Origin of the sequence: Myxococcus sp. CA056, from assembly GCF_013336715.1 — a bacterium.
GTDB lineage: Bacteria > Myxococcota > Myxococcia > Myxococcales > Myxococcaceae > Myxococcus > Myxococcus llanfairpwllgwyngyllgogerychwyrndrobwllllantysiliogogogochensis.
Genome location: NZ_JABUMT010000013.1, coordinates 57,672 through 115,342 on the forward strand (window position 1 = coordinate 57,672; position 57,671 = coordinate 115,342).

The 57,671-nt window shown below is 69.8% G+C and carries 42 protein-coding genes (2 of these 42 cut by a window edge); 28 read left to right on the forward strand and 14 right to left on the reverse strand.

Annotated features, from left to right (window positions below; genetic code table 11):
• Positions 1 to 552: the 3' portion of a fatty acid desaturase gene (locus HUA76_RS35090; protein WP_174463292.1), read on the forward strand. 294 nt of this gene lie to the left of the window's left edge; 552 of the gene's 846 nt are visible here — the last part of the coding sequence; its start codon lies beyond the left edge, outside the window; it ends in the stop codon at positions 550 to 552.
• Between the two features lie 169 nt (positions 553 to 721).
• Entirely contained in the window at positions 722 to 3,250 is a 2,529-nt protein-coding gene (mxcH, locus tag HUA76_RS35095; RefSeq protein ID WP_174463293.1) for a TonB-dependent siderophore myxochelin receptor MxcH, read from the forward strand.
• A 55-nt stretch (positions 3,251 to 3,305) separates the two neighbouring features.
• Here the strand turns inward: mxcH and HUA76_RS35100 are convergent, their stop codons facing one another.
• The 9 genes from HUA76_RS35100 to HUA76_RS35140 all read right to left on the reverse strand — a co-directional run bounded on the left by HUA76_RS35100 (position 3,306) and on the right by HUA76_RS35140 (position 13,727).
• A complete protein-coding gene (locus tag HUA76_RS35100; RefSeq protein WP_174459469.1) occupies positions 3,306 to 4,529 on the reverse strand; it encodes an MxcI in 1,224 nt (407 codons plus the stop codon).
• A 35-nt stretch (positions 4,530 to 4,564) separates the two neighbouring features.
• Positions 4,565 to 6,112, reverse strand: coding sequence for a PepSY-associated TM helix domain-containing protein (locus HUA76_RS35105; protein ID WP_174463294.1), 1,548 nt, complete (start codon positions 6,110 to 6,112; stop codon positions 4,565 to 4,567).
• A complete protein-coding gene (locus HUA76_RS35110; protein ID WP_174463295.1) occupies positions 6,109 to 6,366 on the reverse strand; it encodes a hypothetical protein in 258 nt (85 codons plus the stop codon). Before HUA76_RS35110 ends, HUA76_RS35105 begins: the two co-directional genes overlap by 4 nt.
• Positions 6,366 to 6,668, reverse strand: coding sequence for a hypothetical protein (locus HUA76_RS35115; protein WP_174463296.1), 303 nt, complete (start codon positions 6,666 to 6,668; stop codon positions 6,366 to 6,368). The genes HUA76_RS35110 and HUA76_RS35115 overlap by 1 nt, the downstream gene beginning before the upstream one ends.
• 238 nt (positions 6,669 to 6,906) lie before the next feature.
• Positions 6,907 to 8,079 carry a hypothetical protein gene (locus tag HUA76_RS35120; RefSeq protein WP_174463297.1) on the reverse strand — a complete coding sequence of 391 codons (1,173 nt, stop codon included), beginning with the start codon at positions 8,077 to 8,079 and terminating at the stop codon, positions 6,907 to 6,909.
• A 101-nt stretch (positions 8,080 to 8,180) separates the two neighbouring features.
• Positions 8,181 to 10,271 carry an FUSC family protein gene (locus tag HUA76_RS35125; RefSeq protein ID WP_174463298.1) on the reverse strand — a complete coding sequence of 697 codons (2,091 nt, stop codon included), beginning with the start codon at positions 10,269 to 10,271 and terminating at the stop codon, positions 8,181 to 8,183.
• A 270-nt stretch (positions 10,272 to 10,541) separates the two neighbouring features.
• Complete coding sequence (locus tag HUA76_RS35130; protein WP_174463299.1) at positions 10,542 to 11,861, reverse strand: leucine-rich repeat domain-containing protein; 1,320 nt, start codon at positions 11,859 to 11,861, stop codon at positions 10,542 to 10,544.
• A gap of 147 nt (positions 11,862 to 12,008) precedes the next feature.
• Positions 12,009 to 12,245 (reverse strand): hypothetical protein, encoded by a 237-nt coding sequence (locus tag HUA76_RS35135; protein ID WP_141647061.1) that lies wholly within the window; start codon positions 12,243 to 12,245, stop codon positions 12,009 to 12,011.
• 135 nt (positions 12,246 to 12,380) lie between these two features.
• Positions 12,381 to 13,727 (reverse strand): hypothetical protein, encoded by a 1,347-nt coding sequence (locus HUA76_RS35140; protein ID WP_174463300.1) that lies wholly within the window; start codon positions 13,725 to 13,727, stop codon positions 12,381 to 12,383.
• Positions 13,728 to 14,015: 288 nt separating this feature from the next.
• Here HUA76_RS35140 and HUA76_RS35145 point away from each other — a divergent pair, with 288 nt between their 5' ends.
• Together HUA76_RS35145 and HUA76_RS35150 are read left to right on the forward strand one after the other, a co-directional pair.
• Positions 14,016 to 15,206 carry an SMI1/KNR4 family protein gene (locus HUA76_RS35145; RefSeq protein WP_174463301.1) on the forward strand — a complete coding sequence of 397 codons (1,191 nt, stop codon included), beginning with the start codon at positions 14,016 to 14,018 and terminating at the stop codon, positions 15,204 to 15,206.
• A gap of 342 nt (positions 15,207 to 15,548) precedes the next feature.
• The gene (locus HUA76_RS35150) at positions 15,549 to 16,568 is read left to right on the forward strand and encodes a hypothetical protein (RefSeq protein WP_174463302.1); all 1,020 of its coding nucleotides are present in this window, start codon (positions 15,549 to 15,551) and stop codon (positions 16,566 to 16,568) included.
• 85 nt (positions 16,569 to 16,653) lie between these two features.
• On the opposite strand, the gene HUA76_RS35155 is transcribed toward HUA76_RS35150, so the two are convergent.
• A complete protein-coding gene (locus HUA76_RS35155) occupies positions 16,654 to 18,189 on the reverse strand; it encodes an ELWxxDGT repeat protein (protein WP_174463303.1) in 1,536 nt (511 codons plus the stop codon).
• Between the two features lie 352 nt (positions 18,190 to 18,541).
• On the opposite strand from HUA76_RS35155, the gene HUA76_RS35160 reads away from it, so the two are divergent.
• From HUA76_RS35160 to HUA76_RS35250, 19 genes are all read left to right on the forward strand, one after another.
• Positions 18,542 to 20,950, forward strand: a complete 2,409-nt coding sequence (locus tag HUA76_RS35160) for an ABC transporter permease (RefSeq protein WP_174463304.1) — start codon at positions 18,542 to 18,544, stop codon at positions 20,948 to 20,950.
• Positions 20,951 to 21,623: 673 nt separating this feature from the next.
• Positions 21,624 to 23,150 (forward strand): phage tail sheath C-terminal domain-containing protein, encoded by a 1,527-nt coding sequence (locus HUA76_RS35165; protein ID WP_174463305.1) that lies wholly within the window; start codon positions 21,624 to 21,626, stop codon positions 23,148 to 23,150.
• A gap of 14 nt (positions 23,151 to 23,164) precedes the next feature.
• Positions 23,165 to 23,692, forward strand: a complete 528-nt coding sequence (locus HUA76_RS35170; RefSeq protein ID WP_141649251.1) for a phage tail protein — start codon at positions 23,165 to 23,167, stop codon at positions 23,690 to 23,692.
• Between the two features lie 14 nt (positions 23,693 to 23,706).
• Positions 23,707 to 24,438, forward strand: a complete 732-nt coding sequence (locus HUA76_RS35175) for a phage baseplate protein (RefSeq protein WP_174459155.1) — start codon at positions 23,707 to 23,709, stop codon at positions 24,436 to 24,438.
• Positions 24,435 to 25,583 carry a hypothetical protein gene (locus tag HUA76_RS35180; RefSeq protein WP_174463306.1) on the forward strand — a complete coding sequence of 383 codons (1,149 nt, stop codon included), beginning with the start codon at positions 24,435 to 24,437 and terminating at the stop codon, positions 25,581 to 25,583. Before HUA76_RS35175 ends, HUA76_RS35180 begins: the two co-directional genes overlap by 4 nt.
• Positions 25,580 to 26,782, forward strand: coding sequence for a DUF4255 domain-containing protein (locus HUA76_RS35185; protein WP_174463307.1), 1,203 nt, complete (start codon positions 25,580 to 25,582; stop codon positions 26,780 to 26,782). The genes HUA76_RS35180 and HUA76_RS35185 overlap by 4 nt, the downstream gene beginning before the upstream one ends.
• Complete coding sequence (locus tag HUA76_RS35190) at positions 26,779 to 28,773, forward strand: ATP-binding protein (protein ID WP_174463308.1); 1,995 nt, start codon at positions 26,779 to 26,781, stop codon at positions 28,771 to 28,773. The genes HUA76_RS35185 and HUA76_RS35190 overlap by 4 nt, the downstream gene beginning before the upstream one ends.
• Positions 28,770 to 29,033 carry a hypothetical protein gene (locus HUA76_RS35195; protein ID WP_174459151.1) on the forward strand — a complete coding sequence of 88 codons (264 nt, stop codon included), beginning with the start codon at positions 28,770 to 28,772 and terminating at the stop codon, positions 29,031 to 29,033. Before HUA76_RS35190 ends, HUA76_RS35195 begins: the two co-directional genes overlap by 4 nt.
• A 4-nt stretch (positions 29,034 to 29,037) precedes the next feature.
• Positions 29,038 to 29,682, forward strand: coding sequence for a hypothetical protein (locus HUA76_RS35200; protein WP_174463309.1), 645 nt, complete (start codon positions 29,038 to 29,040; stop codon positions 29,680 to 29,682).
• Positions 29,683 to 29,706: 24 nt separating this feature from the next.
• Positions 29,707 to 29,997 (forward strand): hypothetical protein, encoded by a 291-nt coding sequence (locus HUA76_RS35205; protein WP_141646218.1) that lies wholly within the window; start codon positions 29,707 to 29,709, stop codon positions 29,995 to 29,997.
• 7 nt (positions 29,998 to 30,004) lie between these two features.
• A complete protein-coding gene (locus tag HUA76_RS35210) occupies positions 30,005 to 31,147 on the forward strand; it encodes a hypothetical protein (RefSeq protein ID WP_174463310.1) in 1,143 nt (380 codons plus the stop codon).
• Positions 31,144 to 31,692 (forward strand): phage baseplate assembly protein V, encoded by a 549-nt coding sequence (locus HUA76_RS35215; protein WP_141646216.1) that lies wholly within the window; start codon positions 31,144 to 31,146, stop codon positions 31,690 to 31,692. The genes HUA76_RS35210 and HUA76_RS35215 overlap by 4 nt, the downstream gene beginning before the upstream one ends.
• A 2-nt stretch (positions 31,693 to 31,694) precedes the next feature.
• Positions 31,695 to 32,018, forward strand: a complete 324-nt coding sequence (locus tag HUA76_RS35220; protein WP_174463311.1) for a hypothetical protein — start codon at positions 31,695 to 31,697, stop codon at positions 32,016 to 32,018.
• A gap of 3 nt (positions 32,019 to 32,021) precedes the next feature.
• A complete protein-coding gene (locus HUA76_RS35225; RefSeq protein ID WP_141646214.1) occupies positions 32,022 to 32,378 on the forward strand; it encodes a GPW/gp25 family protein in 357 nt (118 codons plus the stop codon).
• A 1-nt stretch (position 32,379) separates the two neighbouring features.
• Positions 32,380 to 34,980 carry a putative baseplate assembly protein gene (locus HUA76_RS35230; protein ID WP_174463312.1) on the forward strand — a complete coding sequence of 867 codons (2,601 nt, stop codon included), beginning with the start codon at positions 32,380 to 32,382 and terminating at the stop codon, positions 34,978 to 34,980.
• Positions 34,977 to 37,559, forward strand: coding sequence for a putative baseplate assembly protein (locus tag HUA76_RS46580; RefSeq protein ID WP_174459148.1), 2,583 nt, complete (start codon positions 34,977 to 34,979; stop codon positions 37,557 to 37,559). Before HUA76_RS35230 ends, HUA76_RS46580 begins: the two co-directional genes overlap by 4 nt.
• Positions 37,556 to 39,748, forward strand: a complete 2,193-nt coding sequence (locus HUA76_RS35240) for a hypothetical protein (protein ID WP_141646211.1) — start codon at positions 37,556 to 37,558, stop codon at positions 39,746 to 39,748. The genes HUA76_RS46580 and HUA76_RS35240 overlap by 4 nt, the downstream gene beginning before the upstream one ends.
• 9 nt (positions 39,749 to 39,757) lie before the next feature.
• The gene (locus tag HUA76_RS35245; protein WP_174463313.1) at positions 39,758 to 43,834 is read left to right on the forward strand and encodes a DUF6519 domain-containing protein; all 4,077 of its coding nucleotides are present in this window, start codon (positions 39,758 to 39,760) and stop codon (positions 43,832 to 43,834) included.
• A gap of 123 nt (positions 43,835 to 43,957) precedes the next feature.
• On the forward strand, positions 43,958 to 44,944 hold the full coding sequence (locus tag HUA76_RS35250) for a DUF2278 family protein (protein ID WP_141646209.1): 987 nt from the start codon (positions 43,958 to 43,960) through the stop codon (positions 44,942 to 44,944).
• A gap of 50 nt (positions 44,945 to 44,994) precedes the next feature.
• On the opposite strand, the gene HUA76_RS35255 is transcribed toward HUA76_RS35250, so the two are convergent.
• The 3 genes from HUA76_RS35255 to HUA76_RS35265 all read right to left on the reverse strand — a co-directional run bounded on the left by HUA76_RS35255 (position 44,995) and on the right by HUA76_RS35265 (position 49,025).
• Positions 44,995 to 46,365, reverse strand: coding sequence for a tail fiber domain-containing protein (locus HUA76_RS35255; RefSeq protein ID WP_174463314.1), 1,371 nt, complete (start codon positions 46,363 to 46,365; stop codon positions 44,995 to 44,997).
• Between the two features lie 110 nt (positions 46,366 to 46,475).
• Positions 46,476 to 47,195 (reverse strand): hypothetical protein, encoded by a 720-nt coding sequence (locus tag HUA76_RS35260; RefSeq protein ID WP_174463315.1) that lies wholly within the window; start codon positions 47,193 to 47,195, stop codon positions 46,476 to 46,478.
• Positions 47,196 to 47,237: 42 nt separating this feature from the next.
• The gene (locus HUA76_RS35265) at positions 47,238 to 49,025 is read right to left on the reverse strand and encodes a HEAT repeat domain-containing protein (protein ID WP_174459144.1); all 1,788 of its coding nucleotides are present in this window, start codon (positions 49,023 to 49,025) and stop codon (positions 47,238 to 47,240) included.
• A gap of 290 nt (positions 49,026 to 49,315) precedes the next feature.
• Here HUA76_RS35265 and HUA76_RS35270 point away from each other — a divergent pair, with 290 nt between their 5' ends.
• The 4 genes from HUA76_RS35270 (at position 49,316) to HUA76_RS35285 (ending at position 54,631) form a co-directional block, all read left to right on the forward strand.
• Positions 49,316 to 50,551: a GAF domain-containing sensor histidine kinase gene (locus HUA76_RS35270; RefSeq protein WP_174459143.1), complete on the forward strand. Its 1,236-nt coding sequence runs from the start codon at positions 49,316 to 49,318 to the stop codon at positions 50,549 to 50,551.
• Between the two features lie 66 nt (positions 50,552 to 50,617).
• Positions 50,618 to 51,994: a hypothetical protein gene (locus HUA76_RS35275; RefSeq protein WP_174459142.1), complete on the forward strand. Its 1,377-nt coding sequence runs from the start codon at positions 50,618 to 50,620 to the stop codon at positions 51,992 to 51,994.
• A gap of 72 nt (positions 51,995 to 52,066) precedes the next feature.
• Positions 52,067 to 52,909 carry a GIN domain-containing protein gene (locus HUA76_RS35280; RefSeq protein ID WP_174463316.1) on the forward strand — a complete coding sequence of 281 codons (843 nt, stop codon included), beginning with the start codon at positions 52,067 to 52,069 and terminating at the stop codon, positions 52,907 to 52,909.
• A 138-nt stretch (positions 52,910 to 53,047) separates the two neighbouring features.
• On the forward strand, positions 53,048 to 54,631 hold the full coding sequence (locus HUA76_RS35285) for an SDR family NAD(P)-dependent oxidoreductase (protein ID WP_174463317.1): 1,584 nt from the start codon (positions 53,048 to 53,050) through the stop codon (positions 54,629 to 54,631).
• Between the two features lie 54 nt (positions 54,632 to 54,685).
• Here HUA76_RS35285 and HUA76_RS35290 read toward each other — a convergent pair whose 3' ends face one another.
• A complete protein-coding gene (locus HUA76_RS35290) occupies positions 54,686 to 56,134 on the reverse strand; it encodes a chondroitinase-B domain-containing protein (protein ID WP_174463318.1) in 1,449 nt (482 codons plus the stop codon).
• A 287-nt stretch (positions 56,135 to 56,421) separates the two neighbouring features.
• On the opposite strand from HUA76_RS35290, the gene HUA76_RS35295 reads away from it, so the two are divergent.
• Positions 56,422 to 57,671 carry the 5' portion of a DUF4215 domain-containing protein gene (locus HUA76_RS35295; RefSeq protein WP_174463319.1) on the forward strand. It continues 682 nt past the right edge of the window, so only the first 1,250 of its 1,932 coding nucleotides appear in the window; its start codon is at positions 56,422 to 56,424; its stop codon lies off the right edge, out of view.

Here is a 57,671-nt window from a genome sequence, read left to right on the forward strand (position 1 = left end):
TACCTGGACCAGGAGAAGGACGAGGCCCGCTGGAAGCGCGCGGACGGGTCCACCATGGGCGAGGCCGAGTTCTCCGTCATCAACACGCTGCTGGCCTATCCCCGGGCCTACGCCGTGGGACTCGCGCAGCCGAAGGCCCAGCGCATCTTCCTGGCCATGGGCGCGCTCCAGGTGGCGCTGCTCGGCGTGCTGTTCTGGCACAACTGGTACAACGCCCTCTTCGTGTTCCTGCTCCCCATGGTGGCGTCGCTCTACGTCACCGTCTGGGCCACCTACTTCCACCACGTGGGGCTGGAGGCGACGGAGCACACCCAGGCCTCGTACAACATCGTTCACCGGGGCTACAACCTCATGACTGGCAACCTGGGCTTCCACACCGCCCACCATGCGAAGCATGGCGTGCACTGGTCCCAGCTCCCGGAGCTGCACGCGCAGTTGGCCAAGGACATCCCCAACACCCTCTACCGGCAGCCGGGCATCCCCTTCGTGTGGTCCAACCCGGAAGCGAAGATTGAACCGGGTGAGACGGAGCTGGGCGCCATCGTCCAGTGAGCGGCTTCGTCCCTCACCGCGAGCCCATATGGCCCGGGCTCGCGGGCGAGGGAGCAGCCCCCGGACAGGCGGAGGGCCGCGCGCCTTGACCGCCCCACCGCAATCCCCGATATCCCCCGGGGCGCGCAATTGATATTGCGTCGCAAAACCAAGTAGTCCGGGATTGCGGATGTTCTCACCGGTCACCTCCCTCGCGCTGCTCCTCTCGGTGGCCTCCCCGGCCCCGTCCACGCCGTCCCCCTCGGAGGAGCCCGCTCCAGCCACGGCCTCGGCCACGGCGGAGGTCCCACCGAGCGATGAGGTCCAGGTGCCTCGGCGCCTCGACAGCGTCGCGGTTCCCTATCCCGAAGCCGAGCAGGCGGCCGGGCGCGAGGGGGAGGTCGTCCTTCGACTCACGCTCGATGAGCGAGGCACCGTGACGGACTCGGAGGTCGTCCGCTCCGCGGGCGCGGCCTTCGACGAAGCGGTGCGGACCGCCAGCCTCTCCTTCAAGTTCGAGCCGGCGCGCGTCCGCGGCGAGGCCGTGGCGTGCCAGATTGAACTGGCCCACACCTTCAAGCTCGACGCGCCTCCCCCGCCCGTCCCCCAGGAGCCCGGCTCCGAGCCCACGGCGACGCAACCCACCACCGAGCCCACGCCGCCAGTCCCCGAGGAGAAGAAGCTGGAGACCACCGTCTCCGCGCGCTCGGACTCGGAAGAGCGGCGCCAGTCGGCCGAGGCCGTGAGAGTCGTGAGCATCCAGCGCGCGCGCTCCCGCTCCGGAGACCTGGGCCAGGTGCTCGCCTCGCAGGAGGGCGTGGAGGTGCGGCGCACGGGCGGGCTCGGCAGCACCGCGCTGTTCGCGCTCAACGGGCTCACCGACGACCAGATTCGCTTCTTCCTGGACGGCGTGCCGTTGGACCTCTCGGGTTATCCCTTCGGCATCGCCAACGTGCCGGTCAACCTGGTCGACTCCATCCAGCTCTATCGAGGCGTGGTGCCGGTGCGCTACGGCGCGGACGCGCTGGGGGGTGCCGTCAACCTCGTCTCCTCGCCCCTGGAGGTCGGCGCGCATGGCGCCGTGTCGCTTCAGGGCGGAGCCTTCGGCACCTTCCGCCTCACGCTCGGCGGTGGCTACAAGCCCGCTGAGGAGGGCTTCCACGCGCGGGCCCACTTCTTCGCCGACACCACGAACAACGACTACTCCGTCGACGTCGAGGCCGCGGACGACCGGGGCTCCATCCGTCCCGTCACCGTCAAGCGCTTCCACGACGGCTACGACGCGCTCGGCGGAGGTGTCGAGGCGGGCTACACCGGCCTGTCCTGGGCGGACCGCATCGTCGTTCGCGCGTTCGGCGCCCGGCACGACAAGGAGCTGCAGCACAATCTGGTGATGTCGGGCGCGCCCTATGGCGAGGCCCGCTACGACTCCGACACGCTGGGCGCGCAGCTGCTCTACGCGAAGACGCTGTCGCCGAGCGCCCGCCTGGATGTGCTGGCCGGCTACGCGTGGCAGGCCACCAAGCTCGTCGACGTGGGCGAGTGGGTCTACGACTGGTTCGGCAACCGCGTGAATCCGCGCGAGGTGGCGGGCGAGCTGGGCGAAAACCCCATCGACCAGACCGTCTGGCAGAGCTCCGTCTACGGCCGCGTCAACGTGGGCTGGGACGTGGCGAAGCATCAGACGCTGCGGCTCGCCTTCGCGCCGACGCTGATGGTGCGCACGGGCGAGGAGCGTCGCAGGGCCAGCCCCAGCGACCCGGACAGGCTCGCCGCGGAGCGCTCCCAGCTCACCTTCGTCACCGGCCTCGAGTACGAGGTCGACCTGCTCGACGACGCGCTGGAGGTCATCCTCTTCGGCAAGGACTACGTCTACGTGGGCAAGGCCGAGCAGCCGATGGCGACAGGGGGATGGCGGAAGAAGGACCGCGAGCTGCATCGGCTCGGAGGCGGCGCCGCGCTGCGGCTCCGGCTGGGCTCGCCGCTCTATCTCAAGGCCAGCTACGAGCGCGCCACGCGCCTGCCGCGTCCCGACGAGGTCTTCGGCAACGGCGTGCTCGTCCAGGAGAACCTCGACCTGGAGCCGGAGCACAGCCACAACCTGAACCTGGGCCTCGCCTCCGTGCCGCTGCGCACGAAGCTGGGCAGCTTCCGGGGTGAGCTCAACGGCTTCGCCCGCTTCGCGGACAACCTCATCCTGCTCACGGGGAGAGACCGCGAGTGGAGCTACCAGAACGTGTACGCGGCCCGGATTCTCGGCGTCGAGGGCTCGGCCGGATGGAGCTCACCGGGCGGGCTCTTCAGCCTGGATGCCAACGCCACGGTGCAGAACCCGCGCAACGTCTCCGGCCAGGGCACCTTCGGGGCCTTCGAGGGACGCCGCCTGCCGAATCGTCCGTGGCTCTTCGCCAACGCCACGGCCCGGATGTCACTGCGAGGGATTGCGTTGGCGGAGGACGAGCTGTCCCCGTTCTGGAGCACGCGCTACGTGAATGGCTTCTTCCGCAACTGGGAAGGCCTGGGCACGGTGGAGTCGAAGGACACGGTCGACACCCAGTTCGTGCAGGCGGCGGGAATCGGCTACCGCGTCCGGCGGGGCAAGCTCACCGCGGGACTCACCGCCGAGTTGGAGAACGTCACCGACGCCCGCGTCTTCGACTTCTTCGGCGTCGAGCGGCCCGGCCGCGCGGCCTGGCTCAAGGGCACGCTCGAGTACTGATTGACGAGGGACGACGCGCCCGGCCTCGACGAAGGCCAGGCGCGTCAGGCACGGCTCAGCGCACCTTCACGAACTGGTACGCCCAGCCCAACGTCTCGAAGCGCTTGACCGCGGCGCCGCTGGTGCCCAGCTCCCAGACGGCCGTCTTGCTGTAGTCGGCCGTGGGCAGCAGCAGGAAGGTCCGCTGGTCGAGCGTGAAGGCGTAGTAGCCGCCCGCGATGAAGTCGAGCCCCTCGACGGGCGCCGCCGTGCCCGCCGTCAGATTGACCTGCCACAGCTTCCAGTGCAGGCCGCCGGTGATGTCCGTGGGCTTGGTGTTCGCGTCGATGGTCAGGTTCTCCTTGTAGAAGACCGCGACCACGCCGACGCCGTTGCCCAGGTAGCGGAACGCCGCCGTCTCCCGGTTGCCCACCAGCGAGGACAGCGAGCGGGTGAAGGCGGTGTCAATCTCCTGCGAGCCCGCCTTGATGCGCACCAGGCACGTGGGGGGCGCGCCCTCCTTGAGGACGGGCGCCGCGGAGCTGAACACCCAGTTGGAGAAGTAGATGTTTCCAGCCTCGTCCTGCGTCGCCACGTCGAGCCCGGGGCACGGCGCGTCCAGCAGCTTCACCAGGCTGTCATCCGCCTTCGAGTAGATGGCGATCTGCGAGGTGGGCAGGAAGTCGAAGTAGTCACCATCCGTCCAGTAGAACGCCTGGAACGCATAGTCCCCCCGCACCACGCGGCCGCGGTCATAGCTCGTCTTCACCACCAGGTCCTCGCGCTCGCGGACCAGGCCCGGCGCTTCGACGGGGCCGGAGATCTCCATCGTCGAGGGATTCCAGAGGATGCGCTTGGACTCCTCCAGCGACATGTACGCGGTGGTCGAGTCCACGAACTGGTTGAAGTAGAGCGGCGAGGTGGCGAGGCCGTAGTTGGCGAAGCTGATGCGCCCCGCTTCCTCCAGCGAGCCGTCATCGCGCACCGTGTAGCGAGACACCTCGGGCTTCTCGCCCGCGCCAACGAAGAGCATGCCGTCGACGGCGCCAATCGTCGCGAAGCCGGAGTGCTCGCGGGCCTTCGTCAAATCCAGCGCGGTGACGTCCAGCGAGTTGAAGACGCTCACGTACGTGGCGCTGCCGGCCTGTGAGAAGACCGACGTGGCCAGGCTGTAGACGGGGTCCTTCGTCTCGACCGGGGGCTTCGTCTTCTCGTCATCGTCCCCGCATCCCACGAGGGTGGTGGTGAGCAGGAGGGTGGTGGCGGCGGATGCCGTGGCGAGACGGCGGAGGGTGCTCATGATGAACTCCGTTGAGGGGGATGAGGCGTGGAGGGTCAGGTCGGCACGGAGGCGGGGGCCTCCGGCTCGACGGAAGAGGAGGAAGCGACAGGCGAGGGCCGCTGGAGGCGACGGATGCCGCGCGCCGCGCCAGCGAGGAGGAGCGCCAGCGCCACGAGGCCCAGCTCCGTCACCAGGACGTGCGAGGAGCCGGAGGCGAGCGGCCACCGCCCCGTCCTCGCCGCGTCGATGAGCGGGACGACGACGAGCAGTACGCTGGCGCCCAGGAGCAGGCGGCGCGCATACCGCGCGGGCTCGCTGTCGACGAAAGCGCCGACGACTCCGAGCGCCCAGGCCGAGAGGAAGGCGGCGTGCTCCCAGCCCGGACGCGCGGCCAGCTCCGAGGGGAGCACCTGATTGGCGAGGAACAGGCTCGCGACCGCCAACGGGAGTCCCGCGCAGACGCCGGAGGTCAGCTTCGCGAGCACCCGGTCGAACCGGCTGGACGCCTTCGCGCGCCGCCGCTCCAACCAGAGCAGGTTGCCCGCGAGGATGCCGAACGCGCAGACGAAGGACAGCAGGGCGTAGAGCACCTTGGCGGGGAGGCTGGCCCAGGTGGCGAAGTGCAGCCCATACAGCGGGTCCATCACCCGCGAGTAGAGCGTCCCGCCTCCCGTGTCGCGGGCCCACACCAGCTCCCCCGTCCGCGAGACACGTACGTGGGTGAAGGCGTGGAGCGTGCCCTCGCGCTCGCCCGGAAGGTGGACGAGGCCGTGCTCGTCACCGAGGTTGTCGAAGAAGAACCAGTGATGCGACGACGCGGGGAAGCGCTGCTTCGCCAGCGCGAGCGCATGGGCCAGGTCGGGCGCACCCGCGGGCCTGCCCGACGCGGCGGGAGGAGAGGGCCAGTCCACGGCGCGCTCCTTCACCTGGAGGTCGCCCTTCATCGATGTCTTCACCACGGCGGGCTCGAACCAGTCGTCGAACCAGAGAATCCCGCCCGTGAGTCCGAAGACGAGCAGGAACGGCGCGCTGATGACGCCAATCACCTTGTGCGTGTCGGACCAGAACACCCGCCGCGACGAGCCTGGACGGAACTGGACCAGCTCGCGCAGCATCCGGCCCAGTTGGAGCAGCAGCCCCGTGCCCACCAGCAGGACGAGCACCGCCGAGGCAAGCCCCGACAGGTGCCTTCCTCCCGGCAGCGGCTCCAGGAAGTGCATCGCGTTGAGGTACTCCCCCAGGTCGCTGCGCTCCCCGAGCTGACGGCCGGAGACAGGGTCCAACCAGAGCGGATGGATGGCGCCGTCGGTCATCCGCCACAGGCGCAGCCACGGCTCCTCTTCGGTGGGCAGGGAGATGCCGAACCAGACCGGGCGCGACGCGGCCTCCGTGTCCGCGAGCCTTTGCGCGAGCGCGACGGCCTGAGCCTCCGGCACGGCGATGGGCGCGCGGAACGTGGGCTCCTGCCAGGGCGACAGCTCCTCCGCGAAGAGCGCGAAGGCCCCCAGGAAGAACGTCACGAAGAGGACCAGGGACGAGAGCACGCCAGCCCACGCGTGGGCATCCCAGAGAATCTCGTACGCGCGGGAAGAGAGCTTCACGCGAGCACCAGGACGACGGCCGCCACGGCGGCCACGAGCGCGGAGGCCACCCACGCGCGCACGGCGCTGCGCGCGAGCAAGGCCAGACACGCGGCGGTGGCGACGGCGGGCAGCACCGCGAGCAGCGCGATGAGCAGCCGGACGTCCGCGGCCACGGGCAGCACCGCGGGGACGGCCAGGCTCGCGAGCACCGCGGCCCCGGGGGCCCCCGTGACAGCGGCGGCGATGCGACCGGCGCCATGCTGGTGGGCCATCAGACGGCTCCCGACCACAGCCATGCGAGCCCCAGGGCCCCCACCGGCCACACGTACCGCGTGGCGCGGGGCCACAGCGGGGCCGCCAGCGCGAGCACCGGAGCCACCAGCATCGCCACCACGAGCGCGCAGGTCAGCCCCACGGCGAGCCCCTGGGCCTTCACCGCGAAGCCCACGGCGGCCGTGAGGCAGCAGCCCCCCAGCCCCCTCACCCAGAATCGATGACGGGCCAGCACCGGAGGAAGCGCGACGCCACGAAGCACGGCGAGGCCCAGCACCATCAGCAGGGTCGATGTCGCCATGTCCTCCTCACGGGCCGCCCGGTTGAGAATGATTCGCAATTGCGAATCGCGGGCAGTTCAACCGCACCCATGAGGGGATGTCAAGGCGAGCCACGAGGCTCACCCTGGGAGTCACCTTCAATACGAGGAGCACCGGTTTTCAGTGCCTGGATTCAAACCCAGACACCTGAAATCCGAGACTTGAGGGAGAGGGCAAGAGGGCAAGCGTCCGAAGACCCCCTGCCCTCTGACAGGCGGCTCAGGGCGCGTCGAAGAGGCGCGGGTCGCCCTGGCGGGAGCGGAACAGGTCGACGATGTAGTTCATGCGCTGGTCGAACTTGGACCCGTCATTGGCCGACGAGCCCTTCAGCGAGTTGGGCGACTTGTCGTACTGGGACAGGAGCCGGTTCAGCTCGCCGCTTTCGATGGTGCGCAGGTGCTCGGGGAAGGCGCCCTGCGCCCCGGGCTTCACGTCGTCACCCAGGCTCAGGCTGCCCTCCGGCAGACCAATCTTCATCATGTGCTCGGTGGCGAACTTGCGGAACTGGCCCGTCAGGCCGTTCACGACGCTGTCCACCGCCTTGTCGACGAGGCCGGTTGCCTTTGCGCCCTTGTAGGCGAGGTTCGCCGGGAAAGGCAGCGCATTGCCAGCCGCGTCGATGGTGGCCTTGACGATGGGGGCGAAGGTCTCCTTGAGCGGGGCGTTGAGGGCGCGCTCCACCTCGCCCTGAATCAGGCTCTGCTCATGGACGCCCACCCGGTCATTGGCGGAGAGCATCAGCTCCGCCTTCTTGTTCGGGTCCTTCTCGAACATCGCCTTGGAGTAGTCGGCGAAGGCGGCCTTGAGGTTCTCCTTCCCCGGCGGGAAACCCTCCAGGTACTTCTCCACCTTGGCGGCGTCGTACTTCGTGTCGCCCTTGAAGGTCTCCGTGAAGCGCTGGAACTCTGGCGCGATGTCCTTGAAGAGCTTCTGGTTGCCATCCGCGATGGCGTCGCTGACGCGATTCAGCGCGTCCTTGATGGGGACCTTCAGGGCCTCCGCCATCGCGGGGGCGAGCGGATTGATGGCACCGAGGCCGATGTTCGTCAGGGCGCCGAGCCACTTGTTGTCGCCCTTGAGCTGGTCCATGAACACCTTCGGCAGGTCCTCCTGCCGGATGCTCACGCCCGCCTGCTTCGAAGCCCAGACGCCAAAGGTGGCCCAGTTGGCGTTCTCCTTCCCCAGCAGTCCCGCCATCTGGTTGGAGAGCTCGTAGTAGCCCTGGGTGATGGCCTGGTTGCGGGCCACCGGGTCCTTCATGTTGGAGATGCCTTCAATGTCGACCTTGCCGGGCGTGGGCGCCTTGGCGGGCGCACCCGAGCCGCTGCCCGGGTTCAGCTCCACGGGCGCCTTGGTCGGGGACCTGGACTCGAACCGCGACTCGTCGCGCAACAGGCGCTTCGGAGCGGCCTCCTCGGCCTTCGCGGGAGCCTTCAGCGCGAATTCCAGTTGCGCGTCTGGGGTCGGAATCCTCCCAGGTCAGCTCACGCCCTTCACGTCCACGCCAGCTTCTCCACCGCGCCGTGCAGGATTTCGAGCTGTCGCGGCACCCGCTCCACCAACGGCCCCGAGACCGGGTCATTGACGATGCGGCGCAGCGGGAGCTCCGGCATGGGCGGGGGCGTCTGGCCCTGCTTCAGCGAGTCCGCGAGCGCATCCAGCGTCCCGCTCGCCTTGTGCGCCACCACGTCCAGCACCTCCGAGGAGGGAATCACGGCCTTCTGCTCGCCCAGCGCCGTCACCGACGCGGCGAGGCGCCGGGAGTACGTGAGCAGCGCCATCGCAGGCTCCAGCCGGTGCGCGGGCCCCCGGTACTCCGCCATCAGCCGCTCGAAGGATGCCTCCGCGTCAATCATCGCGAGCCCCAGGTCCCTGCGCGCCGCGCTGACACCTGGCTCGGTGCCACTGCGGCTCGCGGCCACCTGCCGGAAGTAGTTCCCATCCGCGCGCAGCACCGTCGCCGCCGCATCCGGGAAGCGCCTGCTCTCTGGATACGGCCACAACAGCCACACCCCCGCGAGTGCCAGCACGCAGGCCAGCAGCACGCCCAGCGCCCGGTTCTCCGCGACGGACCAGTCCCCCGCGCTCAGCGTCGCGAGCAGGAGGAAGTCCGGCGTGAGGAGAATCTGGAACGCACCGAAGTTGAGCGGCAACAGCGACACGGAGACCGCGGTCAGCACCCCAATCACCACGATCAACACCAGCGGAGAGCCCACCCCGGTGGCAATCACCGCCGCGAGCGTCCCGCCCAGCAGCGTCCCTGTCACGCGCTGGAGCGCGCGCTCCTCCGTGTTCGCCGAGTATGGCTGGAGGATACCGATGGCGGAGAGCACCACCCAGTACGCCTCGCCCAGTCCCAACACTCGAGTGAGCACCAATGCCAGACAGGCGACGGTGCCCGCTCGCAGCGCGTGCCGGAGCACCACGGACCGCGAGTTCAGGTTCGCGCGCAACGTCTCCAGGAGAGGACGGCGCCGGTTCGCTCGCAACATGGACTCGGCGTTGCCCACCTCCACCGGGTCTCCACGCCGCATCGCCATGGCGGTCCGCTGCGCGGCGACGGCGTGCCCCTTCAGCCGCGTCAACAACTCCGTCACGGAGGCCGGAACCACCCGAAGCCACTTCCCCCGGAGCCCCAGCTCCTCATGGTGGGTGGGAAAGCGCGGCCAGTAGACAGCCGCCGTTTCCGGCGCCAGGGACACCGTCGCCACCCGCTGCGAAATCTCCGCGTACCAGTCACACGCCCGCGCCACCTGCTCCCGCACGGGCCGCAGCCTGCGCTCGGGGCTGGCGACCTCCATCGCCTGCGCCAGCGCGAACAACACCCCGAGCAACTGCTCGCTCAGCTCCAGGAGCACGAGAAGGTGCTCCCCTCGCCGCGACTCCTCGGAGCGCCCCACCCGCGTGGACGCCAGGGTCTCCCGCGCTCGCTCAATCTTCGCGCGCAGCGGCAGATGCCGCGTCGTGGCCGCCGTCCAGACCTCGGCGGGGGCTCCCTCGCGCGAGAGCGTCGCGAGGTCTCTCGCCCCATCCGCGAGCGACGTGTAGACATGCGCGATGGACCGACGCGACGGGCGATAGGGATGCACCGGCCAGAGCACCAACGACTGCAACATCGCCCACCCGCCGCCCAGCAGGAGCGCTCCTCCGCGCGTCAGGGCCGCGTCCAGTTCCACGGCATGCGCCCCCAGTGACGCCACGAAGATGACCGCGAGCTTCTCGCCCACCGAGCCCGCCGTGTCGCCGTAACACCGGGCGAACGTCAGGACGAAGACCCCCACCAGGAGCAGAGTCGCATCCAGCAACAGACGCCCGCCCGCCAGCGCGGCGATGGTCCCCACGAGCGCACCGAGCAGGGTCACCGCTCCCATCACCCTCGCCCGGCCCCGGTACGCGCCTCCGGGATTCGCCAGCGTCACGAGCAGCCCGGTGAGTCCCGTCCAGCCCGCGTCCTTGAAGCCCAGCAGCGTCGCGAGCGAGAAGGGAATGGTGACAGCCAGCGCCGCGCGGATGCCGGCCGCCCACGCGGGCCTGCCTGGCTGGAGTCGGAAGAACCTCCGGATGTGGCGCAACAGACGGTGCATCCGCGAGCCTCCCCTGTCAGCGATGAATGTCCTCATGTGCTCACGCACTGCGTCGCCCGAAAGCTCTTCCCGCTCGCAGGGGCGCTCGCCGGGCAACGCGAGCAGGAAGGCGCACGTCTCCGACTCGCCGCGGCTCATCGTGAAGGACGAGGCAGCGCACGGCTCCTTCGGCTGGCTGTTCCTCGGATGGGACGAGCCTCGGCCATCAGACAGGGCGTGGCTCGCACGCTCGGCGGCGCGGGAATCGACTCCACGCCCAGCGCGGGCGGCTCAATAACCCACGTGCAGCCGGCCTGGAGGCAGCGCCGCCTCCAGGCGCCGAACCTCCGTCGCGGGAACCTTGTCCAGCCCCAGCTTGAGCTGCTTGAGGCGCGCGAGCGGGGCGAGGTTCGCGGGCAGCTCCGTCACCTCACCCTGGAAGAAGCCGGAGTGCGTCAGCTTCGGCATCCGGCCCAGGCCGTCCACCAACACCTGAAGCTTCTTCGGAGGCGTCTTGAAGAAGCGCCACCACCAGAGCTTCTTGAGCTTCGGCAGGCGCGTCAGCACCTCTGGGAAGCCGTCCAGCCCCGTGACATCCAGGTACAGCTCCTCCAGGGACTCCAGCTCGCCGAACGCCTCCGGGAGGCGAGTGAGCTTGTCGCAGTAGCGCAGGCTCAGCTTCTTGAGCGCGGGCAGCCGGCACAGCTCGTCGGGCAGCGTGCTCACCGGCAAGCGCTCCACACTGAGGGAGCGCAGCGCGCGCAGCTCACCGATGCGGGGGGAAATCACCTCGATGGGATTGGAGTCCAACGTGAGGCCCTCCAAGCCCGTGAGGGAGAAGATCTCCTCGGGAATGGCCTTCAGCTTCTTGAGCGAGAGCCCGAGCCGAGGCGCCTTCTCTCCCTTCGCGACCTTCTCCTTCGCGGCGGCAATCGCCTTCTCCACCGGACCGAGCCGCGTGTCCGCCAGCACGGGCTTGCCCTTACGCAGCTTCTCGAGGAGCCCCTTCCGGTCCAGCGTCGAGTCGACGACGCCGTCCTCGTCCTCCTCCTCGACCGTGAAGGCCCCTCGCAGCAGCGCCTCGTGCGGCTCCAGTTTCTGGCGAGGCTTGCCCGGAGCAGTGAGCTTGCTGCCCACGAGGACGTCCACGTCGAGCGCGCCCGCGACATGGAGGTGGTGGTGCTCCTCGACGAGCGCCCGCGCCTTCAACCCACCCGCGACAGAGAAGACGTCGTCGCCGAGCGAGTCTCCGAAGAGGAGCCCTCGAATCCGGACGTTCCCCGCGATGAACATGGCGGAGACCGTCGCCACATTTTCCACCTCCAGGTCTCCCAGCACGACGAGCAGCGTGTGGTCGGCCGCGTGTCCGTCCTCGAGCAGCCCCTTCAGTCGGACACTTCCGGAGACGACGAGCGGCCTTGGACCGACCACCAGCGAGTCCGCCTCCAGGTCACCTTCGTGGAGCAGGACCCCCTCGTCGGTGACACCCTTCCACCAGGAGGACAACTGCTTCCTCCACTCGGGCGTCGCCGCCGACTCCACGCGCGCCCATGCCTCTCCCGAGGAAACCTCACGCCCCCAACTCGTCACCGCACCCTGCTTCGCCGCCATGTTCCAGAAGCTCCCAGCCAGAGATATCCAGCGCCGGGCATCAGGTCATGGACGACGGCGGTCATCAACCCCGCGACGACAAGCGGCCCGCTCCGATACTCCGGAACGGACCGCTTGCTCACGAACCTGCGCGCCGTGGAGACATCGTCAGTTGCAGTACGTCTGCCGGCACAGCGTGTAGTTCGAGGAGCAGATGACCTTCTGCGGGTAGGTCTCCGCCGTGGAGTAACACTCGCTCCGCGCGGGGATGCACGAGTCACACTCCGGAGAGGCCATCGCGCTCACAGTGTCCTCCTGGGGGAGCGGCTCCTGCGCGTCCAGCTCGCTGCCACCACAGCCCACCAACAACGCGGCCGCCAACAGTCCACTCACGATGTTTCGCATGTGCTCTCCTTGAACTGGGGTTCCTGCTGCTTACGGCGTTACACGAATATCGCGATTACGAGACTTTCGTTACTGCCTTTGCGTAAAGGCAGTGCGCTTGCCGTGGCGACAGGAAATTCGGCTGTCCGTGTGTCTTCACACAGTAGGCGTGGGTGGGTTCGACAGGGTTCGCAGCTTGGAGAGCTGGAAATAGGAAATGACGGCGGAAACAAGAATGACGCCACCCAGCAGATGGACGCCGAGGAAGAAGGCGGCCAGGCCGAAGAGGGTAGCGAACGCGAAAGCAACCCAGCCGACGATGGGGCTCCGGGTGAGCACCAGCAGGCCCGCGAGTCCCAGGAACGGGGTCGCGAAGCACACGGTGCCCAGCACTCCCGCGAGGGGCTCGGCCTCGGAGGAGGTCATCGTGGCGAGCAGGCCCATCACCAGGTTCAGCACCGCAACGCCACATTGAATGAAGGCCAGGTCCCGGAACAACGCGCGGCGGAGCACCGCGGGCTCCTTCTCTCTCGCCAGACAGTCAGCGCAATGCGTTCGCTCGGACGCGAGCGCCTCCGGAAGACAGGCTTCACAGAAGAACCCTCCGCAGCGCGGACAGGTCTGGACCTCTTCCACCCGAGGGTGCCGGGGGCATCTCGCCGTCGTGGCTTCCGTCGGTTCCTCGACGGGCGGCACGCCGATGACGGCGGGGAGCGCGTCGGAGTCGGACACCGGAGGAGACACCTCGCGCGCGGCTCCCGCGAGGGAGGCCAGACACCGAGGGCAGAACTCCGCGTCGCGCGGCGCCACGGCGCCACAGGCACATCGCACGCGCTCCAAGCCTTCGGCCGCGCCCGTGGCCTCGACCCAGCGAGCGGTGTCCAGCGTCTGACCCGGCTCCCAGATGACGGTGCTACCGGGCTCGGAGTCCTGCGTGAAGGGGCCGGGCGTGACGTCGGCGACGAAGCCCTCCGGCATCGCGCGCGCCGCATGACGCCGGGTCCGTGGCTCGCCAGGCCCCAGACCCGTAGACGGGGGCAGGGTGATGGCGAGAACGCCGGTGGAGGCAAATACTCCGGCCCTGAGGAGCGTGCTCGACAGGGGACGGGCAACCGGCTGGACCTCCACCTGCTCCAGCGTGTCGAACAGGCGCCAGGGAGGACGCACCCGCGTGGCGTCCTCGGGGACTGGGGCCTCGAGGAGGAAGAGCAGCTCCTTCACGTCGGCTGCAAGGCTCAGCGGAAGGACCCACCGCAGCACCTTGCCGCCGTCCAGTGAGGGCAGGCTCCCACTCCGCACCTCTCGACGTGTCGTGGCGTCGACCACGCGCAGGCTCGTCGAGGGTGGCAGGGGCGTGAAGGCCGCCTGGAGCCAGATGACGGCACGCGCCTCCGTGCCGTCCGGGGACCGGCGGATGGGCTCCACGTGAAGCTGTACCGCGCCGAACTCTCGAGGCTGACGACCGAGCGCATCGAGGATGTCCGGCAGAAGGCTTTCGTCCATGGGCGGAAGGCAACAGCAGGCTCCCGATAAAGACAACGAAGAACGCCTGACACGCGGAGGCCTACCCGACCCGGACTCCGGTGGCCTTGAGAGAATCACACCTGATTCCAGGTCTCGATGGACCTCCGTCCCAGATGCGCGTCGCAATGCCAGAATCTCCTGGCGGCGTGAACTCAATCCCTATCAACACCCCCACCGTGGCTCACGGGGTGCCTGGGCAACGCCCTGGAGTCAGCGCATCCATGAAGCACTTCAAGCCACCGGGAGCGCATGCTCTAACGCACCTGCATGCCTCCCCTGCCCCCCAGCCTCGCGGCCCACCTGGCTTCGCTCTTCCAGCCGTCCCCGCCCACGTCGGAGCAACTGGAGCACTTCGAGCGCGGCCTCCCGCACCCATTGCCCGCGGACTACCGGGAGCTGCTCACCCTGCACAACGGACTGGAGCTGGGCCGCTGCGCCACCGGTACCACGGACGCGCTCGGTGACGAGGTACACCTTGGCACGCTCTTCGCCATTCGCGCGGAGGGACGGGAGCGGCTCGAGCCCGGCGGAGAGCACCTCCCGCCGGACGTGATGGCGTTCGCCCGCCACTGGGGCTCCATCAATCTCTTCGGCATCCAGCTCGGAGACCGGCCGGACTCGCCCGCCGGGACCATCTGGTTCTTCGACAGCAACGCGGACACGGACACAGCGGACCTGTTCGTGGCCCGTGTCCACGCGCCGTCCTTCAGCGCGTTCCTCGAACGACTCACGCCCGTCCCGGAAGCGCCCGCGCCCTCCGAACCGGAAGCAGCTTCGGAGGAAGCGCCGCCCTGGAACTACCCAGAGGCACCCGACCAGGTGCCGCCGGACGCCCCCTCGCCAGAGAAGCCGCTCGTCCTGGGCGGACACGGCCATGCGATGGCGTCCGCCGTGCTGGACGTCCGCATCGACACCTGGGCCCAGGATGTGGAGTCCTCCCAGTACCGCTACCTGCCCGAGCGCTCCACTGCGAGGTACATCCTGGAGATGGAGCCACCCCACTCCACCGTCGAGGACGGCCAGCCAGCCCCCGTCGCCGGCGACGTCCCCGTCCTCCATGCGAATGGCGGACGACATCCCACGCTCGATGAGTGGTCATCACTCATCGTCGGTCCAGAAGGGGACTGGGAGGCCTGGTACGGCAACGACGCCCCCGCCCTGGTCCACAACCGGCTCACGGTGCTGAGCCGCACCGGAGCGGAGCTGAAGGTGCGCTGGGAGGCCCGCTACGCGGACCACGGTCGCGAGCGCGCCTTCCTCTTCGAGGGGCCGGTCCAGCTCGGAAGCATCCACCTGTACGTGGAGACGCCGGAGGACATCGACCGCGCGCTCGAGGCCGCCCTCGGCATCCGCCTCTTGCCGGAGGAGTGGACCCGACAGCTCCACCCTCGCCAGGACCGGGGCTCGTGGCACGACGTCCTTCCTGTCACCCTCACCCTGGTGAGCCCCGTCCGCTGACACCGGCGGTGTCACGGCGGCGTCACGCAGCGCCGATCCACCCGCACGCCCGAAGCGCCACCCGCAGCACCGGGCGTGAAACATGTCTCGATTGTTATCAACCCCGCCCCCGAGATGTGTCGACAGGCGCCACTGGCGGCCTGTGTATTCAAGAGAACGCCACGCGTGACAGTTTCGTCACCTTGCTGGATTTCCTGAGGGAAGGACGTCTCACGAAAGCCACTGCGCCCGTGGCTTCTCCGTGAATACACAAAACCTTCTGTCCCGAGGATTGTCAGCAACCCATGTTATTGGTGTATGAGCCGTCCGTCTCGCGTCGTCCCCCCAAAGAGGAGTTTCAGAATGCGTCGTCTCGGTTCAGCCCTGCTGTCCATGAGTCTCTTCGTCGGCTGTGCTCCCGCCGAAACCGAATCGCAGTCCCCCGCGCCCGTCGAGAACGAGCAGCAGCAGGCGCCGCTCACCATCGCCGACGTGGACGTGGCGCCGGAGTGCGCGGGCATCCTCACCTTCGTCAACAACGCCACCTTCGCGAAGCTCGACGAGTACCTGCCGAGCAACGTGGTGAGCAACATCGTTGCCCGTCGCGCCACGTCCCACTTCGTATCCCTGGCGGACCTGTCCTCCGTCCCGCTGGTCGGCGAGGCCCGCCTGGCGCAGATCGAGAGCGGCGCGCGCTACGAGGGTGCCATCACCAGCACCTGCGTCGGCATCATCGACCAGCTCGCCGTCTCCACGGATGACCAGGCGGAGCTGGTCTCCCTGGTGAACAGCATCAGCGACACGGAGCTGCACGACGTGCTGCCGTACGCCTGGAACGGCGCGGTGAACCTGCTCACCCAGCGCCCGTTCACCTCCGCCCACGCCATTGGCGGCACCACCGGCATTGGCGCTGTGAGCCTGCGCAACCTCCGCAACGCCGCCACGCTCAGCAAGCCGCTGGAGGCCCTCATCGGCGCGGTCAACGCGCTGCCCCATCCGGACCACGGCGCGAAGATGGCCCGTCACTTCAACTGGTACGAGGTGCTGGGTGACCGCTACTACCACTTCGGCATCGACGAGTGCTTCGGCTTCGAGCCGGGCGAGGCGCCCTTCGACGCGCCCCTGCGCGCCACCCCCGCGGACGGCGACGAGGTTCGCAACAACTTCGCGGGCGTGCTGAACTTCGCCAACCGCAACAACCAGCTCAACCCCACCGTCGTCACCAACGGCGTCAACAACCTGAACACGCTCACCAATGGGCGCACGTTCAAGGGCTGCTACTTCGGCTACGCGAACGACCCCTGGAGCGGCAACAATGTCGCGTTCTTCGTCGACACCGTGTCCGGCTTCAGCCTGATGACTCGGACCTACTGGAGCGAGTGATTCTCCCGCGCTCCTGAAGTCAGCCCCAGGCTCCGAAAAGGAGCCTGGGGCTTTCTTTTTGGGCAGACGTGGTGGCGGGCAATGCCTACCGCGCCGCGTCGGGCGACATGCAGGAGTTGCTCAGGGCGGTGGACCAGAGCTGTCCCGCCAGCGTCTCGTCATACGCGCCGAAGAACACGCGCGAGCCCACCTTCAAGAACAGGTACGGATAGGACGAAGTCGCCCCGGTGGCGATGTTCCTCAGGCGCCGGGTCCCACCTGGCGTGCCATTGCTCACCCAGGGCTCCACGCCGACGCCACCCAGCTCGAGCGAGCTGAAGAAGACCAGGTCGTCCGACACGGCGCGCAGCGGAGAGCTGTACTCGTCGGAGAGGCTCAGGGGCTTGCGCAGCAGGGTGGTTCCCGACGCGGTGCCATCCGTCACCCACAGCTGCGTGTCCCGGAGCCCCGGGCCCTCGGTGCCGATGTGGACGGTGAAGAACAGCTTCGAGCCTCCGGGCGCCTTGCTCACCGCGTCGATGAAGGGAAACGCCACGCCTTGCGAGGCGAACTCATTGGGCAGGCTGACCACGGACGTCGGATTCCCACCCGCGAGCGGGACGCGATAGATGACCATGTACTGGGTGGTGTTGGACGTCGTGGTGACATAGGCCCAGGAGCCCAGCGAGCCCAGCAGCTCCACGGTCCGCGTGGAGCCAAAGGACGCCAGCCGCACCGTCCCCGAGGCGGTGCCATCCGACTTCCACAGTTCCTGCAGCCCGGTGCTCTCGCCCAGGATGAACAGGGTGCGTGAGTCCGAGGTCTTCACGGAGCGGATGAAGGCGTCCGCGCCGGAGGTGAGCTTCTTGAGCCGGACGGTGCCCTGCGTGGTGCCATCCGTCTTCCAGAGGCTGGTGCCCGAGCCCGACAGCTCGCGCACGAAGAAGAGCAGCGCGCCATCCACCTTCGCGTCCAGATAGCTGACGTCCATCTCCGTGCCGAAGTCGCGCAGGCGCACCGTCCCCGAGGACGTGCCATCCGACCGCCACAGCTCGTAGCGGGTGCGAGGGGTCGTGTCGTCATGGATTTCCTTGAAGAACACCAGCGCGTCGTCCACCGCCGTCAGGTGGCTCAGCGACGAGCTCTCCGGGCCGGGTGTCAGGTCCTTGACGAATTGGGTGCCGGCGCCAGTGCCATCACTCGCCCACAGCTCCGTCCCATGTGCTGCGTCCCCCGCCAGGAAGAACAGCCGGGAGGGTGTCGCCTTGAGACCCGTGACGATGGGCCAGAAGAGCCCCGTCGAACTGGGAAGGCTCTTGACCTGGAGGGTGCCTGCTTCGGTGCCGTCGCTCTTCCATAGGGCGCGGCGGCCATCCTCGAAGTTCGCCCCGAAGAAGAGCGTCCCCCGGAAATCCTCGAAGGGACCGGGGCCCGCAGCGAAGAGGCCACTGCCAAATTCCGAGGGTGGAAAGATGACCTTCACTCGCTGGGTGTCCGCCTCCGTGGGGAGGCAGTACGACGAGTCCAGCGCCGCTTCCACCTCCCCCGAGGAGGCGGCCGTCGCCTCCTCTCCCGGAAGTGCTCCCCCACAGCCCGCCCCCACCACCAGCAACGACACCACCCACCCACCGCGCCACGACATGCAGCCCCCTACAGGAAAGACTGGGAGGGAGGGTGTGTCGCCAAGTCCCCGGTGCAAAGTGGCCCCAAGACCCACCTTGCTCGCCTGCTTGGAGTGACAGCGTGTGCGGTGTGACCTGCACCATTGCTTCAGGCGGGAGGGAGTCTGTGCACTCCCTACGCGGGGCGCATGACCCGCGAGCCCGTCTCCCAACAATAACGGGTCCATGCCTCGCGAGTGGCCGCTCCTGGGAATCCCCTGTGCCACATCCGGACACCCTGGCGTGGAGACCCGACACGCTCAGCGGGCAAGCCCGCCTCCCTCCTCCCACCGAGCGCCGTGGCGCTAGAGTTGCACCAGCGCCGCCCCCCTCATGCCCCCACTCCTCCAGGACGTTCGTCTTGCGCTGCGCCGAATGCTGCGCGAGCGCGCCTTCTCCCTGGTGGTGGTGGCCACGCTCGCACTGGCCATCGGCGCGACCACCGCCGTCTTCAGCGTCGTCTATCAGGTGATGCTGCGACCGCTGCCCTACGCCAAGCCCGAGCAACTGGTGCGCCTCTATCAGTCGAGCGCGCAGCGGGAGCGACTGGGCGTCAGCCACCTCATGCTGCAAGCCTGGCGCGAGCACGTCCGGGCCTTTCAGCAGGTGGAGGGACTGGCGCTCTGGGACCGCACCCTCACGGGAGATGGCACCGCGCCGGAGCGGGTGCGCACTGGCCGCGCGACGGCGGGACTCCTGTCGATGCTCGGTGTGCAGCCGATGCTCGGCCGAGCCTTCGGGCAGGACGACGCGGCGGCGGGCCAGGATGACGTGGTGCTGCTCGGCCACGGCCTCTGGCAGCGCCGCTTCGGAGGACTGCCAGCCGCGCTGGGACAGAGCCTCATGCTCGACGGCAGGCCCCACACCGTGGTGGGCGTGATGCCCGCGTCCTTCCGCTTCGCCCCCGATGTGGACCTGTGGAAGCCGCTCGTCCTGGAGCCCGGCTGGGAGGCCCAGCACCCCGGTGACGTCACGCTGCGCGTGGTGGGCCGACTGGAGACGGGGACGCCGCTGGACACCGCACGCAAGGAACTGGAGGCCGTAGCGGCACGGCTGGCGCGTGAGCCCGGGATGACGGGCCAGCCGCCCGGTGTGCGACTGGTGCCCTTGCATGAGCTGGTGGTGGAGGGAGCCCACGAGCGGCTGTGGCTCCTGTCCGGCATCGTCGCGCTGGTACTGCTCGTGGCCTGCGCCAACGTGGCCAACCTGCTGCTCGCGCGGGCCAGCTCACGCGAGCGCGAGGTCTGCGTGCGCGCGGCGCTGGGCGCGGGTCGGTGGCAGTTGGCGCGACAGTTCCTGGTGGAGAGCGCCCTGCTGGCCCTGGCGGGAGGCGCCTCGGGACTGCTGCTCGCGCTGTGGGGCCTTGACCTGCTGCGGCTGCTCATCCCCCAGGGCGTGCTTACTCCCGAGAGCCTGCGGCTGGAGCCCCATGTGCTCGCCATCGCGTTCGGCGTCTCGCTGTCCACCAGCCTGCTGTTCGGGCTCGTGCCGGCAATGCGCGCGGCGCGGGCGGAGGCCCTGGGGGCGCTGGGCGTGGCGCGCGGCGGTCGGACACTGACCGGCTCCGGGCGACTCCGCGCGCTCCTGGTCGTCGCCCAGGTGGCGCTGGCCCTGGTGCCCCTCGTCGGCGCGGGGCTGATGCTGCGCACGCTGCGCGCGCTGCACGAGGCACCGCTGGGCTTCGAGCCTCGGGACGTCATCGCCACGGACGTGCTGCTCCCCGGCAACAAGTACGAGGACGACGCGAGGAAGCAACTCGCCCTCTCCTCGCTGGTGGAGAACGTCCGGGCGATTCCGGGTGTGTCCTCGGCGGCGCTGGCCAGCACCGTGCCCTTGTGGGGACGCAACGGCGTCAGCTCCTTCCTGCTCCCCGGCGAGTCCGCGTCAGCGGCTGACACGCGCGAGCTGGCCACGTTCCGCACCGTGAGCGAGGGCCTCTTCGAGACACTGGGAATCGCCCTGAAGGAAGGACGCCCTCTCGCGGACACGGACACCGCGAGCGCGCCCCGGGTGATGGTGGTCAACGAGACCTTCGCGCTCCACCACTTCCCGGGCGGGCACGCGCTGGGCAAGCAGGTGAAGTTGACGATGGACGGCGAGGACTTCCGCGAGGTGGTGGGCGTGGTGCGGGATGTCCGCCACGGCTCCGTCGGTGAGACGCCCCAGGCGGAGGTCTACCTCCCCATGAACCAGTTCGCGTCGCTGTACATGGTGCTCGTCGTGCGCTCTTCGGCGCGGCTGGACGCGCTGGTCCCCATCCTGCGCGAGCGGTTCCGCGCGGTGGACCCGGACCTGCCACTGGGCACCGTGCGGGAGATGGAGGAAGTCGTCGAGGCGAGCCTCGGCACCACGCGCGTGCTGGGAGGACTGCTGGCGCTGCTCGCGGGCCTGGGATTGTCCCTGGCGGGCGTGGGCCTCTATGGCGTGGTGGCCTATTCGGTCAGCCAGCGGACCCGGGAGCTGGGCATCCGCATGGCCCTGGGAGCAACGGACTCCCAGGTCCTGCGGCTGGTGGTCGGCCAGGGCGCGCGTCTGGCAACGGCGGGCGTGGCGGTGGGACTGGTGGGCGCCGCCCTGCTCGCGCGAAGCCTGTCTGGAATGCTCTACGGCGTGCGCGCCTTCGACGCGGTGACGTTCCTGGCCGTTCCCGGCCTGCTGGGAGTCGTGGCATTGCTCGCGAGCTGGTTGCCCGCGCGCCGCGCCCTCCAGGTCTCTCCCAGCGAGGCGCTTCGCTCGGAGTAGGAGTCTCGACGGGCTACATGCAGGTCGGAAACTCCTCGCAGATGCAGTGCGGGCCAAGCTGGAAACATCGATAGAAACAAGAACAGCCCTCATCGTCGCACTGGTTTTGACACGCCTCCGCGCCAGCCTCGGCCTGCGCCGGGTGGAGTACGCCCAACACACCTCCGGCCACGACTCCCACGACAAAGACCCACTTCTGGAATCCCTTGCGCATGACAAGCCTTTCGATGGGAACGGCTCGCCAAAGCTAACACCACGCATCCCCGCGCATCCACGGAGGAAACCTGTCATCCAGCAGACAAAGAACGAGCCATGTGCGACGGCTCATACCCCTGTATTGGATTGGCAATACCCACCCAACCCGTGACACATCGAGCCAACTACGTATGATCCACTAGACCGGAATGAATGACTTTCCGTTGGGTTTCTGGCACAGTCTCAATACGACGTTGAGGAAGCTCGTAACAGGCTTCCGGTAGCGAGGGGGGTCGACCGGTTTCACGCGCATGGATTTGCCGCCACGGCATCAGTTGCCGTCCTCCCCATACAGACGGATGTGACACAGCCGTACGGGGTGCCCCCGTGAACACGGGAGTGCGCCGTGCGCAGGAAGGGCTCTTGCCTCGCGACGTGAGGGGCGGAGTTGACGAACCCGCAGAGGGAGGAGTCGTCCATGCCGGCAGCTCTCAGTTATCCGGGCGTCTATATCGAGGAAGTTCCCAGTGGGGTCCGCACCATCACCGGGGTGCCCACATCGATTACCGCCTTCGTGGGACGCGCGCAGCGCGGGCCGGTGAACGAGCCGGTCATCTGCAACGGATACGGCGACTTCGAGCGCTCCTTCGGAAGCCTGTGGGAAGACAGCTCGATGAGCTACGCCGTCCGCGACTTCTTCCTCAATGGAGGCGGACAGGCCGTCATCGTCCGGCTGGACAACGGCGGTGAGACGGCGGAGCTGAACCTCACCAACTCCGGCAACACAACGCTGCTGGCCGCGAACCCGGGAGCCTGGGGCGGCAAGCTCAGCGTGGTGGTGGACCACAACACGAAGAAGACCGGCGACCCGGCCGTCGACGCGCTGCTCTTCAACCTCACCATCACCGACACGGGCACCCGCGCGGTGGAGAAGTTCATCAACCTCTCCATCGACCCGGCCAGTCCCCGCTACTTCCCCACCGTGCTGGAGCAGGGCTCCGCCCTCGTCCGGGTGGGCACGCTGCCCAACCCCGCCGTGCGCCCCGAGGAAGGCACGAAGACGCCCGCACCCGCGGACCAGGGCACGGATGGCGCCACGCTGACCATCACCCAGTTCACCACCGGCCCGAACCTGCGCACCAACAAGGAGGGGCTGTACGCGCTGGAGAAGGTGGACGTCTTCAACCTGCTGTGCATCTCACCGCACGCGCTGGACGGAGACATCGAACCGGGGCTGGCGACGGACGCGGCGGCCTACTGCGAGGAGCGGCGCGCCGTCTTCATCGCGGACCCGCCCGTGGCCTGGGACAGCGTCGCGGACGCGGTCTCCGGCTTCAACAGCAGCAGCCTGCGCAGCAAGAACGCGGCCCTCTACTTCCCGCGACTGGTCCAGGCCAACCCGCTGCGTGAGAACCAGCTGGAGATCTTCGCCCCCTGCGGCGCGGTGGCCGGGGTCATCGCCCGCACGGACACCCAGCGGGGCGTGTGGAAGGCTCCCGCGGGCCTGGACTCGCTCCTGACGGGCGTGCCGAAGCTGAGCGTGCCCCTCACGGACCAGGAGAACGGCCAGCTCAATCCGCTGGGCGTCAACTGCCTGCGCTCGCTGCCAGCCGCGGGCCGCGTGGTGTGGGGCGCGCGCACCACGCGCGGCAATGACCTGCTGGCCGACGAGTGGAAGTACCTGCCGGTGCGCCGGCTGGCGCTCTACATCGAGGAGAGCCTCTTCCGGGGCATCCAGTGGATCGTCTTCGAGCCCAACGACGAGCCGCTCTGGTCGCAGATCCGCCTCAACGTGGGCGCCTTCATGCAGAACCTCTTCCGGCAGGGGGCCTTCCAGGGCCAGTCGCCCCGCGATGCGTACTTCGTCAAGTGCGACAAGGAGACCACCACGCAGAACGACATCAACCTCGGCGTGGTCAACATCGTCGTGGGCTTCGCGCCGCTCAAGCCGGCCGAGTTCGTCGTCCTCAAGCTCCAGCAGATGGCCGGCCAGGTCGCGGCGTAAAGGAGACCCATTCCATGGCTCAGTTCAGCGTCAACGCTCTGCGTTTCGACCCGTACAAGAACTTCAAGTTCCGCGTGAAGTGGGATGGCCGCTACGTCGCGGGGGTCAGCAAGGTGGGCGCGCTCAAGCGCACCACGGAGGTCGTCAAGCACCGCGAGGGTGGCGACCCCAGCAGCAGCCGCAAGTCCCCGGGCCGCAGCGAGTACGAGGCCCTCACCCTGGAGCGCGGCGTCACCCACGACACCGAGTTCGAGCGGTGGGCCAACAAGGTCTGGAACTACGGCTCCGGCCTGGGCGCCGAGGTGTCCCTCAAGGACTTCCGCAAGGACATCATCCTGGAGGTCTACAACGAGGCCGGACAGCTCGCCATCTCCTACAAGCTCTTCCGCTGCTGGGTGTCGGAGTACCAGGCGATGCCGGACCTGGATGCCAACGCCAACGCGGTGGCCATCCAGACGCTCAAGCTGGAGAACGAGGGCTGGGAGCGCGACTACGACATCGCCGAGCCCACCGAGCCCAGCTTCAACGAGCCCAACCCCTGACCCGCTGAGGCTCCATGCGCTCGCTGACGGCTTCTGAGCTGCTGGGCGCATGGGAGGCGGGCCACCCGCACTCCGCGCCCGGACGCGCGCTCGCGCTCCTGTGCGCCGCGTGGCCGGAGCGGAGTCCGGGAGAGCTGGCGCGGCTCCCGGTCGGCGTCCGGGACTCGCTGCTGTTGGCGGCGCGAGAAGGCACGTTCGGCTCAACGCTCGTGGGGCTGGTGTCGTGTCCGCCGTGCGGTGAGCAGGTGGAGCTGGCCTTCGAGGTGGGTGACATCCAGGTGCCGCAGGGCGCTCCTCCGCCAGAGGTGCTGGAGGTGGAGCACGCGGGCCACGCGGTGCGGTTCCGGTTGCCGGACAGCCGGGACCTGGCGGCGCTCGCGGCGGGACGCGGCGGCGCGGGGCGAGAGGGCGTGCTGGCGCGGTGTGTGGTGGAGGCACATCGGGAGGGGGCACACGTGGACACAAGGGCGCTGCCGGAGGACGTGATTCGCGCCATCGCCGACGCGATGGAGACCGCGGACCCGCAGGCCCGGGTGGAGCTGTCCACCACGTGTCCCGCCTGCGGGCACCACTGGCTCGCGGCGTTCGACATCGCCGAGTTCTTCTGGAGGGAAGTGGAGGCGTGGGCCCAGCGCACCCTGCGCGACGTGCACACGCTGGCAAGACAGTACGGCTGGTCCGAGGAGCACATCCTGGGGATGAGCCCGTGGAAGCGGCAGCGCTACCTGGAGCTTGCGGGGACATGAGCGACTACTTGAGCCATCTGGTGGCACGTCAGTACCGCCCCACCGAGGGTGTCCGGCCGCGCATCACCTCGTACTTCGCACCCGAGGCGCAGACCGTGGAGCAAGACGAGGCGTCCCTCGTCCGCGTTGACACGGAGCACGAGCAACCCGGCGCCCTGCCCCGCGCCCCCATCGGTCCAGTCCGGCCCCGACGCGAACCTTGGAGCGTGGTGGGGCAAACTCTCTCGGAGGCGCGGAGCACGGGCCGCCCGGGGCTCGTCGAGACTCCGGGCACCGTCGAGCCGGGGAGCTTTCCAGGTGGTGGGACACGGGGCGCGTTGAGCCAGGTGCTCGACACGTCTCGCGGCGCGCCGGGTTCAGCGCCCGACGAGGCCCAGGCAGGAGGGATGGGCCCGCGCGCGGGGAGCTTCCCCAGTCCCACCGGAGTCACGGCGGCGTCCCACGTGCGCGTCGACGAGGCACCGGGCCACGCGGGGCAGGAGGCGCCGACGGGCGCGCCCTCTCTCCCGTTCGAGTCACGCGCGAGTTCACTCACGACTCGCACCAGCTCCGTCATCCAGCGCAGCGGCGTCGCGCATGGGGGCTCGCCCGCGCGCGAGGCGTCGCCTCTCACCGAGAGACTCGTTGCGGGTGCGGCACCGCGCACGGACCTTCGCTCCGTGGCGCCGACGACACCCGGGGCCGTGACTCCGACGAGGAGCCCTGACGCATTCGCCGCGGTGCAGGTGGAGCACGCGAGGGACGGACAGGGGGCTGTCGCGCGGCCCTCCAGCGCACCGGCGGAGTCCCCGTTGGAGCAGGAGCGCTCGCGCACCTTCACGACTTCGGAGCAGGGTCCGTTCGACGCGCGACCTGTCACGTCGGCGGTGGGGCGCGCCCGGGCGCTGAGCGTGGCGCTGGAGACGTCGGCACCCGCTCCGTCCGCGCGGTCCTCCACGGGGACGACGCGGCAGGAGTCGGCCGAGAGTCCGGCTTCGAGGAACACGTCGCTGGCCCCCGCGGAACCGGTCATCCAGGTCACCATCGGCCGCATCGAGGTCCGCGCGGTGACGCCCGCCGCGCCCGCCAGGAGCGCGCCCACGCGGCCCTCACCGTCGCCGTCGCTCGAGGAGTACCTCGCGCGCCGCAACGGAGGTGGACGGTGAGCAACTCCCTCTCCATCGCCACGGTGACGGCGACGCTCCGCACGCTCCTCTTCAACCACCTCCAGGTGGACACCCCGGACGTCGCGGTGACGACGCTGCCTCCGGACAAGGCGCGGGCCCGCGACGCCACCCACCACCAGCTCAACCTCTTCCTCTTCCAGGTGAGCCACGACGTCTCGCTGCGCAACATGGAGTTCCCGCCGAAGTCGAAGCCCGGCGAGTCCGGCTTCCCGCCCCTCGCCCTGCGCTTGACCTACGTGCTCACGCCCTACGCGCCGTCCGACGACGACGTGGAGAGCCACAAGCTGCTGGGCAAGGCGATGAACGTCCTCCACGACCATCCGCTGCTCGGGTCCGAGGAGCTGCGCGTCGCGGTGCCCGGCAATGACCTGTACCGACAGGTTGAACGCGTGCGCATCACCTCGGAGCCGCTTTCGCTGGAGGAGCTCTCCAAGCTCTGGACCATGTTCCAGACGCAGTACCGCGTGTCCGTCGTCTACCAGGCCTCGGTGGTGCTCATCGAGAGCACGCGCCCGCACCGCGCCCCCCTGCCCGTGCTGCGGCCGGTGCTGACCGTCCTGCCCGACACGCTGCCGCCCTTTCCACTCCTCGAAGCCGTCACGCCACCGCAGCAACAGGCGAGCGCGCGGCTGGGGGATGTGCTGGTCCTCACCGGGCAGTACCTCGCCGGGGGCACCGTGGGGGTGCGCTTCTCCCATCCGCTCTGGACCACGCCGGTGACCCGGCCCGCCACGGACGTCACGGCCTCGCGACTGACGGTGGCCATTCCGAACGACGCTGTCGGCTGGCCCTCGGGCACCTATGGGGTGTCCGTGGTCATCACCGACGCGAACAATGTGGAGCACACCACCTCCGCGCTGCCGCTGACGCTCGCGCCCCGCCTCACCTCCATCACCCCCAACCCCGCCCCGCGCGGACCCGGCGACGAGGTGACGCTCACCCTCACCTTCCAGCCTCGGGCCCGCCCGGAGCAGCGCGTCTCTTTGCTCCTCGGCGGCAAGGAAGTGCCCGCCCCGGAGCGCGCCGTGCCGGTGGACAACATCAGCTTCACCGCGCGGGACGTCTCCGCCGGTGACCACTTCGTCCGACTGCGGGTGGACGGCGTGGACTCGCTCCTCATCGACCGGACCCAGACGCCCCCGGTGTTCGACGTGTCCCAGCGGGTGACCGTCACATGAGCCTCCCGCTCCCCCACTCCTGGCAGGCAGCCAACCAGCGACAGCTCGCCGCCGCGCTCGCCGTGGTGCGCGCGCGATTGCTCCAGCATGCGCTCGTCCAGCAAGAGGGGCCGCCCGAGCAAGTCCGGGACGTCGAAGCCGCCCTCGCCGCGCTCACCGCGGCCGAGTCGATGATGCCGGCGCCCTCCGCGCTGGAGAGCCTGTGCGACGCCTTCCGGCTGTCGGCTTTCGAGCGCGACCTCCTGCTGTGCTGCGCCAGCCTGGAGCTGGGCACGGGCTTCGGTCCCCTGTTCGCCGCGATGAACGGGGACCCGCGTCGGACGTGGCCGACTTTCGGACTGGCCCTGGCCGCGCTGCCCGGAGCGCACTGGAGCGCGCTGACACCCGTGGCGGCACTGCGGCGCTGGGAGCTGGTGTCCCTGGCCCCGGGCGAGCAGCTCACCACCAGCCCGCTGCGCATCGACGAGCGCATCCTCCACTACCTCGCGGGCCTGTCGTACCTGGACCGGAGGCTGCAGGAGTTCCTCACGCCCGTGCCCGTGCCGGGAGCCCTGCCGCCCTCACACCAGGAGCTCGCGGAGCGCCTGCGTCGGCTGTGGGAGCGCGAGCCCCCGGCGGGCGCGCCCTCTCCCGTGGTCCAGCTCTGTGGCGTGGAGCCAGAAGGAGCCCAGGCCATCGCCAGCGCCGCGTGCGCGTCCCTGGGCCTCCAGCTCCACGTGGCCCGCGCGGGCCTGCTTCCCTCGGGCGCGGAGGAGCGGGCGACGCTCGCCCGGCTGTGGGAGCGCGAGGCGCTGCTCCTGGGGAGCGGCCTGCTGCTGGAGTGTGACGAGAGCACCGGGGCCGAAGCCCTCCGACTGGCCACGGCCTTCGCGGAGCGGCTCCAGGGCATGGTGCTCATCTCCGCCCGGGAGCCCCTGCGACTGCGCCACCGGGCCTCGCTCCAGTTGGACGTGAAGCGGCCCACGCGCGGAGAGCAGCAGGTGCTCTGGATGCAGGCGCTCGGCTCGGAGGCGGCTGTCCCGCTCAATGGCGCACTGGAGCGCGTCACCACGCAGTTCGACCTGCCCCTGCGGTCCATCCGCGCCGCCAGCCTCGAGGTCCACGAGCGAGGCCCCTTCCAGGAGGAGGCCTCGCTGGGCGCCGCGCTGTGGGCCGCCTGTCGCGTGCAGTCGCGTCCCCGCCTGGAGGAACTGGCGCAGCGGCTGGAGCCCATGGCGGGCTGGGGCGACCTGGTGATGCCCGCGGACAAGAAGGCCATCCTCCGGGAGATTTGCGCCAGCGTGCGGCAGCGCACGCGCGTGTACGAGACGTGGGGCTTCGCCGCGCGCGGCATGCGGGGCCTGGGCATCAGCGCGCTGTTCTCCGGCGCCAGCGGCACGGGCAAGACGATGGCGGCGGAGGTGCTCGCGCTGGAGCTGGGGCTGGACGTCTACCGCATCGACCTCAGCCAGGTGGTCAGCAAGTACATCGGCGAGACGGAGAAGAACCTGCGCCGCGTGTTCGACGCCGCCCAGGAAGGTGGCGCCATCCTCCTGTTCGACGAGGCGGACGCCCTCTTCGGCAAGCGCACCGAGGTGCGCGACAGCCATGACCGCTACGCCAACATCGAGGTGAGCTACCTGCTCCAGCAGATGGAGGCCTACAGCGGGCTGGCCATCCTCACCACGAACATGAAGGACGCGCTGGACACCGCCTTCCTGCGCCGGCTGCGCTTCGTGTTGCAGTTCCCCTTCCCGGACGCCACCCAGCGCGCGGAAATCTGGCGGCGCATGTTCCCCGCCGCCACGCCCACCGAGGGCCTGGACATGGCGCGGCTGGCCCGGCTCAGCGTCACCGGCGGAAACATCCGCACCATCGCCCTCAACGCCGCCTTCCTGGCCGCCGACGCCAACGAGCCGGTGCGGATGGGCCACCTCCAGCGCGCGGTGCGCTCGGAGTTCAGCAAGCTCGACAAGCCCTTGGCGGAAGCCGAGGTCTCGGGGTGGACATGACGCCACGACGCATCCGCCTGCACATCGACGAGCTGGTGCTCCACGGCATCGCCCCCGCCCACCGCGAGCAGGTGGGAGAGGCCGTGCGACAGGAGCTCACGCGGCTGCTCGCGACAGAGGGGCTGCCACAAGGGCTTGCCGGCGGCGAGGTGGCCCGGCTGGACGCGGGCGCGGTGCACGTGACGCCGCACGCGGCGCCCCAGTCGCTGGGCGCGCAGGTGGCGCGGGCCGTGTACTCGGGCCTGGGACAGGGGAAGTGACGGCATGAGTTCGTTCCCACGCACACCCCGCACGCAGCGAGGCGCCATCGTCGCGGTGGACCCGTTCAACCCCGTCGCGAGCCTGGTGGTGTTCCAATACAACCCGGACACGATGACGCGCACGCTGACGCCCCAGATGTCGGGCGACGGCGGCAATGACCGCACGGAGGCCCTGCGGCTCGCGGGTCCTCCCGTGGAGAACATCCGGGTGGACGTGGAGATAGACGCCACGGACCAGCTCGCCAATGGCGACCCCATCGCGGGAAGCCTGGGCATCTACCCCCAGCTGTCCTCGCTGGAGATGCTCATCTATCCCAAGTCGGCGCAGGTCATCCTCAACGCGGTGCTGATGCAGGTGGGCACGCTGGAAGTGGTGCCCGCCACCGCGCCGATGACGCTCTTCATCTGGGGCCCCAAGCGGGTGCTGCCCGTGAAGCTCACGGAGTTCACCATCACCGAGGAAGCGTTCGACCCGAACCTCAATCCCATCCGCGCCAAGGTGTCTCTGGGGCTGCGCGTCCTCTCCTACAACGACCTGCCCCTCTTGCACCCCGGCTACGCCCTCTTCCTCACGCACCAGGTCGTCAAGGAGGCCATGGCCGTCGTCGGCAGCATCTCCGGCGTCGCCAATGCCTCGCTGCCACGCTGAGCGCCACGCCTCACGGGAGCTTTCATGCTCGACCCCACCAGCCGCTACGCCTCCCTGGAAACCGCCACCCTCACGCTCCCCGACGGGCGCGTGGCGGCCTACAAGCGCCGCCGCTTCATCCCCGCGGGCAATGCCCTGAAGGTCCTCGCCGAAGTCACCGTCACCGAGGGAGACAGGTTGGACCTGCTCACGCACCGCACGCTAGGAGACCCGGAGCACTTCTGGCGCGTCTGCGACGCCAACGACACGCTCAACCCCTTCGACCTGATGCGCGAGACGGGCTCCGTGGTGCGCATCGCCATGCCGGAATTCTGAGCGCGCGATGAGCCTGCTGGGAATCCACCTCACCCTGATGCTGGGCCCCACCGTGGCGGTGCCCGCGCCCGCGTCGTTCATGGAGTCCCTCCAGAACGTGGAGGTCACCCACAACGACGAGGGCCGCTCGGGCTTCCAGCTCACGTTCGGCGTGGGCCGCTCGGGCCCCATGCACCTCCTGGACTACGGGCTGGTGGGCCACCCGCTGCTCAAGCCCATGAACCGCGTGGTGCTGCTCGTCACCTTCAACGTGATTCCGCAGGTGCTCTTCGACGGGCTCATCACCCACCGCACGCTCACCCCGTCACAACAGCCCGGCGCCTCCACGCTCACAATCACCGGCGAGGACATCAGCACCGCCATGGACCTGGACCAGAAGGTCCACGAGCACCCGGCCCAGGTGGAGCCCATCATCATCGCGCAGCTCGTCCTGAGCTACGCGCAGTACGGCCTGATTCCCGTCATCATCCCGCCGCCCTCGCTGGACGTGCCGCTGCCCATCTACCGCACGCCCGTCTTCCGGGGCACCGACTACGCCTACCTCCAGGAGATGGCGAGCCGCTACGGCTACGTCTTCCAGGTGACGCCCGGCCCCGCGCCGCTGACGAACACCGCGTACTGGGGCCCGCCCAACCGGCTGGGCATTCCCCAGCGGGCCCTGTCGGTGAACCTGGGCGCGCAGACGAACGTCGACTCCATCAACTTCCAGTACAACGCGCTCGCGTCCACGTCCGTGAGCGGGCAGGCCATCGCCTTCGGCCGGGCGCTCCCGGTGAAGACCTTCGCGAGCCTGCGCGTGCCCCCGCTGGCCAGTCAGCCCGCGTTGCTGTCGCAGTCCCGCGTGCGCACCTCGCTGCTTGAGGACGTGCCGGACGGCGCGGGCTACATCGCGGCCTTCGCCCAGGCGCAGGGCCAGACGGATGCGTCCACGGACCAGGTGCTCACGGGCTCCGGGGAGCTGGATGCCACGCGCTACGGCGACATGCTGCGCCCGCGAGGCCTGGTGGGTGTGCGCGGCGCGGGCTTCGAACACGACGGTTTCTTCTACGTGCGCAACGTCACGCACTCCATCCGCCCCGGTGAATACAAGCAGCGCTTCACGCTCTCGCGTGAGGGGACCGGAGCGCTCACCCCTGTGGTGCCGCCATGAGCACGTACTTCGGGAAGTACCGCGGCGAGGTGGTCAACAACATCGACCCGCTGATGATGGGCCGCGTGCAGGTGAAGGTCCCCACCGTGCTGGGCGACAGCCAGTTGGGCTGGGCCATGCCGTGCATGCCCTATGGCGGCAGCGGCAAGGGCTTCTTCGCGGTGCCGCCCACGGGCGCAAAGGTCTGGGTGGAGTTCGAGCGAGGAGACCTCAACTACCCCATCGTCGCCGGCTGCTTCTGGGGCGAGGGCGAAGCCCCGGCCACCCCCGGCCTGCCCACCACCAAGGTGTGGAAGACGGACGCCATCACCCTGAAGCTCGACGACCTGCCCGGCGCGGGCGGGCTGACCATTGAGGTGAGCCCTCCGGCCGTGCCCATGCCGCTCAAGGCCACCTTCACCGCGGCCGGCATCGAAATCGACCACGGGGGGACGGCCAAGGTGGTGCTCAGCGCCACCGGCATCGAGCTGTCGTTCGGCGCCGCCAACATCAAGCTCGGTCCCACGGGCGTCAACGTCAACAACGGCGCGCTGGAGGTCATCTAGCCATGGGAGCCTTCTTCCTCCACGTCGGAGCCACGGTGCTGTGTCCGCACGGGGGCCAGATGCAGACCACGCCCGGCAATCCCCGCGTCAAGGTGGGCGGCCAGCCCGTGGCCACCATGGCGGACCAATATCTCGTGACCGGATGCCCCTTCCCGCCGCAGACGAGTGGCCCCTGCGTGCAGGTGAAGTGGCTGGTGCCCGCCGTGCGCGTGCGCGCGGGAGGCCAGTTCGTCATCCTGCAGAACAGCGTGGGGATGTCCATTGGCGCCGCGCCCCTGGGACCGCCCCAGGTGGTGATGACGCAGGTCCGGGTGAAGGGAACCTGAGCCATGCACATCGCCTTCCCATACCGATTGGATGGACGGGGCCGCACGGCGGACGCGGACCTGGACACGCACGTGCGGCACCTGATTGAGCAGGTGCTCTTCACCTCGCCGGGCGAGCGCGTCAACCGGCCCACGTTCGGCACCGGACTGGGGCAGCTCGTCTTCGCGCCCAACAGCTCCGAGCTGGCCACCGCCACGCAGTTCCTGGTGCAGGGCGCGCTCCAACAGTGGCTGGGAGACCTCATCCAGGTGGAGGCCGTGGAGACGCTCAGCGTGGAGGCCACCCTCCAGGTGACGGTGCGGTACGTGGTGCGCCGCACGCAGCAGCGTCAGACGGCCCGGTTCACGAGGGAGCTCTGACATGGGCGCGCGCTACGTCTGCAAGAGCGAGCAGCGACGCCGGCTGGTGGAGGCCCACGCCACCTTCAACGGCATCGACTATCTGGAGGTGCTCGACGAGGACGCGGAGGCGCTCGGCCTGGAGCGCCAGCGGACGCTATGGGTGCGCTGCTACAAGCCGCTGCCCGCGAACCTGAACGCGGACAACGTCTCCATCACCGGAGGCGTGCGGCTCAAGGACATCGGCGTGGCCCTGGCCTTCCGCATGGACCTGGCGCCGCCGGACCCGCTCACCACCGCCGCCGAGCGGGCCGAGTACACGCGGCGCAAGGAGCTGGACGAGGCCAACGGCACACACGAGACGGAGCAGACGCTGGTGGTGCGCACCACCTCCTCGGGCGACTTCTCCACGTACACGCTGGCGCTGCTCCGGGGCTTCCTGGACACGGTGCCGCCCGCGGACTTCGACGCGCCCCTGTCCCGCGTGGACTTCACCTTCAAGGTGGAGTGTCCGAGCGAGTTCGACTGTGCCCCGCCGAAGCACCCCGACGCACCCTCGGGCGAGGACCCGCCCATCGACTACCTCACGCGGGACTACGCCAGCTTCCGGCGCCTGCTGTTGGACAGGCTGTCGGAGGTGACGCCGCAGTGGAAGGAGCGCAACCCCGCGGACCTGGGCGTGACGCTGGTGGAGCTGATGGCCTACTCGGCCGACTACCTCAGCTACTACCAGGACGCGGTGGCCACCGAGGCGTACCTGGGCACCGCGCGAAAGCGCACCTCCGTGCGTCGCCACGCGAAGCTCCTGGACTACCCCATGCACGACGGCGGCAACGCGCGCGCGTGGGTGACGGTGCAGGTGGCCTCCGGCGCGGAAGGCTGGGCCCTGCCCGGGCCCACCGACGTGACGCCGGGCGCGATGTTCGTCACCACCGTGGACGCTCCGCGCGTGCTCGATGCACGGCAACTCCAGGCAGCCGTGACGGCGGGCGCGGAGGTGTTCGAGTCGCTCCACCCCGCCACCCTCCATGCCGGCCATGGCCGCATCGTCTTCCACACCTGGGGCGAGGACCGGTGCTGTCTGCCCCAGGGCGCCACCGCCGCCACGCTCCTGAATCCTCCCTTCGACTCCGACCCGGCGCAGCGGGTGATGACTCCGAAGAACTTCACGCCCGGGCTGGTGCTGCTGCTGGAAGAGGTGCGCAGCCCGGAGACCGGACGCGTGGTGGACGCCGAGCCGTCGCGCCGCCACGCCGTGCGGCTGACGCAGGTGGAGTTCACCCGCGACCCGCTGATGGACCTGGACGTGGTGGAGGTGGCGTGGGGCCCCGAGGACGCGCTGCCCTTCGAGCTGTGCCTGTGGAGCGTGGGCGTTCCGCTGGACTCCACGGGTGAGACAGAGGACCCACCAGGACAGGCCGCGCCGGTGAGCGTGGCGCGCGGCAACGTGGTGCTGGTGGACCACGGCCGCACGCTGACGGACGCGCTGCCCACCGTGTCCGTCGAGGGCCGCTACCGTCCCAGGCTTGCGCGCGGGCCGCTCACCCAGGTGTCCCGGGTGGACGGGCGCCGCGCGGTGGACCCCACGGCCTCCGCGGCGGCGGCGCTGCGCACGCCCGCCGACGAGGCGCTGCCCGCCATCTGGTTGCGAGAAGCGGAGAGCGGGCGGGTGTGGACGCCCCGTCGCACGCTGCTCAACAGCGGCCGGTTCAGTCGCGAGTTCGTCGCCGAGGTCGAGGACGACGGCCGGGCCCGCCTGCGCTTCGGAGACAACGTGCTCGGCGAGCGCCCCAGCCCCGACGTGGCGCTATCGGCGACATATCGCATCGGCAACGGCACCTCCGGGAACGTGGGCTCGGAGTCCATCTCCCACCTGTACTCGCCGGTGGGCGGCGACTGGCGCGCTGCCATCCTGCGCGTGCGCAACCCGCTGCCGGCGCGGGGCGGCGTGGAGCCGGAGTCCGTGGAGCGGGTGCGCGTCAACGCGCCAGAGGCCTTCCGCGTCCAGCAGCGCGCGGTGACGGAGGACGACTACGCGGAGGTGGCCCAGCGCCACCCCGAGGTGCAGCGCGCGGTGGGCAGCCTGCGGTGGACGGGGAGCTGGCACACCATGTTCGTCACCGTGGACCGGCGCGGCGGCTTCCCCGTGGACGCGGACTTCTCCGAGCGGCTCACCGCGTTCCTGGAGCGCTTCCGTCTCGCGGGCTACGACTTGCGCGTCGACGCGCCCCTCTTCGTCCCGTTGGACATCGCCATGACGGTCTGCGTGTCGCCGGGATATCTCGCCGCCAACGTGAAGGCCGCGCTGCTGGAGGCCTTCAGCACGGCGGAGCTGCCGGGCGGACAGCGCGGCTTCTTCCACCCGGACAACTTCTCCTTCGGCCAGCCCGTGTACCTGAGCCAGCTCGTCGCCACGGCCATGAAGGTCCCCGGGGTGGCGTGGGTGGAGACGGAGGACGCGCCGGGCAAGCCGCAGCGCTTCCGCCGCTTCGGACAGGTGCCGCGCGACGAGTGGAAGGACGGGCTCATCGCCATGGAGCGGCTGGAGATCGCCCGGCTCGACAATGACCCGAGCCAGCCCGAGAACGGGCAGCTCGACTTCTTCATGCAGGGGGGCCTGTGAGCACTTCAGCCAAGGGCCCGGGGGACTGCGAGGCGTGTGAGGACCGGGGCCCGCCGGAGCCCACGCCGCTCTACAACCGGCCGGGACAACCCGCGCTCGCGTATCGCATCGGCACGCACTCCAGCTTCTTCCAGCGCATGCTGGCGCGACTGCCGACGGAGTTCCTCCCGGACGGAGAGTTCCAGGGCACCCGGCCCCTGGCCTCGCTGTCCACGCGCAGTCCGGAGGACCTGTCCATCGCGCTGCTGGATGCGTGGGCCACGGCCGCGGACGTGCTGACCTTCTACCAGGAGCGCATCGCCAACGAGGGCTTCCTGCGCACCGCCACGGAGCGGCGCTCGGTGCTGGAGCTGGCGCGGCAGCTTGGCTACGAGCTCAAGCCCGGCGTCGCCGCCAGCACGTACCTGGTCTTCACCGTGGAGACGGCGCCCGGCGCGCCCACGCGGGTGACGGTGCCCGTGGGCGTGCAGGTGCTCAGCATCCCCGGACAGGACGCGAGGCCGCAGACCTTCGAGACGACGGAGGCGATGGAGGCGCGCGCGGAGTGGAACGTCCTCAAGGTGCCCAGGACGCGGCCGCAAGAGCTGCTGCGCGGCGAGGACACGCTCTACCTCCAGGGCATCCAGCCCGGAATCCAACCGGGAGACGCCCTGCTGCTCGTGGGCGAGGAGCGGGAGACGGTTCCCGGCAGCGAGCAGTGGGACTTGCGCTGGGTGACGCGCGTCACCCGGGTGACGAACCCGACGGAGCCGGCGCTCAACCACACTGTGGTGCAGTGGGAGCCGGGGCTGGGCAGCGACACGCCTCGCGTGGACCCGGCGGACCATCCGCGCGCCTATGTGCTGCGGCTGCGAGGCAACCTCTTCGGCTACAACGCGCCGTCCTTCAAGGCGATGCCGGAGGACATCAAGAAGCTCTACAACCCGGACTACAGGCCCGGCGACAATCGCTTCACCCAGTGGCCCCACTTCGAGAACCAGACGGCCGTCCAGGGCATCGTCGACCTGGACCGCGAGTACCCCACGCTCGTGCTCGGAAGCTGGGTGGCGCTCTGGAAGTCCAAGTACATGGAGCTGTATCGCATCACCGACATCCAGCCCTGGGCGCGTGAGGACTTCACGATGAACGCCAAGGTGTCGCGCCTCACGTTCGACACCAACGAGCACCTGTCCTACTTCCCGCTGCGCAGCACCGTCGTCCTCGCGCAGAGCGAGGAACTGCCCATTGGCGAGATGCCCCGGACGGACCCGGTGGGCGGCAATGACATCGAGCTGGACCGCGCGGTGGAGGGCCTGGAGCCGGGTCACGTGCTGCTCGTCGAGGGCCGCCCCTACCGGGAGACCTCCGAGTCAGGGGAATGGGTCCGCGAGGTGGTGGTGCTGGACCGCGCGGAGCCGCTGGCGAATGGACGCACGCGACTGGTGCTGACGGAGGAGCTGTCCACGCAGTTGGTGCGCTCCACCGTCAGCATCTACGGCAACGTGCTGCCCTCCACGCATGGCGAGACGGTGCGCGAGGTGCTCGGGGGCGGAGATGGCTCGCGCATGCTCCAGCGCTTCGTGCTGCGCAAGCCTCCTCTCACCCACGTGCCCGCGCCCACCGATACGGGTGGGGAGAGCACGCTGGAGGTCCGTGTCAACGGCGTGCTCTGGAAGGAGGTGCCCACCCTCTTCGGCCAGGACGCGCGCGCCGAGGTCTACATGGTGCGCATCCAGGACGACAGCTCCGTGGTGGTGACCTTCGGCGACGGCGTGTCCGGCGCACGGCTGCCCACGGGCCAGGAGAACGTGACGGCGGTGTACCGCTCCGGCATCGGCCCGGAGGGCGAGGTGGACCGGGGACAACTGGCGCTGCTCAAGGTGAGGCCGCTGGGCATCCGCGAGGTCACCAACCCGCTCCCGGCCACCGGCGCCGCCGCGCCCGAGTCTCGCGACGACGCGCGCGCCAATGCTCCGGCCTCCGTGCTGACGCTGCGCCGCGTGGTGTCGCTGCAGGACTACGAGGACTTCGCCGCGACGTTCGCCGGCATCGGCAAGGCCCAGGCGGCGGACCTGACCAACGGCGAGCGCATCCTCGTCCACGTCACCGTCGCCGCGAAGAGCGGTGGGCCGGTGGCCGAGGACTCCCTGCTCTACGAGAGCCTGAAGGAAGCGCTGCGCACGCACCACGACCCGGTCCGCCAGTTCGCGCTCTCCTCGTACGAGCAGCTCTACTTCGCGATGGAGGCCCGGCTGCGGCTGGACGCGCGGTACCTGCCCGAGGACGTGCTGGCTCGCGCGGAGGCCGCGCTGCGCGACGCCTTCTCGTTCGAGCGGCGGAAGTTCGCCCAGGCGGTGAGCGGCGCGGAAATCATCCGCGTCCTCCAGGACGTGCCCGGCGTGGTGATGGTGGACCTGGAGCGGCTGCACCCGACGACGCCCGCGGTGCCAGCCCAGAAACTGTTCTCGCTGCTCAGGGCCCGGGGCGCGCGGTGGGAGGGCACGACGCTCCGGCCCGCGCAGCTGCTCCTGTTGGACCCTTCGCTCCAGGGTGAAAACCGGGGCGTGACGCTCGTCGTGGAGTCGGAGGTGAGCCCGTGAGCCCCTCGCCGCAGGACAGGCTGTACAAGCTGCTGCCGGCCATCCACCGCGCCAAGGACACGCTCCAGGGCGAGCCCCTGCGCGCGCTGCTGGCCGTCATGGAGCGCGAGTTCCTGGCGCTCGAGGAGGACATCGGCCAGCTCCACGACAACTGGTTCATCGAGACGTGCCAGGAGTGGGTGGTGCCGTACATCGGCGACCTGCTCAAGGTGCGCGATCTGGTGCCGGTGGACCCGGGCCTCTTCAGCCAGCGCGCCTATGTGGCCAACTCCCTGGCCTACCGGCGGCGCAAGGGCACCGCGGCCATGCTGGAGCAGCTCGCGCGCGACGTGACGGGCTGGCCCGCGCGCGCGGTGGAGTTCTTCCAGCGCGTGGGCACCACCCAGCACGTCAACCACCCGCGCCCCACGAGCCTGCGCACCCCGGACCTGAGAGATTCGAACGCGCTGGAGCTGGTGGGCTCGCCCTTCGAGGACGCGACGCGCACGGTGGACGTGCGCCACATCGACAACCAGCGCGGCAAGCACAACCTCCCCAACGTCGGCCTCTTCCTGTGGCGACTGGAGGCGTATCCCGTGGTGCTCGCGCCCGCGTTCCGCGTGCTCCCCGGCTCGGAGCCCGGCGCCACGGAAGCGGGCCTCTTCCGCTTCAACGTCCTGGGCAGCGACACCCACCTGTTCAACCTGCCGCAGTCGGAGACCACGCTCAGCTCGCTCGCCGGAGAGCTGAACGTGCCCGGCCCGCTGCGCCGCCGCCCGCTGTACGACGAGCTGGAGGCCCGCCGCGCCGCGCTCGCGCAGGACCGGACGCCGGAGCAGCTCGCCTTTGGCGCCGCGCCCCCCTTCTCGCTCCACCGCGAGACGGCGCCGGACACGCTCGAGGAAGTGTCCCCGGATGAAATCGTCATCTGCGACCTGTCCACCTGGCACCGCCCCGCCGCCACCCTCCCCTATCCAGGCACCGACCCGAACGCCCCACCGGTGAACCGGGACATCCTCGTCGCGGTGGACCCGGTCCTCGGCCGGCTGGCCTTCGCGCAGGGCCGGCCCGTGCCCGACACGCTGTACGTGAGCTACGCCTACGGCTTCAGCAGCGAGGTGGGCGGCGGCTTCTATGACCGGCAGGAGACGCTCCTCCCCCTGGAGCAGCGTGACGCCTACCGCGTGGACACGCGGGCCGGCCCCTTCACCTCCGTGCAACTGGCCACGGACACGAGCGCCGCGAGCGCGGACGCGCTGGTGGAGGTGCTCGACAGTGAGCGCTATCCGCTGACCACGCTGAACGTCGCGTCCAGCGCGCGCCTGGAGCTGCGGGCCGCCAACCTCCAGCGCCCGGTCCTCGACCTCCAGGGCGGACGGTGCGTGGTGCGGCTGGGCAAGGGCGCCACGCTGGTGCTCAGCGGACTGCTGGTGCGCGGTGGCGTGCTGGAGGTGTACGCCGCCGACAACGCCACCCTGGACCTGCGGCACTGCACGCTGGTCCCCGGGCGGGACTTGATGCCCGACGGACAGCCGCGCACCCAGGCGCCGAGCCTCGTCGTGCGAGGAGCGAAGGACGGCGACTGCACCGTCCTCTTGAGCCGCTGCATCACCGGGCCGATTCAAACGGGCCGCGCCTCCACGCTCCGGCTGGAGGACTGCATCGTGGACGGGTTGGGAGGCCTGGCGCTCCAGCCGCTGCCACCCCTGCCGGGGCCAGTGGAGGATCCGCCGGTGGAGTCCTACGAAGGCGCCGGCAGGACGGGCGCGCTGCACGTGCTGGCCAGCACGGTGCTGGGGGGCGTGGAGGCCACCGTGCTGGTACTCGGCAGCGACTCGCTCTTCACCGGCCGGGTCGACGTGGTGCAGCGGCAGGAAGGCTGCGTGCGCTTCTCGTACGTGCCGCCGGGCTCGCGCGTGCCCCAGCGCTTCCGGTGCCAGCCCGCCTACGCCGAGGACGCGCCCGACGACGTGCGCCTGGAAGTGGAGCGGCGCGTGAAGCCCGTCTTCACGTCGGACCGCTATGGAGACCCCGGCTACTGCCAGCTCCGGGATGACACCGACTCCGGCATCCGCCGGGGCGCGAGCGACGAGGGGGAGATGGGCGTGTTCCACCACCTTCAACAACCGCAGCGCGAGGCCAACCTCCGCGCCAGCTTGACTGACTACCTGCGCTTCGGACTCGAAGCCGGGTTCTTCTTCGTGACCTGAGGAGACGCCATGAAGGGTGATTTCAGCCGGAACACCTTCCGGCCCGCGAAGCACTACTCCGGCGTGCGGATGCAGCAGGGCCGCGTCCAGCTCGACGCCGACTGGAACGAGCACGTCGACATCCAGCGGTATCTGGACGAGACGACCTGGCGGGACATCATCGGCTCCAGCGGCACGCCCCAGGAGCCGGGCACGCCCGCGGACCAGACAGGGTTCGCCGTCGTCCTGATAGAGGGGCAGTTGCTGGTCCGCCGCGGCCACTACTACGTAGACGGCATCCTCTGTGAGAACGAGCAGGAGCAGGCCCTGGGCGCGCAGCCGGACCTGCCCGGCGTGCCGCTGCCCGAGGTGAACGGGCGCTACCTGGCGTTCCTGGACGTGTGGCGGCGCCACGTCACCGCGCTGGAGGACTCGGAGCTGCGCGAGGTGGCGCTGGGCGGACCGGACACCGCCACGCGCACCCGCACGGTGTGGCAGGCGCGGCTGTATCCGCTGACGGGCGACCAGGCCTCCGGGCCGGTGGAGGCGGTGCCGTGCCACACCTTCGGCACCCCCGAGTGGACGCCCGCGGAGCTGACGAGCACCGGCACGCTGGCGGCGCGCGGCGAGCCCGAGCAGGTCAGCGACAACCCGTGCATCGTCGCGGCGGAGGCGGGCTACCGCCGCCTGGAGAACCAGCTCTATCGGGTGGAGGTCCACCGGGCCAACACGAGCGGCGGCCGGGCCACCTTCAAGTGGTCTCGCGACAACGGCATCCTCTACACCCGCGTCGAGTCGGTGGACGTCGACGACCGCCTCCTCGTGGTGGCCGAGCCGGGCAAGGACGGCTACCGGCGCTTCCAGCCGAACCAGTGGCTGGAGCTGACCAACGAGTCGCGCGTGCTGCGCGGCGAACCCGGCGAGCTGGTCCGGGTGGAGGCCGTCACGGGCAATCGCATCACCATCGACACGGCGACGTGGCCTGTCACCCTGCCCTCCGGCGCGCTCACGGTGCGCGGCTGGGACACGGTGGGCACCACGGGAACGGTGGAGGTCATTCCGGCCGCCGACCCGACCAGCCCTGACAGCGGCTGGATTCCGCTGGAGAGCGGCGTGCAGGTGCGCTTCACCGCGGGCCACTACCGCACGGGCGACTACTGGCTCATCCCCGCGCGCACGGTGACGCGCACCGTGCTCTGGCCGCGGCGCGCGGGCGTCCCGACGTTCGAGTCCGCACACGGCATCCGGCACCACTACTGCGCGCTCGCGGTGATGGAGCGCACGAACCTCGGCTGGACGGTGCATGACTGCCGCAAGCTGTTCGCCCCGCTCACCGAGCACAAGACGCTGGTGTACGCCGGAGGCGATGGCCAGGAGGTGATGCCCACGAGGACGCCCGCTCCTCCGGCGCGGCTCGCGCGTCCGCTGCGCGCCGGAGTGTTCAACGGGCGGATTCCCGTGGAGGGCGCACGCGTCCAGTTCAGTGTCGTCACGTCCGAGGGCAACGGCACGCTGGAGGACGTGAGCAGGCCGGCGAACACCGGCACCACCATCGTCGTCTACACCGACGTCAGCGGCATCGCCGAGGCCTGGTGGACGCCGCAAATCGACGGGTGGCAGACGGTGGACCACCCCCGGCACAGCCAGGTGGTGGAGGCGCGGCTGCTGGACCATGGCAACGAGGAGGTCCACGCGCCGCTGCGCTACAGCGCCAGCCTCAGCGTCGCCTCGAAGGTGGCGTATGCCCCGGACACGGCCCAGGAAATCCTCAACGAGACGCACACCGTCCAGGAGGCGCTCGACACGCTGAGCCGGCAGCTGGTGCTCACGTACGAAGGGGGCGACGGGCAGGAGGCCATGCCCGGTGAAGTGCTCCCGCGCCCGCTGCGGGTGGGCGTGGCCCGTCACCAGCGCCGCGCGGCGAACCAGACGGTGCGCTTCCGGGTGCTGGGCGACGCCCGGGGGGAGTACAACGGCGTGCGCCTCGCGGGCTCGGGCAACCCCTGGACGGAGAGCATCATCGTCCCCACCGACGCGGACGGCATCGCCCAGGTGGAGTGGCTGCCGAACCAGAACGACGCCACGCAACAGGTGGAGGCGCGGTTGCTCGTGGCGGACGGCGGCGGCAACCTCCGCGAGGTCCACCTGCCCCTGGTCTTCACCGCGCGCCTGAGCCGCGCCGACCGGGTCGCCTACCAGCCCGGAGGGTGCCAGACGCTGTTCAGCGCGGACACGGTGCAGGAGGCGCTGGACACGCTGTGCCGACAGCGCACGTTCCTGTACCTCGGTGGAGATGGTCAGCAGGCCCACTCAGGGGATGTGCTGCCCACGCCACTCATCGTCGCGGTGATGACCGGAGAGAACCCGGTCGCCAACGCCATCGTCCACTTCCGCCTGGTCCAGCCCCAGGACGGAGCCCGGCTGCGCTCCCTGGACGGAGCGCTGGAGGGTCCGTCGTTGCTCATCCGCACCGACGCGCAAGGCATCGCGGCGGTGCGCTGGGTCATCTCCCGGGCGGAAGCCCAGCAGGTGACGGCGGTGCTCGTCGAGGACGCGCAGCAGCCGACCCGGCTTCCGCCCATCGTGTTCAGCGCACGCCCCGGCCTGGAAAGTGGTGAAGAGGCCTCCGTCCACGTGGCCCGGGTGGAGCTGGCCGCCAATCCCCAGTTCGTTCTGGAGAACGATGGGCTGCTCGGGTTCGACCCCTTCGGCCTCTTCCGCCAGGGGATTCGCATCATCTGCACGGAGGAGCTCGCGCCCTTGCTCGCTCCCTCGGGCGCGCCCCTGCCCCTGCCGCCGCCGGTCGTCACCCTGTCACTGGATGTCGTCTATCCGTTGACGACCCCGGACGTGACCTACTGGACGCAGCAGATGGGCCGCGCTCCGGGCTTCGTGGGTCACCAGACCTTCCACATGAGGGGCGAGGCGCGCATCTTCGGCACCGACATCGTCTGGGTCCCCCTCCTGGAGTCCTACCGGTGGATGGACCTGCTGCGCTCGTACAACATCGACAACTTCGCCAACGCCCGGATGCTCGCGAAGCTGCGGGTCCAGGGCGGCTTCATCCACTCGCGCGATGGCTTCCGCGTCCTCGATGGCGAGGTGATTTCCCAGTCGCTCCAGCGGCGCTTCGCCATCGGCTATCCCAACCGGGGCGACGGCAGGCAGGGCGGCGACTTCGAGCTGTGGTTCTGGATTCAGTGCTTCACCGGCTCTCCGCCCAGCCCCTTCCCGGGCCAGGGTGGAAGTCAGGTGCGGACCTCCTCCACCCCGGAGTCCCGCTTCACGTCGGGCCTGGAGCAGCCCTGGGGACTGGCGAGAGACGCGAAGCACCAGGAGCTGCTGGTGGCGGACACGAGCGCCAGCGCCGTGGTGCGCTTCAGTCTGGCGGAGCAGGAGGCGACTCGCACGGTGGGAACGCTGCGCGAGGGCGTGGAGCAGCCCACGGCGCTGGTGTTGGACCCGGCCCGCGACGAGCTCTACGTGGCCAACGGCGGCGGGGACTCGGTGGCCGTCTTCCGCCGCGATGACAAGGGCGAGTTCCAGTCCGCGCGTGTGCTCTCCGGAAGGAAGACGGGGCTGTCTGGCCCGCTGGGACTGGCGCTGGACGTGAAGCAACACCGCCTCTTCGTGGCGGGCTCCGGCAAGGCGCAGGTGACGGGGCTGACGGCGGCGAGCAAGACGGGCCGGGGAGCCTTCCTCTCCCTGTTCGACATGGCGGCGGAAGGCGACACGGCGCCGCTCGCCCGGTGGACGGGGGAGCAGCTCAAGCTCAACCGCGCCTCGGGCCTGGCGCTCGATGTCACCCACCAGGAGCTCTTCGTCGCGGACTACGGGGCGGACGCGGTGGCCGTGTACTCGGTGGAGGCGCTGCTCGCGGGCAAGGAGAACGTGAAGCCGCTGCGGCTGCTTCACGGCAAGGCCACGGAGCTGGACCAGCCGACGGGTGTCTCCCTGGATGCGGCGGGCGAGGAGCTGCGGGTGGCCAACGCCCGCTCGGGCACCATCACCGTGTATCGCCGTGATGCCCACGGCGACGCGGCGCCGCTGCGCACGGTGGAGGCCCCCGCGAAGCCTCACAAGGGGCCTCGCGCCGTGCTGCCGTAGCCCCCGCCGCGAGGAGCCCGGCGTCCAGGCGCGCCCGTGTCGGTCCGGGCTCCGTGCGGCCCTCGACACGGGCCGCGAGACATCCGGCGCGTGACGCCTCTTCCCCGGGAGGAGGAATCACGCATGCCGCTCAAGAACTACGGAGTGCTGAAGGGCTCCGCCATCGCGCGACGGCTGGGCTCTGGCCCCAGTCCCCACTATCAGGTCCGCCTCGTCGACCAGGACGCGGACCACCGCATCGCCATCAACGTCAGCTCCAAGCTGCCGCCGTCGGACCTGGAGTACCTGGTCGACGAGAACTTCCGGCATCCATCCACCGACGCCCTCAAGGCCCTGCCGCTCGGCTTCACGGCCCTGCCTGGAGGAGGTGGCGGACGCGCGCTCGACTACATCCGGGGCAACTTCTTCGACCGCTCGCTCATGAAGGCGCTGTCGCCCAACGTGCCGGGGCCGGACAACGACTTGAACGAGAAGCTGGACCACTTCTTCCAGCGCGCCATGGCGGACGAGCAGGCCACCGTCTACGCCTTCGGCGAGACGTGGGGACCGGAGAGCGCGAAGGACAAGTACTTCGGCTTCAGCCCCGGACGCGGCATCCACGACATCCACATGAACCAGGGCAACCACTCCTCCTTCGCGAGCCAGGATGGCGTGTGGCAGGACGGCGGCGTGCTCCTCCACTTCGCGGAGCCCGAGCAGTGGGTGGGCATCTTCCTCAAGTTCCAGTCCCAGGTCTGGCACACCGACGACCGCACGGGACATGCCCTCACCACGCCCGTGCCCGAACAGCATGACGGCCTGGTGCGCATCATCGCCGCGCTTGTCAACGACACCCACGCGCCCGAGCAGGAGACCGTCACCCTCCTCAACACGTCACCCGCACCGGTGTCCCTCTCCGGCTGGGTGCTCGCGGACCGGAAGAAACACCAGCAGACCTTGAGCGGAGACCTGGCCCCCGGCGCCACCCGCGTGCTGCGCGTCCAGAAGCCCGTGGAGCTCACCAACCAGGGCGGCTCCATCAACCTGCTCGATGCCCAGGGGCTGAAGGTGGACGGCGTCTCGTACGTGAAGGAGCAGGTCCGCCGCCCCGGCTGGACTGTCGTCTTCTGACACGACGGCCATGTGACGCGGTGGTTGCCGGTGGGCCCGCCGCGGCCCCATCAGCGGTCGCGAGACATCGCGGCCTTCAACTCGGCCACGCCGCGCTTCAGCTCCGCCAGCTCCGCCTTCAGCGCGTCGACCTCGGCGTCCCGCACGTGGAGTTCGCGGGTGCGTCGCTCCAGCGCCTGGATGGCGGCCATGTTGACGCCGTCGATGTCGAGCATGCCGATGCTGGTGTCATCGACTCCCAGTCCGAAGGCCGCCCGGAAGTCCTGCGCCACCGGCCCCAGGTGACGCACGCCCGAGGCCTCCTCCTTGTAACGCCAGGTCTCCACGGGGAGCCGCGCCACCTTCGCCAGGAGCTGCTCTCCGTCGACGCGGCGGAAGTCCTCCTTCTGGTGGCGGTCCGACGTGCAGCTGAACACGCCGGAGCCCGCCAGAAGATTGCAGCCCGTGGTCAACGTGGCGTTGGTCCGCAGAAAGACGCCGCCCGCCGCGCGCACCATGAACTGGTTCGCCCCGGTGTTGTTGACGATGGAGGTGGTCGACTGGTCTCCCCAGATGAACGAGCCCGAGAAACCACCCGACGACGCCCGATGCCCCAGGGCCGTGCTGTAGTCCGCGTCGGCCGAGACGCGATACCCCACCGCGATGGCACCCTGGCCCGCGGCGTTGTTGGTGTAGCCCATGGCCACGGAGCCGAAGCCACTCGCGATGGAGTTCGCGCCACTCGCGAAGCTCACGGTGCCAGGCGTCTGGTTCTGCGAGCCGAAGCACGCCGCCCCCGTGCCGCTCGACAGGCACTGGTCGCCGAAGGCGAAGCCGGCGTGGCCGCTCGCCCGGGTCTTCGTCCCACCCGCCCAGGAATAGAACCCCAGGTTGGCCTCATTCCATTCGTCCTCCGCATAACCCGCGCGAAACGCGGCGCGAGCAGGGGACCACATCAACCGCATCCCGGCGCCGCTCATCGGCACCGGGCCACGGCCCAGCTCACCCCGCGCCAGCAACGCACCCGACGAGTCCACGGAGAAGAGGGGAAACGCGTCCCAGACGGGCGCGCTCGCGCTCGTGTTCGTGACGCGCAGGAGCGGCACGGGCGTCATGATCTCCGCCGCCCCATCGACGAACAGGCCGGACTTCGCCCTGGCCGCGCCCGACAGGGACAGCGACGCGTCCTGGGCCTGCGTCCCGTTCTGGATGTAGCTCCCATGGCCTGGAAGGGGCGTGCGCGCGTCGGCGAGCCGGGGGTCATTGCCCTCCACCACCGTGCCAGGGCCCGAGCCGTACGCGACGCTGACGACGCTGTCGTCATCCAGCCGAAGCCCCGAGCCCACCTCCCAGCTCTGGGCAGGAGGCCCCTCCTCGGCGCTGCACCCCACGGCGCCCACGGCCAGACACCCCAGCACGACGAACAGCGACCTGGTCTTCATGCGGTCTCCCGGTTTCCGATGGCCTGCGGCGGGAGAACGGGGTCGCGTTCAAGTCTTCGAGGGTGGGGTCATCTTTCCACCAGGGGGCGACCCGCAGCGCACCGTGCGGGTCAGCGCGCGGGCGGAACGCAGCGGTTCTGGGAATACGGCGGCTGGAGCGCGCACCAGGAGGGCCGTCCCGAGGAGGCCCAGGAGAGGACGAGGGCCGGCGGTCCCCCCTCATCGAGGGGCCCGGGCCAGGTCTCCACGAGCTGGAGTCCCTCGCGCTCGCTCCAGCGGTAAAGCTCCGGCGGGTCCTCCCGCTTCTCGCCCTCCAACGCGAATGCCAGCGTGTGAGCGGGCCCGCACAGGACGCGGGGCACGGGGCGCAGGCCCTTGTGGACCACGGCACGGCGGACCTCCGTGTCGCTCTCGAACCACACCAGCTCCAGGGTGGTGCCCTTGTAGCCCTCCGTCACGCCAAAGTTCGCCAGGGCATACGTGACGATCAGCTCCGAGTCACCACACCACTCCTGCGCCGAGGCGAAGACGGGGAAGCGGCTGAGACTCTCTCCGGACCGGGTGTCGACGAGGACGGCCGTGCCGTTTCGCAGGCTCACCAGCGCGCGTGTCTGGGAGGGACTCGCGGAGACGGAGTTCACCTCCGTGATGCGCACCTTCCCCACCGCCATGACGGAGTCCGTCCGGCAGGAGTTGTTCTCCCAGTCGAGCGCCTCGCAGCTCCGCACATGGGTGACGACCGCGGAGCCCACGGTTTCGCTGCGCACGGATTCGGTGCATCGGCACGCGGAGGCCAGCAAGAGGACGAGCACGAGAGTCGCGTGGCGCATGGAGCCTCGGAGACGAAGGACGGTGCGGGCAACGCGGTGACTCTAGCGGACGTCGAAGCAATAGAAGACCCGGGGTTGGCCGGTGCCGGTGAGCACGTCGGTGTGCAGCTCCAGCCGGTAGCAGGGCTGGTCGCCTTGCTCCGGAGTCGGCCAGGTCGTGCGCTCCACCTGGAACGCGGTCAATAGGTCTGGCGCCCCCTCGCGTCGCAGGCGCAGGTGGCCGACATCGACGGAGTAGTCATGGACCTGGACGTGCTCATCCAGGTCGATGCTCTCCAGCGCCCCTTCCCGGTAGAACACCAGGCGGTCCGAGACGGGGTACCAGTCAGGGTCTCTCAGCCACGTGGCGAAGGCCACCCCCTGCCCCGCCGGGTCATACAGCTCGCGCTCCGGAGGTGACTCTTCATCGCCACCCGTGCGCGCCCGCTCCAGACGTGAGAGCGCCAGTCGGACCTCCGCCCGGACATCGCGGCGCGGCTCCGAGCCCTCCAGCGCGGACAACACGGGATGGGCCTCCACCGCCAGCCGTCGCCCCAGCGAGCGCGCCGCCTTCAACCGGACCTCGGGCTCCGGGTCCGAGAGCGCCTTCACCAGGGCCCGCTCCGCGACCTCTCCCGCCCTGTCCGCGAGCACCCGAGCCGCGGCCGTGCGGACCCTCGGGTCCACGTCGCGGGTGAGGGCCAGGGACAGGTCCTCGTCCGCCTCGGGGGCCGCGCCCGTGAGCGCGAGCACGGCCTGGGAGCGCACCTGCCAGTCCGGGTCTGCACGCAACAGTCCCCGCAGCGGGGCGAGCGCCCGCGCCAGTCCGACGACGCGAGGCCACGCCACCACCGCCGCCTCACGCACGGGCGCGGACGTGTCCCCGAGCGCCTCCTGGATGACGGGCTCCACCTCGCCTCCGCCCAGACGCCCGAGCGCGGTGACGAGCGCGGCGCGCTCCTCCGCGTCGGAGGCGCGGCGGGCTTCGTCGACCAGCCGGGAGGTCGCCGCGCCGCAGCCGAGCTGGCCGAGCGCGAGAATGGCCAATTCGCGCAGCGGGGGAAGCGGATCATCCAGCAGGCGCACCAGTTGCTCGCAGCCCTCCGAGGTTCCCCGGCGGAGCAGCGCGTGGACCGTCCGCATCCGCACCGTGGGCGAGACATCCGCGAGCAGCGGCAGCAGCGGCGTGGTGGGAAGGGAGGCGCGCGGGGTGAGGGCCTCGACGGCCGACAGGCGCACCTGCTCATCCACGTCCTGGAGCGCCTCCACGAGCACGCGGTCCGCGGAAGGGTCCTCCACCGTGGCCATCGCCGCGACCGCAGCGGCCCGGACGGAGGGCGCCGCGTCCACGAGCCCCTGCCGCGCCAGGGCCAGCCAGGTGTGTGCCTCCTGTTCTCTGGCGACATCGAGCATGTTCAGCCGCTCCGACTCCGTCGCGGAACCGAAGCGCGCGCCCAGCAGCGCTCCCGTTTCGGAGACGTCGAGTCGCGCCAGTGCCTCCATGGCCTGTCGTTGCACCGCGCTGTCCGCATCCGCCAGCGCGGTGACCAGGTGACTCCAGGCCACCTGTCGTGGCGCCAGGGCCAGTCCCCGCGCCGCCATCGCCCGGACGCGCGCGGAGGAATCGCCCATCGCCGAGAGCAGGAGGTCTTGCGCTCCGCGCGCGTCCAGTCCCTGCATCGCGAGCAGCGCCAGGACCTTCTCCCGCTCCTGTCCCCCCGCGAGGGCCTCCCGAGCCGCGTCGACCAGGTCCGCCCGCGCACGCAGCCGCGCGACACCTTCACCAGTGCCCTCGCTCGTCGTCCCGGCCAGTTGGCGCAGCAGCTCCGACGTCGACGGGGACTCACGCATGGCCGCCCCCTGGAGGTGTTCGCACTCGTGCCATCTGCCCCCCCTGGCTCCGTGCCGACAGCGCGGGATTCTACTCGCTCGCTCCCTGGGCGGGCCTCCGGGGTTGCCTCACCCCGCGCCAAATCCGCCCCCAGGGCACGGAACTCCACACTTCGCCCGCAAGCCCCTCCGCCGCGCCAGCACCCCGGCAAGCGCCGCGTGGCCCGCACGCGAGCGCTCGGGGCCCCGAGGCCATCAGAAGGGCATCAAGGGGTGAAATGATGAGCGACCAGGCCACTGTTCCAGCTCCCATGGCCGCCTTTGAAAGCGCACCTGCCCGCCCGCCGCCGGTCGACTCCGCGGCCCTTCCCGTCGGCTTCACCGCGGACGTCCAGGCCATCGCGCGCATCGACGCCGTGAAGACGGTGCTGCGGGTGCTCTTGCAGACCACGGGGCTGCGGCTGGCCGTCGTCGCCCGCGTCACCGCCCAGGAGTGGCGGTGTTGCGCCGTGCTGGACGAGATGAACTTCGGCCTCAATCCGGGCGACACGCTGGCCATCACGACGACCTTCTGCAACTCGGTCCGCGTGTCGGCGACACCACTGCTCGTCAATCACGCGAGCGAGGACCCCCGCTTCGCCAACCACCCCGCGCCCAAGCTCTACGGCGTGGAGAGTTACATCGCCGTGCCCGTGTACCGCAGGGACGGCTCCTTCTTCGGCGTCATGTGCGCGCTGGACGCCAACCCGGCCCTGCTCACCGAAGACAAGCTCGAGGTCTTCCGTCACCTCGGGGAGCTCATCGGCCATCAGCTCGAGAACCAGGACGAGTTGGAGCGCAGGGACGCGCAGCTCTTCAGCGCGAAGGAAGCAGCCGTCCTGCGCGAGCAACTGATTGGCATCGTCAGCCATGACCTCCGCAATCCGCTCAACGCCATCCTCCTCTCCGCGTCCACGCTGGTGCGACGCACGGACCTGGACGAGCGGGCGCGCAAGGCCATCCGCCGCATCGTGGACTCGGCGGACCGCGCACAGCGACTCATCCTGGACCTGCTCGACTTCACCCAGGCGCGAATGGGTCAGGTGATGCCCGTCAAGCGCCAGGTCATGGACCTACATGAGCTGACCCAGCAGGCGGTGGACGAGGTGCGGGCCGTCATGCCGGAGCGGGTGCTAGAGGTCGAGACGCGCGGCGATGGACAGGGCGCCCTGGACTCGGACCGCATCGCCCAGGTGATTCACAACCTGCTCTCCAACGCCGTGCAGTACAGCCCGCCGAACGCCCGCATCCAGGTGCTGAGCGAGGGCAGCCCCCTGGAGCTGGTGCTTCGGGTGAACAACGCCGGACCGCCGATTCCCAGGGACGTGATTCCCACCCTCTTCGAGCCCATGCGACGTGGCACGGAGGCTGGAGTGGAGCGGCGCAGCGTCGGCCTGGGCCTCTTCATCGTGGACCAGATTGCCCGGGCGCATGGAGGCCGCATCGAGGTGACCTCCACCCTGGCGGGCGGAACGACCTTCAGCATCCACCTGCCGCGTTGCGGCTGACCGCCCCGCCCTCGCGGCGAACGCAAAGGGGATTCGGCTCCAGGCGCGTGGGGTATAAGGCGCGCAATGGAGTCCACGCCGTCGCTCCCCCAGCTCCCTCTCGCTGACCCCTGGCGGCTCCCCGTCTTCTGCCTGGCGGCGGCCTCGGTGCTCGCGCTGACGCTCCAGCTCACCAATGGCACGCTCCGCGAGGACTCGATTCAAGGCCTCACGAAGTGCCTGGGCCTGAGCCTGCTGGCGGTGGTCGGCCCGGGCTTTCGTCGTCCCTGGCGGTGGGCGGAGCCGGTGCTCGCGTTGCTCCTGGGAGTGGCGCTGCTGTGGCAGCTCCAGGCCCTGCTCTCGGACTACCCTTCGTCCGCGCTGCGGCTCAACGGCCCCTGGCCCTTTGCGCCCTTCCATGCGCACCTGGCCACCGCGGCGCTCGTGTCGGGTGCGCTCCTGGCGGGGCCGGAGCGACTGCGGCAGGTGGGCGTGCCCGTGCTGCTGGGGGTGTATCTGCTGCTTGGGGGATGGATTCTCCGGCATGCCCCGTCGCCGAACATCGACGTCTTCGTGTTCCAGCTCCAGGGCGCGGACGAGCTGCTGCGCGGCGGCAATCCGTTCGCGATGACGTTCCCCAACATCTACGGGCATACGCTCTGGTACGGAGAGGGACTGGCGAGGGACGGGCGTCTGCTGTTCGGCTTTCCCTATCCTCCCTTGAGCCTGGTGTTCGCCACGCTCGGCCGCGTGCTGGCGGGCGACCCGCGCTACGCGCAGTTGGTGGCCACGGCGGTGGCGGCGGGCTTGATGGCGTATGCGCGTGGGGGACGGCTGGGCGCGGGAGCCGCCGCGCTCTACTTGCTCACGCCGCGCGGCTTCTTCGTGCTGGAGCAGTCCTGGACGGAGCCGTTCCTGGTGATGCTGCTGTCGGCGAGCGTCTTCTGTGCCTTCCGCTTTCCTCGGGCCCTCCCCTACGTCTTCGGGCTGACGCTCGCCGTGAAGCAGCACACGGTGTTCCTCGTGCCGCTGGCCTTCCTGCTGGTTCCCGAGCCCCGGCGGCTCTGGGGCCTGCTCTGGCGCGCGGGAGCCACCGCCCTGGCCGTGAGCCTTCCGTTCGCGCTTCCGGACGTGAAGGCGTTCTTCCACAGCGTGGTGGCGCTGCACATCCACCAGCCGTTTCGCACGGAGTCGCTGAGCTACCTGGCCGCGTGGGTCGCCCGGGGCCATGCGCCTCCGCCCATCTGGATACCGTTCGTCGCGGTGGCCCTGGTGCTGGGCCTGAGTCTGTGGCGCGCGCCCCGGTCGCCGTCGGGCTTCGCCGCCGCCACGGCCCTCACCTACGCCACCTTCTTCGCCTTCAACAAACAAGCGTTCTGCAACTACTACTACTTCGTCGTGGCGGCGCTGTGCCTGGCGGTGGCCTCGGCACGACTGCCCTCACCCCAGGTCCGGGTCGAGTGACAGTTTCCGGAGCCCCCGGTGTTCCAGGGACAGCGCGCCTGGACTGCGCGCCCCCTTCACTGGAGGCAGGACATGTGGAAGCGCGTGGCGGCGGGTGTACTCACGGCGTGGTGGCTCGCGGGCTGCAGTGACTTCGACGTACACGGCAACGGAGACACCGTCACGGAGGAGCGCCAGGTGGAGGCGTTCCAGTCGGTGACCCATGAAGGGAACCTGGACGTGGTGGTGCGCGAAGGGGAGACAGCCACGCTCAAGGTGACACTGGACTCGAACCTCCAGGACAACGTGCGCACCTTCAAGGGCCCGGATGCGTCCCTCTTCATCGTGACGGACGGCAACCTCCACCCCAAGGGCACCGCGCGGGTGGAAATCACGGTGCCACGGCTGGTGGGCGCGACGCTGGAAGGCTCCGGCTCGATGACGGTGGAGGGCTTCATCGGCCAGACCGAGGAGCACGTGCGGTTGGAGTCGACGGGCTCGGGCGGCCTGCGCTACTGCGGCGGAGCCCGCACGGTGGAGGCGAAGGTGGAGGGCTCCGGCCGGGTGGTGATGTGCATGCCGGACTCGGTGCTCGTGGAGCGGGCGGACTTCTCCCTGTCCGGTTCCGGCGAGCTGAGCTGGACGGGCGCCGCGAGCGACGTGCATGTCGCCAGCGAGGGCTCCGGCCGGGTGAAGCTGAAGGGCACCAGTTCGCGGCTGAACGTGCGGATGGAAGGCAGTGGTGACCTGGAAGCCCGCGAGCTGCGCGCGGTGGACCTGGACCTGGTCTCCGAGGGCTCCGGCGATGCGAGCGCCACCGTCGAGGGCGGCACCGTGAATGTCTCGCTGGACGCGTCGGGCGACGTGGACCTGTGGGGCGACGCCTCCGTGCGCTCCATCCGCGTGAATGGCAGCGGCAGGGTCAACTGGCACTGACCGACGTTGGGTCGCGGGCGGGCCGTCCCAGGGCGGGGGCCCTCCTCCCCCGGACAGCACGGCCGCCTCCCCTCCTACCGAGCCCTCCGCCACCACCGGCCTTTCTTCGCGGGCGCCTCCGGGATATTCACCGCGGGAATGAAGGACGCAGAGACCTCGTCGCCCGCACTCCCCGCTGATACCGACCTCACGTCGCCCTCCTCGCTCTCGTTGGAGGACGTCCGTCGATGCACCCGCCTCCTCGAGGCCGCGGCGGAGGACCGCATCCTGCTCACTCGGCTCCCCGAGGAGGACAAGCTCGCCCTCCTGGTCGCCGCTGGCCGCCTGGTGCACCCGGACCGTGGGGCGAAGACGCGGCTGGAGAAGGCCCTGCGGCGGGAGCGCCGGCAGGAGAAGGAGACCAAGGACCGCGAGGTCCGGGCGTCCACCCGCATCCGGCTGATGCGCCGGGCGCCCGTCTTCAACGTGCCCATGCTGCCGCCCCCGCCCGAGGAGAACCCGGGGCAGCTGCTGGAGACGCCGCGCAAGTGCTACGTGTGCAAGGCGGAGTTCCGTCAGCTGCACTTCTTCTACGACTCCATGTGCCTGGAGTGCGCGCACTTCAACTACGCCAAGCGGACCCAGCGCGCCTCCCTGGACGGCAAGGTCGCGCTCATCACCGGCGCACGCGTGAAGATTGGCTTCCAGGCCTCGCTGATGCTGCTGCGCTCGGGCGCCACCGTCATCGCCACCACGCGCTTCCCCCAGGACGCGGCGCGGCGCTACGTGCTGGAGCCTGACTTCGCGGACTGGTCCCACCGGCTGCACATCCACGGGTTGGACTTGCGGCACGCGCCCAGCGTGGAGCTGTTCGCCACGTACGTGGAGCAGACGCACCAGCGGTTGGACATCATCATCAACAACGCGGCGCAGACGGTCCGCCGTCCTCCGGGCTTCTACGCGCACCTGCTCGAGGGCGAGCAGCTCCGCCTGGAACAGCTGCCGGAGGCCGCGCGTCCGCTGCTCGCGGGACACCGGGCCTGCATCGAGACCGTGACGCCCATGCTCGGCACCGGCGGCACGGTGGACGCCTCCTCGCTCACGACGACCTGGCGCAGCAGCGACCCGGCGCTGGGCATCCACTCGTCCGCCGCGCTGTCGCTCCTGCCCTACGCGATGGAGCAGGAGGGGGACACGCGCGCCCTCTTCCCCCAGGGCCGGCTGGACGCGGACGAGCAGCAGGTGGACCTGCGCAACATGAACTCGTGGCGGATGAAGCTGGCGGACGTGCCGACGGCGGAGATGCTGGAGGTCCACCTGATCAACGCGGTGGCGCCCTTCATCCTCTGCGGCAAGCTCAAGCCGCTGATGATGCGCGACCGCTCCTCGGCGGGCCACATCGTCAACGTGTCGGCGATGGAGGGCAGCTTCTCGCGCGGGACGAAGACGGACCGGCACCCCCACACCAACATGGCGAAGGCCGCGCTGAACATGATGACGCTGACGTCCGCGGCGGACTACGCCAAGGACCGCATCTACATGAACGCGGTGGACACGGGCTGGGTCACCGACGAGGACCCGGTGTTGTTCTCGGAGCGCAAGGTGGTGGACCTCGACTTCCAGCCTCCCCTGGACATCATCGACGGCGCGGCCCGCATCGTGGACCCGGTCATCTTCTCGGAGAACACCGGCCAGTTCTCGTGGGGCAACTTCTTCAAGGACTACCGCCACACCGCGTGGTGAGCATGTCCCCGCGTCGCGCGGGCCCCTGACGGAAAAGCCAGGGGCCCACCGCGTTCACTCGCGGCGGAAGCGGCGGCGCAGGCTCAGCGGCACCAGCAGCGCGAGGAGCAGGGGCCACAGGCCCGGACTGGCGCTGCATCCACCGTCGTCCCCAGGCGCGTCCTTGTCCGGCCCCGGACCCGCGTCCGAAGAGCCCGCATCCGAAGGCCCCGCGTCCGCGTTGCCGCTCCCCGAGTCCGGCTGGCCCGAGCCCGCGTCGGGCGTTCCGGAACCTGCGTCGGGCTCACCCGTGCCCGGCTCGCAGTTGCCCAGCGAATGCTCCAGCGCGCCCAGCGTGTGCGCCCCGGTGGAGGGCCGAGGACGCCGGCAGAAGTCCTCGCTGACGAGGGCATTGGGGGCGGCGGCGCCGACGAGCTGGGACACGGAGCCCTTGAGCGTCAAGTCGCCCTGGAGGGGCGCGGCATACCAGGACGTCCAGGTGGCGGTGGCCACGTTCATCAAGTTCGTGCCCGCCGTGAAGCTGCCGGTGTCGCGGCCCCGGATGACGGACGACAACACGTTGCCGTGGGCCTCGCCGGTGGAGGACGCGAAGCGGAAGTCCACGCCCGTCGTGCCGATGAAGGTGTTGAACAGCACCTTCGTGCGCGTGGCCCGGTTCAGGTAGACGGCGACATCCGAGCAGTTCGCGACGATGTTGTTTCGCAGGATGCCATCCGAGTGCTCGGGGTCACACGGCACGTTCGCATCGAAGGCCGGCGCACAGAACGCGGCCCCCGTTCCGCCGCCGCCGAAGGACAGGCCAATCCGGGTGTCCGAGGCCGGCAGGTCCCTGGCGCAGACGACGCGGTTGCGCTCGAAGAGGCCGCGCTTGCCTCCGCTCTTCATGAAGGCGCCGTAGGAGATGCCGCCCTGCTTGGAGAAGTCGTGCAGCTCGTTGTCGCGGACCACCCAGTCGTCGCCGGTGTCGATGTTGAGCTTGGTGACGGGAGTCGACGTCGCGCGCGGGCGCGTGTCGTAGATGTCGTTGTGCTCGATGAGCCCTCGGTGGGGCATCTCGAAGACACCCTCGGTGTTCTTCGTCGCGTTGGCCTTGAGCTGCGCGTTGAAGTCGCGCACCCGGCTGTGGCGCAACACGAAGCCCTCCGCGTGGCCTGTGACGTGGAAGGCGTGTTCGCAGTCTGGGTCTCGCGCGCAGATGCCCTCGATGGTGAGCCCGTCGAAGACCCAGGAGCGACCCGACACCTTGAAGCCCTCCACGGCGTTGAAGCGGATGAGGGCCGCATGGCGATTCGCGGCGCGCACGGTGATGGGCTGGGCCTCGGTGCCCTCCGCCTTGCAGTCCAGGTTCGCGTTCACGGTGTAGGTGCCGTCCGCGAGCACGATGTCGTCACCGGCCTTCGCCGACGCGAGCGCGGCTTGCAGCTCCGCCACGGTGGAGACGTTCTTCACGGCGGCGGCGCCAGTCAGGGGCAGCAGGAGCAGGACCAGGGAGGAGGGTCGCATGGGGACTCCAATCACGGGGGTCTGCGACCCTAGCGGATATCTCCCTCCGTGGGTCCGGGGCTACACCCGGGGGCGGGCGGCCCATGGTCTGTCGATGGGGTGGCACCTGTCACCATGGTACAAATCTCAAGCATTCCTGAACGTCCGAAGCGCGGGGGACAACACCCAATGATGTCAGCGGTTCCGGGCATCATGCTGCGCCCAGGCGGGCCATCGCCGAGCGACAACATCTGGAGTCAGTCACCCTCCAAGTTCCGCCTCAACCCTCACTTCCTTCTCTCATCCCTATGCCGATTCCTCGTGTTCATTCGCGGTCGCTGAGCGCATTGCTCGCCACCCTGTTCCTTGTCTTGTCCGCGTGCGGCGGAGATGACTCTCCCAACACGGATGCCGGTACCCGGCCCCCCGATGCGTCCATCCCAGACAGCGGTGGCGACGCGGGCCCGCCCGACGGCGGAGAGGACTCCGGCACGCCCGGCAACGAGGAGGACTCAGGCACCCACACGGGTACCGACGGAGGGCCGGGCCCCCAGCCAGAGCCGGACGCGGGGCCGCTTGATGGGGGACCGGCACCGGAGCCGGACGCGGGGCCCCTCGACGGGGGACCTGCCCCTGAACCCGACGCCGGAATGAGCACCTGCGGCGATGGCCACCGCCAGCTCTCGGAGGCCTGTGACGACGGCAACACGGTGAGCGGCGACGGCTGCTCCGCGAGCTGCGCCGAGGTCGAACCTGGCTGGGTGTGCGAGCAGGCAGGCCAGCCCTGTGTCCTGCTTCCCGTGTGTGGCGACGGCCAGGTGGATGGCCAGGAAGTCTGCGACGACGGCAACACGACGAGCAACGACGGCTGCGACACGAGCTGTGCCGTGGAGACCGGCTGGAGCTGCCCGGCGAACGGCGGGGCCTGCGGCGCGGCGGCGTGCGGCGACGGCATCCTCGCCGGACAAGAGGAGTGCGAGGACGGCAACACCACCTCCGCGGACGGCTGTAACGGCTCGTGCCGTCTGGAGTCCGGTTACAAGTGCCCCATTGTCGGCCAGCCGTGCAGCCGCACCACCTGCGGCGACCAGGTGACCGAAGGGACCGAGCAGTGCGACGATGGAAACAACGACACCGGCGACGGTTGCTCCCCGCTCTGCATGAGGGAGCCTCTCTGCACCAACGGCGTCTGTGAGTCCGTTTGCGGCGACGGAGTGCTGCTGCCGAACGACACGACCGAGGAATGCGACGACGGCAACACGCGCGCCCATGATGGCTGCTCGTCGTCGTGTGAGCTCGAACCCGGCTTCCAATGCGTCATCACCATCGAGTCACCTCCCGCCCAGGTGGCCCTCCCCATCGTCTACCGCGACTTCCGGGGCTACGACCTGCCGGCCTCCAGTTCCCTGCCGAGGGGACACATCGACTTCGAGAACAAGAACGGCGCGGAGACCGGCATCGTGAAGAACACCCTGGATGCGAACGGCAAGCCCGCGTACGCGAAGGAGGGCCGGTCCTCCCTCACGACGCACGGAGCCGCGGCTTTCGCCCAGTGGTT

Coding starts and splice junctions, on each gene's coding strand:
- mxcH (WP_174463293.1), top strand. CDS start 722: ATGTTCTCACCGGTCACCTCCCTCGCGCTGCTCCTCTCGGTGGCCTCC.
- HUA76_RS35100 (WP_174459469.1), bottom strand. CDS start 4,529: ATGAGCACCCTCCGCCGTCTCGCCACGGCATCCGCCGCCACCACCCTC.
- HUA76_RS35110 (WP_174463295.1), bottom strand. CDS start 6,366: ATGGCCCACCAGCATGGCGCCGGTCGCATCGCCGCCGCTGTCACGGGG.
- HUA76_RS35115 (WP_174463296.1), bottom strand. CDS start 6,668: ATGGCGACATCGACCCTGCTGATGGTGCTGGGCCTCGCCGTGCTTCGT.
- HUA76_RS35125 (WP_174463298.1), bottom strand. CDS start 10,271: ATGCACCGTCTGTTGCGCCACATCCGGAGGTTCTTCCGACTCCAGCCA.
- HUA76_RS35130 (WP_174463299.1), bottom strand. CDS start 11,861: ATGGCGGCGAAGCAGGGTGCGGTGACGAGTTGGGGGCGTGAGGTTTCC.
- HUA76_RS35135 (WP_141647061.1), bottom strand. CDS start 12,245: ATGCGAAACATCGTGAGTGGACTGTTGGCGGCCGCGTTGTTGGTGGGC.
- HUA76_RS35140 (WP_174463300.1), bottom strand. CDS start 13,727: ATGGACGAAAGCCTTCTGCCGGACATCCTCGATGCGCTCGGTCGTCAG.
- HUA76_RS35145 (WP_174463301.1), top strand. CDS start 14,016: ATGCCTCCCCTGCCCCCCAGCCTCGCGGCCCACCTGGCTTCGCTCTTC.
- HUA76_RS35150 (WP_174463302.1), top strand. CDS start 15,549: ATGCGTCGTCTCGGTTCAGCCCTGCTGTCCATGAGTCTCTTCGTCGGC.
- HUA76_RS35155 (WP_174463303.1), bottom strand. CDS start 18,189: ATGTCGTGGCGCGGTGGGTGGGTGGTGTCGTTGCTGGTGGTGGGGGCG.
- HUA76_RS35160 (WP_174463304.1), top strand. CDS start 18,542: ATGCCCCCACTCCTCCAGGACGTTCGTCTTGCGCTGCGCCGAATGCTG.
- HUA76_RS35165 (WP_174463305.1), top strand. CDS start 21,624: ATGCCGGCAGCTCTCAGTTATCCGGGCGTCTATATCGAGGAAGTTCCC.
- HUA76_RS35170 (WP_141649251.1), top strand. CDS start 23,165: ATGGCTCAGTTCAGCGTCAACGCTCTGCGTTTCGACCCGTACAAGAAC.
- HUA76_RS35175 (WP_174459155.1), top strand. CDS start 23,707: ATGCGCTCGCTGACGGCTTCTGAGCTGCTGGGCGCATGGGAGGCGGGC.
- HUA76_RS35180 (WP_174463306.1), top strand. CDS start 24,435: ATGAGCGACTACTTGAGCCATCTGGTGGCACGTCAGTACCGCCCCACC.
- HUA76_RS35190 (WP_174463308.1), top strand. CDS start 26,779: ATGAGCCTCCCGCTCCCCCACTCCTGGCAGGCAGCCAACCAGCGACAG.
- HUA76_RS35195 (WP_174459151.1), top strand. CDS start 28,770: ATGACGCCACGACGCATCCGCCTGCACATCGACGAGCTGGTGCTCCAC.
- HUA76_RS35200 (WP_174463309.1), top strand. CDS start 29,038: ATGAGTTCGTTCCCACGCACACCCCGCACGCAGCGAGGCGCCATCGTC.
- HUA76_RS35205 (WP_141646218.1), top strand. CDS start 29,707: ATGCTCGACCCCACCAGCCGCTACGCCTCCCTGGAAACCGCCACCCTC.
- HUA76_RS35210 (WP_174463310.1), top strand. CDS start 30,005: ATGAGCCTGCTGGGAATCCACCTCACCCTGATGCTGGGCCCCACCGTG.
- HUA76_RS35215 (WP_141646216.1), top strand. CDS start 31,144: ATGAGCACGTACTTCGGGAAGTACCGCGGCGAGGTGGTCAACAACATC.
- HUA76_RS35220 (WP_174463311.1), top strand. CDS start 31,695: ATGGGAGCCTTCTTCCTCCACGTCGGAGCCACGGTGCTGTGTCCGCAC.
- HUA76_RS35225 (WP_141646214.1), top strand. CDS start 32,022: ATGCACATCGCCTTCCCATACCGATTGGATGGACGGGGCCGCACGGCG.
- HUA76_RS35230 (WP_174463312.1), top strand. CDS start 32,380: ATGGGCGCGCGCTACGTCTGCAAGAGCGAGCAGCGACGCCGGCTGGTG.
- HUA76_RS35245 (WP_174463313.1), top strand. CDS start 39,758: ATGAAGGGTGATTTCAGCCGGAACACCTTCCGGCCCGCGAAGCACTAC.
- HUA76_RS35250 (WP_141646209.1), top strand. CDS start 43,958: ATGCCGCTCAAGAACTACGGAGTGCTGAAGGGCTCCGCCATCGCGCGA.
- HUA76_RS35255 (WP_174463314.1), bottom strand. CDS start 46,365: ATGAAGACCAGGTCGCTGTTCGTCGTGCTGGGGTGTCTGGCCGTGGGC.
- HUA76_RS35260 (WP_174463315.1), bottom strand. CDS start 47,195: ATGCGCCACGCGACTCTCGTGCTCGTCCTCTTGCTGGCCTCCGCGTGC.
- HUA76_RS35265 (WP_174459144.1), bottom strand. CDS start 49,025: ATGCGTGAGTCCCCGTCGACGTCGGAGCTGCTGCGCCAACTGGCCGGG.
- HUA76_RS35270 (WP_174459143.1), top strand. CDS start 49,316: ATGGCCGCCTTTGAAAGCGCACCTGCCCGCCCGCCGCCGGTCGACTCC.
- HUA76_RS35275 (WP_174459142.1), top strand. CDS start 50,618: ATGGAGTCCACGCCGTCGCTCCCCCAGCTCCCTCTCGCTGACCCCTGG.
- HUA76_RS35280 (WP_174463316.1), top strand. CDS start 52,067: ATGTGGAAGCGCGTGGCGGCGGGTGTACTCACGGCGTGGTGGCTCGCG.
- HUA76_RS35285 (WP_174463317.1), top strand. CDS start 53,048: ATGAAGGACGCAGAGACCTCGTCGCCCGCACTCCCCGCTGATACCGAC.
- HUA76_RS35290 (WP_174463318.1), bottom strand. CDS start 56,134: ATGCGACCCTCCTCCCTGGTCCTGCTCCTGCTGCCCCTGACTGGCGCC.